The following is a 57671-nucleotide window of genomic DNA, read 5'->3' as shown; positions in this document are numbered from 1 at the left end:
GACGAAATGGCCTACGGCGCTATTCACGAGTTGCGCCGCCTCGGTCGTGACGTGCCGGGCGACGTTTCCGTCATCGGTTTCGACGATCTCTATCTGAGCAAGGCTTTCTATCCGCCGCTGACGACAGTCAACCAACCGCGCGCCGATATCGGCCGAACCGCGATGTCGCTGTTGCTGCGCATCCTTTCCGGCGAGGAGGTGGCCCTTGCCGCGCCCATCGTGCTGCCGACGGCGTTGAGTATCCGGGCCAGCACCGCCTCGCCACGCCACTCATAAGTCGAGCATGATGTCGACCGAAAACCGCTTACACTTTTCGGCATCATGCTCCAGCCGAAAAACCTGGGAGAAGAGTATGACACAGCTACCGAAGCAGACGCTGCGCGTCGGATTCGTTGGAACCGGCTTCATCGCCCATTTCCACCTGAAGTCGATGATCGGTGTTCGCAACGTCGAGGTGACTGGCGTCTTCAGCCGCAAGGCGGAAAACCGCGAGAAGTTTGCGGGCGAAGTGGAAGCGCTCGGGCTCGGCTCCTGCCGCACGCATGAGAGCCTGGAAGCGCTGCTGTCGGCCGATGACGTCGACGCGATCTGGATCCTGTCGCCGAACTATACGCGCCTCGACGTCATGCGCTCGCTGCACGGGGCGATCAAGGCCGGCCGCAGCAAGGTGTTCGCGGTCGCCTGCGAAAAGCCCTTGGCGCGCACAGTGGCGGAAGCCCGCGAGATGCTGACGCTGGCCGAGGACGCCGGTCTCAACCACGGCTATCTCGAAAACCAGGTGTTCTGCACCCCCGTCCTGCGCGGCAAGGAAATCATCTGGCGCCGTGCCGTCTCCACCACCGGCAGGCCCTATCTCGCACGCGCGGCGGAGGAGCATTCCGGCCCGCACGAGCCCTGGTTCTGGCAGGGCGACAAGCAGGGCGGCGGCGTTCTCTCCGACATGATGTGCCATAGCGTCGAGGTGGCGCGCTACCTGCTGACCGCGCCCGGCGCGCCGCGCAATTCACTGAAGATCAAGGCCGTCAACGGCACCGTCGCCAACCTGAAATGGACGCGTCCCAACTATGCCGAACAGTTGCGCAAGCGCTTCGGCAATGACGTGGACTATCGCAACCGCCCTTCGGAGGATTTTGCGCGCGCGACGGTGACGCTCGAGGATCAGGACGGCAACGAACTGATGATCGAGGCGACCACCTCCTGGGCCTATGTCGGCGCCGGCCTGCGCATCCAGCTCGAATTGCTCGGCCCGGAATATGCGCTCGAATACAATTCGCTGAGCACGGGCCTCAAGATCTTCATGTCCCGCGAAGTCACGGGTTCGGAAGGCGAGGACCTGGTCGAAAAGCAGAATGCCGAGCAAGGGCTGATGCCGGTGCTCGAGGACGAAGCGGGTGTCTACGGCTATACCGACGAGAACCGCCACATGGTCGAGTGCTTCCGCAAGGGGCAAAAGCCGCTCGAAACCTTCGAGGACGGCCTTGCCGTGGTCGAAATGCTGATGGCGCTCTATCGCTCGGCCGAGATCAACGCCACCTTGCAGTTCCCGGCACCGGAACTCGAACATTACGTGCCCGTCGTCGCACGCAAGGGCGCGTAACAGGGCACGCCGGAGATCGGTGGGAGAGCGGCAAAGCCGGCTCCCGCCACCCGCTCCATGGCGAGCCGGCCTTTCGCCATGGTTCCAAACGCATCACTACGAGGTTGCTGCAGGTTCCGGGCCCGCCGCGCGGCCGGTCATCTCATCGATCTCGATCGCATAGAAAAGATGAGGTGAGGAACCGGCAATGCTCTGCTCCGCTGGCTTCAGGCCGCCCGGCTCCCACCAGTTGATCCGCTTCTCCAGAAGCGACCACGCCTGAAGGCGCTCATGATGCGTCTGGCTTGTGTCGGGCAGCTCCCTGTAGCTGCCGTAGATGACGACGCTTTTCCAGCTTTCCCTGTCGGCGAATTCGTCGACCTGAACACAGACTTTGGCGTTCTCGCGCATCCAGTCGATCTTTTGTCCGGGCATCGAAAAACCGTACAGCCGGTTGGTGGCAAAGGCGTATTGAATGGGGACGATATAGGGCTGGCCGTCTCTGGCGCAGGCAAGCCGGCCGATATGGCTCGCGGAGACGAGGGTGATGCATTCCGGCCGCGTCATTTCCCTGACCAACATGATCCCGTTCCTCTCAACGATGAACTCGACGAGCACCGTCGCAGTTTTGATCAGCCTCTGCCTTGATATGGCTCAAGCTTTGCGCATTGCCAGCCGCAGCCTTTTTCGGGCCGCGATCACGGGCGACCGGTGTCGGCAAATTCGGCGCTTTCGAACCGTCGTCGGGAATAAACCGCGACGGTTGCCGTTATGCCCCCATCGAGAAAACAGAACGACTGGATGACGCCGGCGACATTGGCGGCGAACCGGTCGAGAAGAAGCAAAGGACTGGGTCATGACGAGCAGCGTTCGAGCAATTGCATCGGGGAGGGACATCGTCATCTCCGCAAACGAAGCGGGCGATTTCGGCGGTCAGATGCCGGTCCATCAGGTCCGGCTTTTGACCGGGTCGATGTTGCTCGTCTTCGCGGCGATCCTAATCTTTCTTGCAGCCGATGGGCTGACCACGCCGATGCGCCTGGCACTGATGGTGTTTGCGACAGCGCTTGTCTGCTGGACGATCTTCGACCTTCCGGAAACGCCGGTGGCGCTTGCCGGAGCACTGGCCCTCGGCGCCACGGGCACAGTCAGCGAAGAGGCTGTATTCGCTGCGCTCGGCAACGATATCGTCTGGCTGATGATCGCCGCCTTCATCATTGCCTCGGTGCTGCAGGCATCCGGGCTGGTGGAGCGTCTCACCTTCCGGCTGCTGGCGCCGTTCGAGCGCGTCAGCAGCCTTTTCTGGGCGTTGACTCTGACGATCTTTGCGACCGCCTTCATCATCCCCTCCACATCCGCGCGGGCGGCAATCTTCATGCCGGTCTTTCTGGGGTTGACGGCCGCCATCGGCCGGCCGGGCGTGACACGGGCGCTTGCCTTGCTTTTCCCAACGGTGATCCTGCTTTCGGCCGCCGCCTCGATGACCGGCGCCGGCGCACATATGGTGGCGGTCGATTTCATCCGCCGCAACGGCGGCCACGCGCCCGATTTCCTCGACTGGGCGCTGCTTTCGGCACCGTTCGGATTGGTCACAAGCCTGATCGCCTGCGGCCTCATCCTGCGGTTCTTTCTCGGGGCGCAGGATCGCGCCGCCGTTTTCGAGCCAGGCTCGCCGGTTGAAAGACAGCCTCTTCTTGCGCAGGAGCGCACGTTGCTGGCGGTGACGGCGCTCATCGTTCTGGCGCTTGCGACGTCAGGTCTTCATGGCATTGCCTTGCCCTTCGTTGCCTTGATCGGCGCTCTGGTCATGGCCTCGAAGAAGGTCTCGGGGTTGCCCTTTGGCAAAGCGCTGAAGACCGTCGAGTGGAACCTGCTCTTGTTTCTCGCCGGCACACTCGTCATCGGTGAGGCGCTGATGAGTACCGGCACGGCCGCCCTGCTCGCCGACCGTGCCATCGGCCTGCTCAGCCTCGTCGGCAAGCCGCCGGCATGGCTGGTGATCTTGTTCACGGTGATCCTAGCCACATCAGCGCACATAGTCGTCGCCTCCCGGACGGCGCGGGCAACGGTGCTGATCCCGGCGCTCGCCCTGCCGCTTGCAGGGCTCGGCGCCGATCCGGCCGTTCTCATCATGGCTGCCACCTTGGGTAGCGGTTTTTGCCAGACGTTGATGGTTTCGGCCAAGCCGGTGGCACTGTTCGGCGGCATGGAACCGCCCGCCTTCACGCCCTCGGACCTGATGCGTCTCGCCGCGATGCTGCTTATTCCTTTCATCGGGATCCTGACGCTTGTTGCCGTCTTCATCTGGCCGCTGATGGGACTTGGCGATTGATGTAAATATCGGAAAATACATGTCTTTGCGAGGTCGGAGCCCATCAGCTCCGGCCTTTCGTTTTTTCTGCATCGACGGTGAAATAGTTTGGCATCCGGCGGAATAAAGTCTCTGAGCGACCGTTTCTCCCTTGCATCCGCATTGTCACAAAAGCGTTAGGAGACTGTCACATGACACTGACCATTCTGGTTGCACCGTCTGGTTTCAAGGAAAGTCTGTCGGCGGAAGAAGCGGCCGATTGCATCGAGAAGGGCGTGCTGCGCGCTTGCCCGCAGGCAAAGGTTCTGAAAGTGCCCATGGTCGATGGCGGCGAAGGCTTCACCAAGGCTCTGGTCGCAGTCACCGGCGGCACCCTGCATGAATGCGTCGTGACCGGGCCGCTCGGCTTACCGGTCCTGTCGCATTTCGGATTTCTCGGTGGTCAGGATGAGCCGGTCGCCATCATCGAAATGGCGGCCGCCGCCGGCCTCAGGCTGGTGCCACGCGATCGGCGCAACCCCCGCATCACCACAAGCTACGGCGTCGGCGAACTGGTCCGGGCAGCACTCGACGCCGGCGCGCGCCGCATCCTGCTCGGCTGCGGCGACAGCGGTATCAATGACGGCGGCGCCGGCATGGCGCAGGCGCTGGGTATCGCGCTGCTCGATAAGGACGGCCGGCCGCTGCCGCCCGGCGGCGGCGCGCTCGGCCAATTGGCTCGCATCGATCTCTCGTCCCGCGATCCGCGCCTGGCCGACGTTCGCATCGATGCGGCCGTCAACTGGCACAACGTCCTTCTCGGCGAACGCGGCGTTGCCCGGGTCTTTGGCCCGCAGAAGGGCGCAACGCCCGAGCAGGTTGAACTGCTGGCCCATGCCATGGAGACCTATGCCGAGGCGATCCACCGAGCGACCGGCATCGACGTCGGTAGCGCGCCGGGCGCCGGCGCCTCGGGTGGGCTGGGTGCCGCCGTCCTCGGCCTGCTCGGCGGCAAGCTGCACCCGCGCTACGACATCGTCATGCAGTATCTCGATCTCGACAGCATGATCGCCAGGGCCGATCTGGTCATTACGGCGGAAGGCAGCCTCGATGGCCAGACGCCCTTCGGCAAGGTGCCGGCCGAGGTCGGCCATCGCGCCAAGGAGGCAGGGCGTCCAGTGATCGCCTTGGCCGGCACGATCGGCAAAGGCGTCACCTTGAACTTCGAGCATGGCATCGATGCCTTCGCCTCGATCCTGAAGGCGCCTTGCAGCCTTGACGATGCCATCAGCGCCGCGCCGAAACTGCTGGTGCGCGCCGCGGAAGATGCCGTTCGCATGGTGCGGGTCGGCATGCTGCTCACCGAGCGGGGTCTTGCCGCCTGACGAAAGCCTGGCCTGACGGCTCCGGCGGAAAGGAGGTGCGTTAGTCGACACCTTCTTTCCGCCGGAGCTTTTTTCAATGTGCCGTGCGACAAGCGACCAGGCGTTTATCGTGTTCGGTGCGCGGGCGTCGAAAAGGCCCGGCGGTTACTGGCGGCCGAGTTCGCGAGCGGTCAAGATACCCCAGCCGAAAACCGGGTCCTTGCCGGGCGCGCCGACATCCTCAGTCGTTTGCGCCACGAGCTTGCCGATCTCGTCGGCCGAAAGCGAAGGGTTCGATGCCCTCAGAATGGCAACGGCTGCCGTGACGAACGGGGCGGCAAACGATGTGCCCGTGCGCGGCCGGCCGCCGTCGACTGAGGCGGCGGTCCAGACGCCGGTGCCGAGGGCGGCAACGTCGATGTGATCGCCCTGGGCCGCGCGGCGATAGGGGCGGAAGTTTCGGTCGACGGCGGTGACGGCAATCAGCGCCGGGTAGGCGGCGGGATAGACGGGCTTTGCCCTGGGGCCGTCATTGCCGGCGGCCGCCACCTGCAGGATGTCACGTTCCGCGACCAGTCCGACGGTCTTTTCAAGCAACTGGTTATGCGGGCCGGAGAGGCTCATGTTGATCACCGTCACCCCGCGGGACGCCAGAAGATCGATCGCCCTGACCAGATCGTAGGTCTCGGCGACCTCCGCATCGCCCCTTGTCTTTTGGAAGGCGTCAACTGCGATCAATCGCGCACCGCGCAGCAGGCCCGGCGCGCGGCTGTCCTGGCGGCCGACGATGAGCGCTGCAACGGCGGTGCCGTGCTGACGTCCGGACTCCGGCGCTTCGTTGGCCGCCAGACGGACGATGTCGAGATCGACTCCTTGAAGTGCTGGATGAGCGGGATTGATCGCGGTGTCGATCAGCCCGATCGGGCCGGCTGCGGTGCAGGCTTTCCCGGCATCGGGCTCCGGCCAGCCGATGGCCGTGCGCACGAGCGCGCAACGTCCTTCGCCGCACGGCGTCGGCTGAGTGGCACCTTCGTTCGGCTCGAAGTAATGGTTGAGATCGGCAACGGCGCCCGGCGAGGCAGCCGCCACCTCCTGGCGTGCGGCCTCGAGCGTCATCCCCGCCGGTATCGAAAGCTTGACGATCTGCGAGCCGGTAAGCCCAACAGACTGACGCGCCCGCGTCGTAAAGCCTCTTTCGCCGAGGCGCTGGATCGCCGCGTCGTCGAGCCCAAGCGCGATGATTTCGCCCGGTACATGCGTCGGTTTGCGGACAGGTGGAGGGCGTCGGGCAGTTCGTTTTTCCGGCGCGCCTCGGAAGAGGTCGAGCAAATTGCCGCCACCGCGCCAGACGCTGCCGGAGCCTCGATCGGACGAGCGGCCCGAAGACGAACTGCCGCCGCCACCTCCGTCGTCATCATCACCGGTGCCATCGTCATCGTCGGCATGGGCTGGTGCGACGAAGGCAAAGAGAGCGGTGGTCGTGGAGCCAACCATGCCGGCTGGCACGAGGTCGCCATTGGCGACAGCCAGGCCGCAGATCGATGCGGCGGTCAATCGAAGCAGGCGTTTCTTCAAGGCTGTCTCCTTGTCCCAACCGCGCTGAGTGGGGTCAGCTTACCGTGAAAGGCAGGCTCAGCGGTGGTGACTTTTGCGTGTGCTTCACATATCGCTCAACGGATGAATGGACAAATTATTCCCCCGCGTGCACGCCGAAGCGCCGGAAGGAAGGTGAAATGACCGATCCGGACATCGCCTTCGGCGAGCGCCTCGTCGCCTTTTTGCCGAACCTGCGCCGCTTTGCCATCTCGCTTTGCCGCTCCCGCGATCTTGCCGACGACCTCGTGCAGGCGGCTTGCGAAAAGGCGCTTACGGGTTCGGAGCGGTTCGAGGCGGGTACGCGTTTCGACGCCTGGATGTTCCGCATTTTGCGCAACCTTTGGATAGACCAGCTTCGCCGCCAGAAGACGGCAGGTCCGACCGAGGAGATCGAAGCGCAGCCCGAGCTTGCCGTTCCGTCCGGCGAGGCGGGCTCCGAGGCGCGCATGACGCTGAAGAGTGTTGCCGCCGCTATCGACGATCTCGTGCTTGAACAGCGCGAGGTGTTGCTGCTGACATGCGTGGAGGATCTTTCCTACAAGGAGGCGGCCGATGTACTCGGCATTCCGATCGGCACGGTGATGAGCAGGCTTGCGCGCGCCCGCAAGAATCTTGCTGAGGCGGCTGGAATAGAGCCGGCGGCCGCGCGTTCACCGGATATGAGAGGCGGGGCGAGATGAGCGACATGGTATTCACCGACGAAATCCTGATGGCGTTTGCCGACGGCGAACTCGATGACGAGACGACGCGCCTCGTCGAGGCGGCGCTTGAGACGGACGACGAGCTGATGGCGCGCGTTGCCATGTTCATGGAAACGCGGGCTGCCTCGAGCGAGGCCCTGAAGCCACTAATAGACGAGCCGGTTCCGGACCAACTGGTAGAGAAAGTCCGCGCGATGGCCGCCGGTGCGGCAGCGCGACGCGGCGACAGCCAGACGGTTGCCGAGGCCGATGACAGTGCCAGCGCGGATAATGTTGTCGCCTTTCGCCGCCCCGAGCCTGCGGCTCAGTCGCCGCGTCGCCCGTCGCAGCTGATGATGGCGCTTGCTGCCTCGCTTCTTATCGTCGTCGGTGGCGTCGGAGGGTATTTGGTTGGCGGGGCGGGCCAGGCGGATGTCGGGAACCCGCAGGTCGCAGGGCTGGTCGACCCGATCGTGTCGGGTATTCTCGACCAGCGCGCCTCGGGCGAGGAAATCGCGATCGGCGAGGGAGAGGCCAAGGTTCGGTTGGTGTCGACGTTCCAGGCGGGCGGACAGCAGATTTGCCGCGAATATGAAATGAAGCGGCCGGATCAACCGGATTTCGTGTCGGTGGCTTGCCGGAACGCCGGAGGCTGGCAGACGCAACTGGCTATCGTGATGCCGGAAAGCGGCGAAGGTTTTGCGCCGACCTCGTCGGTTGAAACCGTCGATGCCTATCTGACATCGATCGGTGCCGGCGCGCCGCTGGAGGCAGAAGCTGAGAAGAAGGCGCTGGCCGGTCAACAATAGCGTTCAGCGCGGCTTTTCGACCGGTACGGACAGGCCGACCTTGACGCGATCCATGGTCACGAAGGTCCTAAAGCGCCGGATGTTGGGGTTGCCGAAGAACATGCGCCGGGTGAAGGCCTCGTAATCGCCCATCGTCGGCACGATCACGACGAGCATGAAATCCACATCGCCCGTGACGTAATAGCATTGCTGCACCTCGGGAGCGGCGGAAAACGCCGCCTTGGCGGCGTCGAGCAGGTCGATCTGTTCGCTTTCCACCTCCACTTCGACAAGGATGGTCAGGGCCTGGTTGACGCGAGCAGGGTCGATCACCGCCACGTTGTTGCGGATGACCCCGGTTTCTTCCATGCGCTTGATCCGCCGTTGCACCGCCGGAGCCGACAGATTGACGGCCTCGCCAATTTGACGCTGCGGTGTCGTGTTGTCCTTCTGCAGGATGGAGAGGATCGCCAGGTCGAAGCGGTCGAGCTCTGTCGGTGTATTCTTTGAAGCGGCCATAGTCTCCTCGTCATTGTTTACAAACTTGCATTCGAGATCGCCATTTAGAGCGCATTTCTCTCGTCCGGTGAAATATAACTTCATCGAACAGGGAGATTGCCCACATGCTCATTCGTAACCACCATGCCGATTTCGGATCGTCGCTGCTGCCGAAAGATGCCGAGATGCTTTCGCTTGCTGCGGCTGCCGAGGTCGAGCGTCAGCTTTCCCGCCGCGACGACCACCGGCCGACGCCGCTTCATTCCTTGCCGGCGCTTGCGGGCGAGCTTGGGGTCGGCGCGATCTTCGTCAAGGACGAGGGCCATCGGCTCGGGCTCGGCAGCTTCAAGGCGCTCGGCGGATCCTATGCGGTGATCCGGCTGGTGCTCGACGAGGCACGAAAGCAGACCGGCCTGGATGTCGATATCGACGATCTCACGCGCCCGGACGTTCGCACGGTTGCGCGCGAGATGACGTTCGGCTGCGCCACCGACGGCAATCACGGTCGGTCGGTGGCAATGGGGGCACAGCTTGTCGGTGCGAAGTCGGTGATTTTCGTGCATTCCGGCGTCAGCCAGAAACGCATAGAGGCGATCGCGCATTACGGCGCCGAAATCGTCCGGGTCGAAGGAACCTATGACGACTCGGTCGAGTTTGCGGCGAAGGTCTGCGCAGAGCGCGGTTGGACGGTCGTCTCGGACACGTCCTGGCCGGGATACGAATATATTCCCGGCTTGGTCATGCAGGGCTATACGGCACTCCTGTGCGAGGCCTTGCGGGAGATCGGCGCGCCGCCGACCCATGTCTTTGTCCAGGCCGGCGTCGGCGGCATCGCCGCGGCAACTGCTGGCCATATGGCGCTGCGCTACGGCCGGGACCGGCCACGCTTCGTCGTCGTCGAGCCGGCCCGGGCCGCCTGCCTGCTCGAAACAGCAAAGGCCGGGCGACCGGTGAAAGTGGCACATGGCGAGCCGACCGTCATGGCGATGCTCGAATGTTACGAGCCTTCGCTTGTCGCCTGGCGCATCCTGTCGCGTGTTGCCGACGCCTTCATGACCGTCGATGAGGAGGACGCCGTTTCGATCATGAATCGCCTTGCCCGCCCGACGGGCGGCGATCCGGCAATCATTGCGGGCGAAAGCGGCGGTGTCGGTCTGGCAGGCCTTGTCACAGTCGCCGGAGATCCGAACAAGTGTGCTGCCCTTGGCCTTGATGCCAATTCGCGGATCCTGGTGATCAATACGGAGGGCGCCACGGATACTGAACGCTACGAAGAACTGGTTGGCATCGCACCTGCGCAAGTCGCCGGGGCTTTGAACGCGGAAAGGGTGTGATGCGGATGGCAAGCACGGATGTCGACAAGCTTGTGGCGGAGATGAGGGCGTGGCGTCACGATCTGCATGCCCATCCGGAATTCGGCTTTGAAGAGAAACGAACGGCGGCTTTTGTTGCCGCCAAGCTGCGGGAGTTCGGCCTGGATGACGTCACCGAAAATGTCGGTGGCACCGGGGTGGTCGGCACGCTGCGGCGTGGAACGGGAAACCGCGCAATAGCGCTGCGGGCCGATATGGACGCCTTGCGCATTGCGGAGCAGGGTACGGCTTCCTATTGCTCAACCCAGCCCGGCACGATGCACGCCTGCGGCCATGACGGTCATACGGCGATGTTGCTCGGTGCGGCGAAGCTGCTGGCCGAGGAGGGCGGTTTCGATGGGACGGTGCGCTTCGTTTTTCAGCCTGCTGAAGAATGGGGCAAAGGTGCGCTTGCCATGCTCGACGACGGTCTGATGGCTCGCTTTCCCTTCGACGAGATCTACGGCCTGCACAACATGCCGGGCCTGCCGGTCGGAAAATTTGAGACACGTGCGGGCGCCATCATGTCGGCTGAGGACAATTTCGAGATCACGCTCAAAGGCGTCGGCGGTCATGCCGCGCGACCCCATTCCGGTAACGAGACGCTGGTTGCTGCCTGCGCGACGGTGGTCAATCTCCAGACCATCGTTTCCCGAAGGCTCTCGCCTGCCGATATCGCCGTTGTGTCCGTGACCGAATTGATCACAGACGGCACGCGCAACGCTTTGCCCGGGCTGGCGCGCATTCTCGGCGATGCACGCAGCTTTCGACTCGAGGTGAGTGCCAAGATCGAGCAGCAGATGCGCACCATCGCCAAGGGTACGGCGGATGCCTATGGCTGCGAGGTCGAGGTGAACTACACGCGCGAGTTCGTGCCGTTGCTCAATGATCCGGCTCTCGTCGATCAGGCGTTTGCCGCAGCCGGTGTGGTGTTCGGAACGGAGAATGTTGCAATCGCCGCCGAGCCGATGACCGGCTCAGAGGATTTTGCGCGGTTTCTCGCGCATGTGCCGGGTTGCTTCGTCTTTATCGGCAACGGCAGGGATTCCGCGCCGCTGCACAATCCGCACTACGACTTCAATGATGATGCCTTGATCCTCGGCGCTCGCTTCCACGCCGAAATCACCCGGCAACGACTGGCCGCACCGGATGCCGGGTTATGACTGTCGTAATGCCCAATATCAGCACTGTCGAAGGCGACACCGTCATGTCTCATCATTCCATCAATGCCGAGCGTCTGCTTGCGCACATCCGCGAACTCGGCGCGATCGGGCGCGACGATCGGGGCCAGTTGACACGGCTGGCGGCGTCCGACACCGAAAAGCTGGGGCGGGACAGTCTGGTGGGCTGGATCGAGGCGGCGGGGCTGGATGTCGCTGTCGACCGCATCGGCAACATTTTTGGCATCTGGTCCAATCAGGATAACGCCGAGCAACTACCGCTTATGCTCGGTTCCCATATCGACACGGTGATCAATGCCGGCATCTACGATGGTTGCTACGGCGTGCTTGCCGGGCTTGAAGTCATCGAGACCCTGAAGGAGCAGGGGTTTATATCGGAACGCCCGATCGTTGTGGCCGCCTTTACCAACGAAGAGGGCGTCCGCTACGCACCCGATATGCTGGGGTCGCTGGTCCATGTCGGAGGCCTTGCGGTTGAGGCGGCCCTTGCGACCCTCGGAACCGATGGCACGACGCTCGGATCGGAGCTCGCACGCATCGGCTACGCCGGCAGCGTCGAACCCGGCTCCCTGAAACCCCATGCCTATGTCGAACTGCACATCGAGCAGGGGCCGGTGTTGGAACGCGAGGCGACAACGATCGGCGCCGTCGAAAACCTGCAGGGCATCTCCTGGCAGCGCGTCACGATCGACGGCGTGGCGAATCATGCCGGCACGACGCCGATGGCGATGCGTTGCGACGCCGGCCTGGCGGCCGCCCGTGTCGGGCTGTTCTTGCGTGAACACATCTTGCGTTCGAACGCGCCGAGCGTTGCGACGATCGGGACCATGCGCTTCGAGCCGGATGCGATCAACGTCATTCCTTCGCGCGCGGTCTTTACCGTCGACCTGCGCGACCCGGACGAGGATCGCCTGCAGGCGCTTGAAAGCGCGCTTTCCGACTTTCTCCGCCACCTTGAGCAGGAGGAGCATGTGAACGTATCTGTTGAGCGTCTCGCCCGGTTCGAGCCGGTCATCTTCGACAGCGCGATCGTCGAGGCGATCGAAGTTTCGGCGAGTGCCCGCGGGTTGAAAAGCCGGCGGATGACCTCCGGTGCCGGCCACGACGCCCAGATGATCGCCCGCATCGCGCCGGCGGCGATGATCTTCGTGCCGAGCCGTGACGGGATCAGCCACAATCCGCGCGAACATACGAACCTGGCAGATCTTGTCGCCGGCGCCAATATCCTGCTCGACGTGGTCGAGCGGATCGCTGGTAGCCGTTAGAGAGGCGCGCCTCTTCTCTTGGTCATCCTCGGGCTTGACCCGAGGATCCAGCTGCCACCTCTGTGGTAGCCTCGTGTCGAAAAGCGGCGGACCTTCAGATGTGGATGCTCGGGTCAGGCCCGAGCATGACGGGAATTGGAGGCTTCGGTTTGAACAGAACCGCAATCCGATGGCAGTCGGAAGGGGCTGTGAGCGATCAGTTGGATTAATGAACGAGCTGACGAAGCCGTGCCATCCTCCCCTCCGTCAAGCCCGAGCATGACGGAAAGATGGAGCCATCCGTGTAAACAGCACCGCAGCCTGCTGGCAGGCAGAAGGGCCATCACCGGCCCTTCTGCCGCGGTCGCTATCCTCAGGCCTCAGTGCCGCCGACCGGCAGATAGAGATCACCGCCGTCGCGATATTTGGCTGCCATCGCCTGCAGCCCTTCCTTCTGCGCCTCCGCGCGGATGTCGTGCGAGATCCGCATCGAGCAGAATTTCGGGCCGCACATCGAGCAGAAATGCGCGACCTTGTGGGCCTCCTTCGGCAAGGTCTCGTCGTGGAAGGAGCGTGCCGTCTCCGGGTCGAGCGACAGGTTGAACTGGTCCTCCCAGCGGAACTCGAAGCGGGCCCGCGACAAGGCGTCGTCGCGGGTGCGGGCTGCGGGATGCCCCTTGGCGAGGTCGGCGGCATGCGCTGCGATCTTGTAGGTGATGACCCCGGTCTTGACGTCGTTGCGATCGGGCAGGCCCAGATGCTCCTTGGGCGTCACGTAGCAGAGCATGGCCGTGCCGAACCAGCCGATCATCGCAGCACCGATGCCCGAGGTGATGTGGTCGTAGCCGGGTGCGATGTCGGTCGTCAGGGGCCCAAGCGTATAGAAGGGTGCCTCGCCGCAGACGGCGAGCTGCTTGTCCATGTTTTCCTTGATCTTGTGCATCGGCACGTGGCCCGGCCCCTCGATCATCACCTGGCAATCCTTGGCCCAGGCGATCTTCGTCAACTCGCCCAGCGTTTCCAGTTCGGCAAATTGGGCGGCGTCGTTGGCATCGGCGATCGAGCCCGGGCGCAGGCCGTCGCCGAGCGAAAACGACACGTCGTAGGCACGGCAGATATCGCAGATCTCTTCGAAGTGCTCGTAGAGAAAGCTCTCCTTGTGATGGTGCAGGCACCACTTGGCCATGATCGAGCCGCCGCGCGAGACGATGCCCGTGACCCGGTCGACGGTCAGCGGGATATAGTGAAGCCTGACACCGGCATGGATTGTGAAGTAGTCGACGCCCTGTTCCGCCTGCTCGATCAGCGTGTCGCGATAGACCTCCCAGGTCAGGTCCTCGGCGATGCCGTTGACCTTTTCGAGCGCCTGGTAGAGCGGTACGGTGCCGATCGGCACCGGCGAATTGCGGATGATCCATTCGCGGATGTTGTGGATGTTGCGCCCCGTCGACAGGTCCATCACCGTATCGGCGCCCCAGCGGGTGGCCCAGACCATCTTTTCCACTTCCTCGGCCATTGATGAGGTGACGGCGGAGTTGCCGATATTGGCATTGATCTTCACCAGGAAGTTCCGGCCGATGATCATCGGTTCGGATTCCGGGTGGTTGATGTTGGCGGGCAGGACGGCGCGACCGCTAGCAATCTCCTGGCGGACGAATTCGGGCGTGACGTGATCGGGAAGATGGGCGCCGAAGCTTTCGCCGTCGCGCTGCGTGGCGCGGGTGGCGTCGCGGCCGAGGTTTTCGCGGATGGCGACGAACTCCATCTCGGGCGTGATGATGCCGGCACGCGCATAGGCAAGCTGCGTCACGGCGCGCTGGCCGGTGGCACGCAAGGGCGCATGACGGAAGGGAAAGGTTGGCGTCAGCCGGTCTCCGGAGGCAAAGCCGTTGTCTTCCGGCCGGACGATGCGCCCGTCATAGGCTTCGACATCGCCACGCGCGATGATCCAGTTGCGGCGTGGCCGCGGCAGTCCATCTTCGATGCGGATGTTGATATCTTCCACGGTGTAGGGCCCCGAGGCGTCGTAGACGGTGACCGGCGGCTCGCCCGACGTTGGATGCAGGGCGATCTCGCGCATCGGCACGCGGATATCAGGATGGATCGTGCCTGGTTTGTAGACTTTCTTCGAGGCGGGAAGCGGGCCTTTGGTGACCGAGAGGTCTGCGGGTTTGGTGACAATATTCATGATGAGGCTCCAAGTTTGCGGTTGGAGACCCAGTTCTGAAGCCGGAAGGAAAAGATACCGCCGCCGGAAATTCCGCGCGATTGACGGAATCGTGGCGTCGATGTCTGCACCGTCCCTACGCCAGTATGAACTGGATCAGGTTCAACGGGTCACTGCGCCTCGGTCGGCAAAGCCGATCCGCCCAGCAGTATCTCAGCCCCTTGACGGGACTCCCCTGGTGAATGCTGAGAGATAGCCATCGATCCGGATGCGCAGTCAAGCGTTAATCCGAAGGTGGTGCGTCCGGCCTGTTGATCGCCTGCTAGCGGCCTGGCTTTTCGGCAGATGTCCGGTCGGCATAATCCGCCCGGTTGATGTTGTGCCGCTGCAGCTTGTCGTAGAAGGTCTTGCGCGGAATGCCCAGCGCCTCGATCGTCGCCTTGACGTCGCCGCGCTGCGCCCGCAGCGCTTCTTTTAGTATTTCCGCCTCGTAGCGCTCGAGCCGTTCGGGCAGGGTGGCACCGGTTGGCGCAGCGGCGGCGGTCGGCTGTCCGAGCGACCCTTCGACGCCAAGGGCGACACGCTCGGCAAAATGCGAGAGTTCGCGCACATTGCCGGGCCAGGAATGGGACATCAGATAGTGGTGCACCGCGGGCGAAACCGGCGGCACGTCGCGCTTGAAGCGCTCGGCCGCACGTGTCAGGAAATGCGAAAAGAGGAGCGGGATGTCGTCCCGGCGCTCGCGCAGCGGCGGGATCGACAGCGTGACGACGTTCAGCCGGAAATAGAGATCCTCGCGAAAGTCGCCTCGCTGGGCCGGATCACCGAGATCGATCTTGGCGGCGGCGATCACGCGGATATCGACAGGGCGCACGACATTGGTGCCGAGCGGTGTGATTTCGCGGGCTTCGAGCACACGCAGCATCTTGACCTGCGTTGCCGGCGGCATCGCCTCAATCTCGTCGAGGAAAAGCGTGCCGCCGCTTGCATGCTCGATACGGCCGACGCGCTTCTTCAAGGCGCCGGTAAAGGCGCCCGGCTCGTGGCCGAAAAGCTCGCTTTCGATCACAGTTTCCGGCAATGCGCCGCAGTTGAGCGCCACGAAGTTGCCATTGCGGCGCCGGCTCCAATTGTGGAGCAGCGTCGCCACCACCTCCTTGCCGCTGCCGGTTTCGCCGGCAACCAGCACGTCAACGTCGGTGTCGGCGATATGCCGCAAGGTCTGGCGCAGCCGTTCCATGACAGGGGTCTGGCCAATCAGCGGCAGGCTTTCGCCGGCGACTTCCGCTGCGCGTTTCAGCGCGCGGTTTTCTATCACCAGTCGGCGCTTTTCCAAGGCGCGGCGCGCGCTTTGCACAAGACGGTCGGCGGCAAAAGGTTTGGGAATGAAGTCGTACACGCCGTCCTGCATGGCCTGAACGGCCATCGGGATATCGCCGTGGCCGGTCACGAGAATGACGGGAAGGTCGGGATCGAAGTCGGCGACGCGGCGAAACAGCGTCAGGCCGTCGATCCCCGGCATGCGGATATCGCTGATGACGATGCCGTCGAAATCCGGGCTGAGGAGTGCGAGCGCTTCCGCCGCGCCGGGAAAGGCGGAGACGATGAGGCCGGCAAGCTCCAGCGTCTGCTTCATTGCTTTCCTGAGGTCGGTGTCGTCGTCGACGAGGCATACGGATTGCTGCATCGCTCAGGCCCTCTTCAGACGCACGGTGAAGACGGTGCCCTCTGGGCTGGTCTTGACCTCGATGTCGCCGCCATAGTCGACGACGATTTCCTTGGAGATGGCAAGGCCGAGACCGAGGCCCTCATCCTTGGAGGTGTTGAATGGGGTGAACAGATCCTCGAGGATATCGGGCCGGATGCCCGGGCCGTTGTCAGCGACGAACAGGAAAACGGTGTCGGAGGCGCCGACCTCGCAACGCACGCGGATCTCCGCGTCTGCCCGTTCGCCGAGGGCTTCCAGGGCATTCTGCAGCAGATTGATCAGCACCTGTTCAAGCCGGATACGGTTGCCGAGCACGCAGAGCCCGTTATCAGGCAGATCGATGACGATCGCGTCCATGCGGCCGGCAAAGCGGCTGCGCAGTAGCATTCGTGCGCCTTCGATCACCTCTCGCACGGCCGTCGGCTCGGCGACGAATCGTCCCTTGCGCGCAAAGCTGCGCAACTCGTCGGTGATGGCGCCGACCCGTTCAGTCAGCGCGGCGATGCTTTCGAGGTTTTCGACCGCGGTTTCCTGCTGGCCGCGATCGAGGAAGGTGCGGGCATTGTCGGCATAGGCGCGGATGGTTGCGACCGGCTGGTTGATCTCATGGGCGACGCCGGCGGCCACCTGGCCGAGGATCGCCAGCCGGTTGGCCTGGACCAGTTCCTGCTGCACCGCCTGCAGCTTTTCGCCGGTGCGCTGGTGGTCGGCGATTTCGGTTTCGAGGTGATCGCGCGCCAGGCTCAGGTCGTGCGTGCGCTCGGTGACGCGTCGCTCCAGTTCGTCGCGCGCGGCGCGCTCGTTCGCCGCGACCAGCGTCAGCGCCTGGCGCCGGCGAAGGAGGAATGCGGCAAGCGCCAAAAGCGGCACGATGACGGCCAGCGCCAGTAGCCGTGCCTCGCGGGTCGCCGCACCAAGGGCTGCGTCAAGCGGGGCCAATTGCTCCAGCCGCCAACTGGTCGAGGGAACCATGGTCTCGACCCTGAGGTATTGCTTCTCGCTGCTGCCGGGCAGAAGTGCTGACAGCACGCTCGACCCATCGCTCGTCGGTTCGATACGGCGGAACGGCAGTGGCAGCAGCGAAGCATCGCCGAACTGCAGGCTGTCACGGATGGCGGCGAGGCGGTCTCCGGGGATGTTGCGAGTGGTCATGAAGCGCCAGGAGGGGAAGCTGGTGATCAATACGATGCCGCGCCGGTCGGTGACATAGACCGGCTTGCCGGAGGCAAGCCAATCGGCCTCGACACCGTCGAATTCGAGTTTTGCGACCACGACACCGATCGGACCGTTGGTGCCGTCGACGCGCCTGGAGATGTAAAGACCCGGCCGCTTGCTGACGGTGCCCATGGCAAAATGTTCGGCCTTGCCGTCGCGCATCGCCATCCGGAAGTATTCGCGGAAAGCGTAGTCATTGCCGACGAAGCTGGTCGGCTCGCGCCAGTTGCTGGCAGCAATCGCCAGGCCGTCGAGGCCGATCGCGTAGATCACCGCCGCATCCGTATTGGCGGCCAGCGCCTCGAGCTTTTGATTGAGCCGCTGCAACGGCTGGTCGCCACCTCTCTCGAGCGCGGCTTTCACCTCGACGTCGTCGGCCAGCACCAGGGGCAGCGCGCGCTGTCGCTCCAGCACCGCTCTCAGCAGCGACGCCTTGAGGTTGGCATCGATGCGGCTTTGGATATCGACAGATTCGAGCGCCTTCTTTCGCCCATATTCGCCGGCGACAAAAAGCCCCGCTACCAGCAGCCCCAACGCGACCGCGGCAAAAATCAGCCAGGCGCGGCGCATCTGCCGGTCAAGATCCGCTGGATCGATGGGGGTAGGGGCGGGCATGGACATGGCGGAATTGTGCATTATTCCGCCCAAATTTCCAGATGGCCTGTGCGGATATCCGCTCAAATATTCGTGCGCATGATCCGGAGTCCCGAAAAATGTTCCGGTATTTCAACGACCTGATCAGTCGTGCTGCAAACTGGCACGCCCATTGCAAATGACATCCTCATGACAGCCCGAGCTGTCGCGCTTCGGAAATATGGCCCGGGAGGCCCGGCATGACGCCGGACTGGGCCGAGTGGAGGATATCATGATTATCGACCAATCCGCGGAACCGCGCGGCAAGACATCTTTCTATCGTCATCTCTACGTCCAGGTTCTGGCGGCCATTGCCGCGGGCATCCTGCTCGGACATTTTTATCCGGAAATCGGCACGCAGCTGAAGCCGCTCGGCGATGCCTTTATCCGGCTGGTGAAGATGATCATCGCTCCGGTCATCTTCCTGACGGTTGCCACCGGCATTGCCGGCATGACCGATCTTGCCAAGGTCGGGCGGGTCGCCGGCAAGGCGATGATCTACTTCCTAACCTTCTCGACGCTCGCGCTCATCATCGGCCTGATCGTGGCCAATGTGGTGCAGCCGGGTGCCGGCATGCACATCGATCCCGCTTCGCTCGACGTCAAGGCGGTCACCTCCTACGCCGAAAAGGCGCATGAGCAGTCGATCACCGGCTTCCTGATGAACATCATCCCGACCACGCTCGTCGGCGCCTTTGCCGAAGGCGATATCCTGCAGGTGCTGTTCATCTCCGTGCTCTTCGGTCTGGCGCTTGCCATGGTCGGCAAGAAGGCGGAGCCCGTCGTCGATTTCCTGCACGCGCTGACGCTGCCGATCTTCAAGCTGGTCGCGATCCTGATGAAGGCCGCCCCGATCGGTGCTTTCGGCGCCATGGCCTTCACCATCGGCAAGTACGGCGTCGCCTCGATCGCCAACCTGGCGATGCTGATCGGCACCTTCTACTTGACGTCTTTCCTCTTCGTCTTCCTGGTTCTCGGCGCCGTTGCCCGTTACAACGGCTTCTCGATCATCGCGCTGATCCGCTACATCAAGGAAGAGCTGCTGCTGGTGCTCGGCACGTCCTCCTCGGAAGCAGCCCTGCCGGGCCTGATGAGCAAGATGGAAAAGGCCGGTTGCAAGCGCTCGGTTGTGGGCCTCGTCATTCCGACCGGCTATTCCTTCAACCTCGACGGCACCAACATCTACATGACGCTGGCCGCGCTGTTCATCGCCCAAGCGATGGACATTCCGCTGTCGCTCGGCGATCAGGTGCTGCTGCTGCTGGTGGCGATGCTGAGCTCCAAGGGCGCCGCCGGCATCACCGGCGCAGGTTTTATCACGCTCGCGGCCACGCTCTCAGTCGTTCCGGCGGTGCCGGTCGCCGGCATGGCGCTGATCCTCGGCATCGACCGCTTCATGTCGGAATGCCGGGCGCTGACCAACTTTGTCGGCAATGCCGTTGCGACCATCGTGGTTGCGAAGTGGGAAGGCGAACTGGACGAGACCCAACTGGCCGCAACCCTTGGCGGCCGGGCACTGCCGGAAAGCCCGGTTCAGGGTCTCCAGCCAGCCGAATAAAGCTGCCTCCCAGGGCAAGACCGCATCTTGATGCGACGGGGCACGGTCCACTTCTCGGTGGGCCGCGCCCTTTCTTGCGACTGGCTACAGCTCTCGTTCAGACTAGCTCCGTTTGTTTCATCGAACGGATGAGGCGAGCTTACCGCCGCGCGGCATATTGCGCCGTTGCGTCCTCTGCCCCCGCGTTCAACTGGGCGATGAATTCCCGAAGCATGGGAACCCGACGTGGACGGAAGCTTTCGTCCATCAATTCGAGGCTGGCGATGCGATCGATCCTGAACTTGCGATATCCCTGCCTCAGGTAGCACCAGGCCAAAAGCACGAGCACACGCTCGAGGTAGACAATGCCGAGCGGCAGAAGGCGCCTCTCCGTGTGCCGGTGCTCCGCATCGACATAGTCTATGACGATTGCCCGTTCCTGCCAGCAGGCTTCGCGAAGCAGGCCGACGTCGATATCGGGCGCGGACCTTTGTTCGAAACGGTGAACCTGCGAGACCGCATGGATAGTCTGCTGTTGCAGCCGATCGGGCAGGGTGGCGGTTATTTTCGAGAGCACGGCTTCGGCGGCTCGCGCAAGCTCGGGTTCGCCCATGTGGCGAACTTCGGCCATGCCCAGCACGAGGGCTTCGATTTCAAGACGCGTGAAGGTCTGGGGTGGAAGGGCGATGTCTTCGGTGAGGCGATAGCCAAAACCGCGCTCGCCATCGATGACAGCACCGGCTGCGCGCAGGCTGTCGATGTCGCGGTAGAGCGAGCGTAGCGACACGCCGGTTTCCTCGGCCAGCCGCGCGGCAGTCACGGGCGGCGGCAGGCTACGAAGGGCCTGGAGAAGACGAAACAAACGATCGCTGCGCGCCATGAGCCTACTGACGAAAATTGACAGTTGGGTCGGTTTATAAGGAGAGCAGACAGAAACCGCAATCGAGGTATTTCAATGTTGACGCTCTATCACGCCCCGCGCTCCCGCTCTTCGCGCATCATCACTCTGCTTCGCGAACTGGATGCGCTCGACAAGGTGAACATCGTCATCGTCGACATTACCCGCGGCGACGGCAGCGGTGCCAAGGACCCGAAAAACCCGCACCCGGAAGGCAAGGTGCCGCTGCTCGTGCATGACGGCGTCGTCATTTGGGAAAGCATCGCCATCATCCAGTACCTGACCGATCTGTTCCCGGCCAGGAAACTGGCGCCGGTTGCCGGCGATCCCAAGCGAGGCCGTTATCTGAGCTGGCTTGCCTGGTATGCGGGCGTGGTTGAGCCGGTGCTGATCATCGAAGCGGCGGGGATCTCGCATCCCTATCTGCAGTCCACGTTCCGCAGTTCCGCCGAAATGGCGCGTCAACTGGCGACGGCGCTGGAAGCAAGTCCCTATCTGATGGGCGACGAGTTCTCGGCTGCCGACCTGCTGCTCTATTCGCCGTTTGCATGGTTCCCGGAAGCAGCGCCTGATGTGCCTGCCGTCAAGGCCTGGATCGAGCGCTGCGCTGCGCGACCATCGGTGCAATGGGCGGCGGAATTCGACGCGTCGGCACGGGTTGCCGCATAGACGCGAAATCGCTCTGAACGACAATCCATCAAAGCACCGCGCGTCGGATATGACGCGCGGTGCTTTGATGTTTGAGTTGGCCGAACGACCTGCGCCACTCCGTTCTGGTCAACGCCCTTCCGAGAGCAGGCGCGGCGACAGCGTCATTGTGCCGACGAGGCTTTGGCCATGTTCAAGAATGGAAAGACCGCCAAAGCCTGGAAGGTGATGGCCATTCGGCAGATGCGTCATCGGCTCGAAACAGAAAAGATCGGCGTCTTCAGGTGCGTAGAGCATGAAGTGGCGAAAGGGCGGCTGAGCTTCGATCTCAAGGCAGAGGTCGTGTTCCTGCCACTCGATGAGCGCCTTGCCATCCCACCCCTCATAGGCGTTGTTCAGCCATTGGCGTGGTACGAGATTGCCCCGTTCAAAATCAAGCGCATCCGGTATCGGCCCGGGCTGGTCGGGCAGGTGACCCGCTCTCTCCGTCCAGAAGCGACCGGCCTTCGCGATCAGCCGTGTGCCGGCGGTTTTTGGAAAGAAGGGATGGTGACCGAGGCCCATGGGTAAAGCGAAGGCCGACCTATTGGTGACCGAAAGGGTGACAGTCAGGCGACCGCCTTCAACGCTGAAATGCTGAAGGGCTTCATAGGCATAGGGACTAGGCGGGATCGCGTCGTGCACGTAGCGCAGGCACGCTTCGGTTTCGTTGTGCGAGACGACCTGCCAGCTCGCTAACCAACCGTCGCCATGCAGATAAAACGGATCGCCAGCATTGGGAGCAAGGACGAAGCGATTGCCTGAGAAGGTGAAGGTGTTGCCCTCCAGCCGGTTGCCGAAGGGAACGAGTGGAAAGCTCGCCTCCGCCCCGTGGCGCAGCGAGGCGAGGCCGCCGGTCGGTGTGGGTTGAAAGATCGGGACGCCGCGATGGGAGCCGGACAGGATCGAGCCGCCGAAGCGGCTCAATTCGATCGAAAGCATCCCATTGTTAAGCTGCAGAACGTCCAGGGACATGCGGCAGCTACGCCCGGCGCCCGGCGGCGGACGAACGTAGGTTGTCGAGCAGCACGGCGAGCAGCAGGATCAGGCCGCGCACGACATACTGGTAGAAGGCCTGAATGTTGAGCAGGTTCATGACGTTTTCCGCGATGCCCATGATCAGCACGCCGACAATCACGCCGGTCATTGCCGCCCGTCCGCCGGCAAGGGACACGCCGCCGAGCACGCAAGCCGAGATCACTGAAAGCTCGAGGCCCGTGGCCGCGTTCGGCTGGCCCGAGGTGATGCGCGATGCCAGCAATACGCCGGCGACGGCGCAGACGAGACCCTGCAGCGCAAAGATCCAGATCCGCATGCGCGCAACGTCGACGCCGGCAAGCCGCGACGCTTCCGGATTGCCGCCGATCGCCAGCGTGTTCTTGCCGAAGACTGTGCGGTTCAACAGGAAGCCGAAGGCGACGAAGAACAGCGCCATGACCCAGATCGGTGTCGGGACACCGAGGAAGCGCGAAAGGGCCAGCTGGTAGAAGCTCGGATCGTTGATACCGACGGCGCGGCCGTCCGATGCGATCAGCGCCAGGCCGCGCACGATCTGCATCGTGGCAAGCGTCGTGATCAGCGCGTTGATGCGGAAGCGGGCGATGACGACGCCGTTGACCGTTCCGACGAGGCCCCCGCACACCAGGGCGGCGACAAGGCCGAGCAGGATCGAACCGGTCGCATTCGACGCCATGACGGCGACCATGCCGGAAAAGGCAACCGTCGAGCCGACCGAAAGATCGAAGTCGCGCGAGGCGAGGCAGAACATCATGGTGCAGGCGACGATGCCGATCGTCACGACCGACTGCAGCAGGCCGAGCATGTTTCGCTCGGTCAGGAAGTTGGGGACGGTCAGCGACACGATGACGAAGGCCAGCGCGAAGATGACGACGAGGCCCTGTTCGCCGAGAAGGAGTTTTTTCAAGGAGGTCATCGTCACCGTACCTGTGCGTGAGGAAGAGTGTTTAAGTTTTGAACGTCCGGCAGGGCGGCGGCGAGAATGCGTCGCTCGTCGAAATCCGCCCGTGGAATGTCGGCAGCGACGCGGCCCTCGCACATCACCATGATGCGGTCGGCGATGCCCATGACTTCGGGCAGTTCGCTGGAGATGACCACGATCGCCATGCCGTTCGCGGCCAGTTCGTAGAGGATTTCGTAGATTTCCGATTTGGCGCCGACATCGATGCCGCGTGTCGGCTCGTCGATCATCAGCACCTTGACGCCCTCTTCGGACAGCCAGCGGCCGAGGATCACCTTCTGCTGGTTGCCGCCCGAAAGATTGATGATGTCCTGGCGGCGCGATGGCGTACGCACGCGAAGTTTGGCGATGAATTTGTCGGCAAGCGCGCCCTCTTTCCCAGGGTTGATAAGGCCGAAGGGCGAGAAATGGCGACGCGAGGAGATCGTCATATTTTCCTCGATCGAGCGTCCCTGGACGATGCCGTCGAACTTGCGGTCTTCCGGGCAGAGCACGATGCCCGAGCGGATGGAATGCGGTGGGCTGTCGGCCTCAATGGTGGTGCCGTCCACCGATACCGTGCCGCCGCTGCGGGCATCGGCGCCATAGACGAGGCGGGCCATTTCGCTGCGGCAGGCGCCGATCAGGCCGAAGAAGCCGAGGATCTCGCCGCGCCGGACGGAGAAGCTCAAGGGGTGCCGAAGTTTCGCTCCCGAAATGCTTTCGACGCGCAGCCGCTCTTCACCGAGGCTGCGCCCGCGCCAGCCCCAGATGTTGGCGATCTCGCGCCCGACCATTTCGGAAATGATCTGGTCGCGTGTCACCTTCGAGATATCGGGATGATGGGCGGCAAGTTTTCCATCGCGCAGTACCGTCAGGCTGTCGCAGAGGCGGAAGATCTCGTCGAGGCGGTGGGAGACATAAAGGATGACGGTGCCGTTGGCGCGCAGGCGGTCGATGAGGGCAAAGAGGATTTCGCTTTCGCGCGAGGATAGCGACGACGTCGGCTCATCGAGAGCGATCACGCGCGCATCGAGCATCACCGCCTTGGCGATTTCCACCATCTGCCGTTCGCCGATCGAAAGCGAGGCGACCTTGACGGCCGGATCGACCTCGATGCCGATCTCGGAAAGCTTCCGGGAAACAACCTCGGTCAGCTGCCGGCGATCGATAACGCCGGCCTTGCCCGGAAAGCGCCCGAGCCAGAGGTTTTCCGCGACCGTCAGTTCCGGGACAAGCTGCAATTCCTGGTGGATGACGATGACGCCGGCATGGAAGGCATCGCGGACCGAGCGGTAGTGCTGCTGTTCTCCGTCGATCAGGATTTCGCCGGTGTCTGCGGACTGGTCGCCGGAGAGGACGCGGATCAGCGTCGACTTGCCGGCGCCGTTTTCGCCCATCAGCCCGTGTACTGCGCCTTTTCTGACCGAGAACGAGACGTTCGACAGTGCCTGGACGCCGGGATAACCCTTGGAGATGGATCGGAATTCAAGGAAGTCTTGCATCTGCGACGCTCCGGGCATGGGGCGCCCGGCGGTGTCAAGCCGCCGGGCTCAAGGTCATCGAAGGCGACGATTATTCGATGCCGAGGTCTTTGCGCACCGCCTCGTAGGTATCACGCAGGGCGACCTGGCCCGCCGTCAGCGTCAGCTTTCCCGGCTCCTTGGCGTTGGCGACCCACTCATACATGTTGAGCGCGGTCTCATAGCCGTGACGCTTCGGCGAGATGATCACGGTACCGAAGAAGCCAGTTGCGGCGGGCTTCTTGAACTCGTTGATGGCCGAGTCCGCGCCGCCGATGCCGACGCCGATCATGCTGTCGGCGGCAATGCCGACGGTTTCGGTCGCGCGCACGGCACCAAGGACCGCCTCGTCATTGAGGCCGACGGCAACCCACTTCTTGATGCCGGCATTCTTGTTGAGAACGACGGTCGAGGCGTTGAGTGCGGCTTCGGTATCGGTTTTTGCCTGCGGTGCGTCGAAGATGTTTGCTTCCGGGAAGCCGTTTGCCTTCAGTACCGAGAGCGCGCCTTCGACGCGGTCGACGGCCGTCGGCAGCTGGTCGTAGGAAACGCGGATCGCACCGACGTCCTTCATGTCCCAACCACGCTTCTTGATCTCGTCGACGATCGACTGACCGACGGCTTCGCCGATCTTGGTGGCGGAGATGCCCATATGCGGCACGTCTTCGATCGGGCTGCCATCGGCGTTGACGAGGCGGTCGTCGACCGTCATCAACTTGAGATCGTTCGCGGCTGCCTTGGCGATGATGCCTGGGCCGAGCTTGACGTCAGGCGTGCAGATGATGAAGCCCTGTGCGCCCTGGGCGCCGAGGTTGTCGATCGCCGACTGGACCTTCTCGCCGTCTTCCGCGCCGATCTTGACCAGCGTGAAGCCCTTTTCCTTGGCGGCGACGTCGGCGAACTTCCATTCATCCTGGAACCACGGTTCCTCGGGCTGCTTGACGATGAAGCCGATCTTGACGTCGGCAGCGAAGGCCGAGGTTGCGGTGAATACGGCGACGGTGCCAGCCAAGATGGCGGCCTTGAAGAAGCGCATGATTTCTCTCCCTGGTGAACTGCCTCCTGCAGTTCTCATTTGTGTATGATGAATCATCATATCCGTCAATTGCCTTTGTATGATGATTGCGGTAGTGATGTATAACTATTGCCGAAGCGCGTCCCTGATCCCTGTCGCGAGGGAAGGTGATCTGGGGTAAAAGCGTCGGCGGAACTGAAGGGATGGGTGGAGATGGAGATGGAAGGACAGGAGCCGCAGGGCGCGGCAGGGGAGCAGGTGCAACGCCGGCCGCGTGTCCAGAAGAACGTGACGCGGACCATCGCCTCCGACATCTGCGCCGATATCTTTCCGGTCGGCTCCTATCTGCCGCGGGAAAACGATCTCTGCGAGCGTTACGGCGTCAGCCGGACGGTTATCCGGGAATCGCTGAAGATCCTCGAATCGAAGGGCATGGTGCGTGGCCGTTCGCGTGTCGGCACCATCGTTTGCGGCAAGGATGAGTGGAACATCCTGGATGCCCAGGTGCTTGAGTGGATCGGCGAACGCATCTTCGAATTCGACCTGTTGAACTGCATCCTGGAAGCACGCCGGGCGATCGAACCGGTTGCCGCCGAATTCGCCGCCGAGCGTGCGACCGTCCAGGAAATCGCTGATCTCGAACGTGCCTGGCAGGCAATGCGTGACGGCGAGCGCGATATTGCCGGCTTCACCGATGCCGACGTTGCCTTCCACACCTGCCTGCTCAAGGCCAGCCATAACCAGGTCTTCCTGCAGCTCGTCGGCATCATCCAGGCGGCGCTCAAGTTTTCGCTGCATGCCTCCAACGAAGCCGCCGAGCGGCGCGACGAGGCTGTCGACATCCATCGTGAACTGGTCGAGGCACTGCGCATGCGCGACAAGGCGGCTGCGCGCGACTGCTCGACGCGCATGCTGGATCTCGCCGCACGCGACCTGGCGACCGCGGTCAAGCAGCACCGCCCCGTGAAATCCACTTTCTAACGTTCCCGATCGCGATCCGCCTGCCGCGGTTGATCGCGACAACTCATCGCCACCGAACCTGGACATCAGCCCATGAAAATCACCAAGCTCACCACCTATATCGTTCCGCCGCGCTGGCTGTTTCTCAAGGTGGAGACCGACGAAGGCATCGTCGGTTGGGGTGAGCCTGTCGTCGAAGGACGGGCGCTCACGGTCGAAGCAGCGGTGCATGAGCTTTCCGACTACCTCGTCGGCAAGGATCCGTTCCTGATCGAGGACCACTGGAACGTGATGTACCGCGGCGGTTTCTACCGCGGCGGCGCCATTCACATGAGCGCGCTTGCCGGCATCGACCAGGCGCTTTGGGACATCAAGGGCAAGGCGCTGGGCCAGCCCGTACACTCCCTGCTTGGCGGACAGTGCCGCGACAAGATCAAGGTCTATTCCTGGATCGGCGGCGACCGCCCGAGCGATGTCGCCCGCAACGCCAAAGACGTGGTGGCGCGCGGGTTCAAGGCGATCAAGCTCAACGGCTGCGAGGAACTGCAGATCGTCGACACCAACGAGAAGATCGACAAGGCGGTAGAGACCATCGGCATCATCCGCGACGCGATCGGCCCGAACATCGGCATTGGCGTCGACTTCCATGGACGGGTGCACCGGCCGATGGCCAAGGTACTCGCCAAGGAGCTCGAGCAGTTCAAGCTGATGTTCATCGAGGAGCCGGTGCTTTCGGAAAACCGCGAGGCGCTTAAGGAAATCGCCAACCATTGCTCGACGCCGATCGCGCTCGGCGAGCGGCTCTATTCGCGCTGGGACTTCAAGTCGGTGCTTGCGGACGGCTATGTCGACATCATCCAGCCCGACCTTTCCCATGCCGGCGGCATCACCGAATGCCGCAAGATCGCTGCCATGGCCGAGGCCTATGACGTGGCGCTGGCGCCCCATTGCCCACTTGGCCCGATTGCGCTTGCCGCCTGCCTGCAGATCGACGCCGTGAGCTACAACGCCTTCATCCAGGAGCAGAGCCTCGGCATTCACTACAACGAGGCCAACGACATTCTCGACTACATCTCCAACAAGGACGTCTTCCACTATGAGGACGGCTTCGTCTCGATCCCACAAGGCCCCGGTCTCGGCGTCGAGGTCGACGAGGCCTATGTCATCGAACGCGCCAAGCAAGGCCATCGCTGGCGCAATCCGATCTGGCGCCATGAGGACGGCAGCGTCGCCGAGTGGTGACGGCTGCGCGGGATCATCGGCTGAGGGAGGCGGAAAATATGAGCAAGCGGCTTGCTGGAAAGCGCATCGTCATCACGGGGGCAGCCCAGGGCATTGGTCTCGCCATGGCCGAGGTATTCCTGAAGGAGGGGGCGAGCCTCTTTCTGATCGATCGCGACGGGCCGCTGCTCGACAGGGAGGCGACTAGGCTCAAGGCCGAGGGCGGCACAGTTGCATCGACGACGGCCGACATCACCGATGCCGATGCAATCGCCGAAGCCATCCGTCAGGCTGAATCGACGATCGGCCGCCCGAACGCGCTCGTCAACAATGCTGGCATCAACGTATTTTCAGAGCCGCTGGCATTGAGCGATGCCGACTGGCAGCGCTGTTTCGACGTCAATCTCAAAGGTGCGTGGAATTGCAGCCGCGCCGTGCTTCCCGGCATGATCGAGGAGGGCGGCGGCGTCATCCTCAACATTGCCTCGACGCACGCCTTCACCATCATCCCGCATACGTTTCCCTATCCCGTGGCGAAACATGCGCTTCTCGGCATGACCAAGTCGCTTGGCATCGAATATGCCTCCCGAGGCATCCGGGTGAATGCCCTTGCGCCGGGTTACGTGCTGACGCAGAAGGCTGTCGAATACTGGAACAGCTTTCCGGACCCGGTCGCCGCCGAGGCGGAAACGATGAAGCTGCACCCCGGCGGACGGATCGCCACGGCTGATGAAATCGCCCGCGCTGCGCTCTTCCTGGTATCCGACGAATGCACCTTCATCAACGCGACGTGCCTGACTGTCGACGGTGGGCTGAGCGTTTTGCATCATCCCTAAGCTAAGCCACGTGGCTTGGCCTCAATAGCAATTCGCCGTGCACCGCCGTGGCGGGTGTTGCCGCGTTCGCCAATTCGTGCGCGACGCGGTAGCACGCTGCGCCGTACCGCGACGTTTCGCCTCCTGATCCAGCGCCCTCATTCGGTCTACCGCTTGTGCCGCCCGGCTCCCGCAAGCGTGCGTAAGCCCTGGCAGTTTGCGTGGGCTTGACACTTGACCGTGAATAACTCCGATTATATGAGAAATGAAAAGCGCCTGGAGGCCGACGAATGGCAGGTGCGTAGGGAGGGCCGGACGTGTCGAGAAAACTGAGATCACAGCATTGGTTCGGAGGGTTCGACAAGGATGCCTTCATTCATCGCAGCTGGATGAAGAACAACGGTCTGCCGGACGACGCCTTCGACGGCCGCCCTGTCATCGGCATCTGCAATACCTTCTCCGAACTCACGCCGTGCAACGCCCACTTTCGTGGCTTGGTCGAACATATCAAGGCCGGCGTGCTGGAGGCGGGCGGCCTGCCTCTGGAATTTCCAGTGTTTTCCTGCGGCGAGTCCAACTTGCGTCCGACCGCCATGCTCTTTCGCAACCTCGCCTCCATGGATGTGGAAGAGGCCATACGCGGCAACCCGATCGACGGTGTCGTGCTGATGGCCGGCTGCGACAAGACCACGCCATCCCTCGTCATGGGGGCGGCATCCTGCGATCTTCCGGCGATCGTCGTTTCGGGCGGGCCGATGCTGAACGGCCGCCTGAAGGGCAGGACGATCGGCTCGGGCACGGATGTCTGGAAATTCTCTGAGGATGTCCGCGCCGGTGTCATGACCCCTGCCGAATTCATGGCCGCGGAAAGCGCCATGTCGCGTTCGCCAGGTCACTGCATGACCATGGGCACCGCCTCGACCATGGCGTCGATGGCAGAAGCCTTGGGACTGGCTCTGCCCGGCAACGCGGCTTACCCCGCAGTCGATGCACACCGCGCCCGCCTGGCGCAGCTTTCCGGCAGGCGGATCGTCGCGATGGTCGCCGAGGACTTGCGCCCGTCGCATATCCTGACGCGCGCGGCTTTCGCCAACGCCATTCGCGTCAATGGCGCCATTGGCGGCTCGACCAATGCCGTCGTTCATCTGCTGGCGATTGCCGGGCGGGTGGGAACCGAACTGACGCTCGAGGATTGGGACCGATTTGGCCGGGGCATTCCGACGATCCTCAATCTCATGCCCTCCGGCACCTTCCTGATGGAGGACTTCTGCTATGCCGGCGGCCTTCCCGCCGTCATGAAGGAAATCGCCGACCTGCTCGATCTCGACAACCCGACGGTGGCCGGCAAAAGCGTCGGCGCAAACATTGCTGCCGCGGAGAACTACAACACCGATGTCATCCTGCCGCGCGCCGTGGCGTTGACGCAGCAGGGCGGCATTGCCGTTCTGAAGGGCAATCTCGCGCCTCAGGGGGCGATACTGAAACCGTCTGCGGCAACGCCGGCCTTGATGCAGCATCGCGGCCGCGCAGTGGTCTTCGAAACGATCGATCACTACAAGCAGCGCATCGACGATGCCGACCTCGATATCGACGAGACCTCCGTCATGGTTCTGAAGAACTGCGGCCCCAAGGGTTATCCGGGTATGGCCGAGGTCGGCAACATGGCGCTGCCGCAGAAGCTCTTGAAGAAGGGCGTGCGCGACATGGTGCGCATCTCCGACGCCCGCATGTCGGGGACGGCCTTTGGCACCGTCGTGCTGCATGTCGCGCCGGAGGCTGCGGTCGGCGGTGCGCTGGCGTTGGTCAGGGAAGGCGACTGGATCGAGCTCGACGTGGCCGGGCGCCGGCTGCACCTCGACGTCGACGAGGCGGAGCTGACGCGTCGGCGGCAGGAATGGGCGCCGCCGGCGATCGCCATGCCTGGCGGCTATCAGGGCCTTTATGTCGAGCGCGTGATGCAGGCCGATCGCGGCGCCGATCTCGACTTCCTTGTCGGCTGTCGCGGGCACGCCGTGCCGCGCGAGAGCCATTGAGGAGGAGCGACGATGTCCCGTTTCGATCCCGTCGGCCTGCATGGCATCCACGCCATACTTTACGCGCTGTTTGATGGAAACGAAAAGCTCGACCGCGAGGCCATGCGGCGGCAGACGGAAGTCTGCCTCGTTGCCGGTGTGCATGGCATGGCAGCCCTTGGCCTTGCGACCGAGGCCTCGAAGCTGAGCGAGGCCGAACGCATGGCGGTCATGGAATGGCTGGTCGAGGACACCGCCGGTCGCGTACCGGTGGCGCTGACCATCATCGGCCCATCGGTCGAAGAGCAGGTGCGCCAGGCCCGCCATGCCGTTGAGGTCGGCGCTGACTGGCTGATCCTGCAGCCGCCGATCGTCGGCCAGTTCTCGGCACAGGAATATATCCGCTTCTTCGGCCGCGTCGCCGATGCGATCGATGTGCCCGTCGCAATCCAGAATGCGCCCGCCTTCATGGGCAGAGGGCTGACGGCGATCGACATTGCCGAACTCGTCCGCCAGCATCCGAATATTACCCTCATCAAGGGCGAGGGGCCGGTGGTCGATATTGCTGCGTTGATCGAGCTTACCGAAGGCCGATTACCGGTCTTCAACGGCCGTGCCGGCCTTGAACTGATCGACAATCTGCGCGCCGGATGCCGCGGCTTCATCCTCGCGCCCGATTGCATCGATCATGCGGTGAAGGCCTATGAATTCTATCGCGACGGCTGGGACGAGGAGGCGGAAGCGGCCTATCGCGACATGTTGCCGGCGGTGGTGTTCACCATGCAGGGGATCGAGAACCTGATGTGCTACGGCAAACGTCTCTTCGGCGAACGCGCCGGCCTGCCCGTCTTCGATCGCGCGCCTGCGCTGCGCCCGACCGAGACCGGATTGGCGATGGTTCGGCGTTTCGCGGGCGAGCTTGGCCGTCTCGGCGAAGAGTAGGCGCCACCGCCAGCTTGATGCTGGCCTAGCCAGGTTGGGGCGCCGCAATAGCTATGGTAGCAAGGTGTCGAATCGCGCCAGGATGTGCGCCGGGATTGCGGAAACGGACGGCTGATGACGACATTTACGATCGGTGATCGCGGCTTACCCGCGCAGATCGCGGCGGAGATCGGACGCAGGATCGCGCTCGGCGAACTCAAACCCGGCGACATCCTGCCAAAGGAATCCGAGATGCTGGGCAATTTGCGCGTCAGCCGGACGACCTTGCGCGAGGCGCTGAAGATCCTCTCGACCAAGGGTTTTATCGAAGCCAAGCCCCGCCTGGGCACCCGCGTCCGGGCTCCGGAGCATTGGAACACGCTCGATCCGGTGGTGCTTTCCTGGCATGAGGGTGCGGACGACCAGCAGCAATTGGCCGAAGAACTGTTCGAAATCCGCTTGGCGATCGAGCCGATGGCAGCGGACCTTGCTGCCCGCCGCGGGTCGGTGGACGAACTCGTGCGCATCCGCGCGGCTTACGCTCGCATGACCGAAGACCACGCGACGGTTTCTGCCGCCATCGAAGCCGACATCGAATTCCACCTGGAGATCATCCAGGCGGCGCACAACCGCTTTCTCCTGCCGGTCTCATCGGTGATCCGCACCGCGCTGACGATCAGTATTCCAAGGACGCTCAGGACGTTTGGCGGACTGCAGCACTCCTTGAAGATGCACGAAGCGATCGTCGAAGCCATTGAAGCACGCGATCCGGCAACGGCAGCGACCGCGGCGGAAACGCTGTTGAACGCGACCTACCAGCGAAATTTTTCCTCGGCGCAGCCTTAGCCGCGGCCAATCACCGCGTCACTTGCGGTGCAGGTTGATCTCGCTGGTGACGACCTTGTCGCCGGATGCCGGGTCGACGTCGACCGTGGTCAGTCGCATCCCGTTCACCCCCACCTTCTGCAGCGTCAGCTTGGCGCTGCGGTCGCCGTTGACTTCCTTTGCCCAGCGAATGGTAAGGTTGATGGCGTTGCCGCGGCGGTTGCCGCTCAGGCCCGCCCGTCCTCCACGCGGCCCGACGTAGGATCCGCTGTATTTCGACCCGCTGAACCGGAGCTTGGCGTCGATGGTGCGTGAAATCAGGATCAGGCCGCGGCACACGCCTTCCATCGACAGCGCCAGCCCTTCTGACTGAGAATCGAAGTTGCAGGAGACGTTGATCGGCGACATGTGGGCGCGGATCCTGACCGTTCCTCCGCCCGTCCAACTGCCCTGCAGCGACTTCAGGAACGCGCCTTCATCCGCTTGCGCGCCCCCGGCGAGCGATGTCGTCGCGGCGGCAAGCACTAGCCATCGCAGCATGTCGCAACCCTCCGTTCAGAGTCCGCGATGGTACACCAGGAAAGGTCGGGATCACCAGAGGCAAGGCGAACCCGATCGCTCTCCGGTTTTTCAGACGCTTACACGGCCCTTATCGAGCGCCAGGCGGACGCGATGAAGGCCGGCAGCAACGGAGGTCCGAAAGGGTGGGCGGCGACATAGCATCGCCGGCGCCTGTTTCTTCCCAGAAACGGCAAGCTTGTCGCCGGCTATATCCCGTGCAGGACCTGTGTCGCCTTGACGGCGGCGGAAGCGCGGTTTTCGACGCCGAGCTTCACGTAGATCTGCTCGAGATGCTTGGTGACGGTGCGCGAGCTCAAGCCGAGGATCTCGCCGATGTCGCGGTTGGATTTCCCCTTGGCGATCCAGAGCAGCACTTCGGATTCGCGTTGGGTCAGTGCGAAATGCTGCCGCAGCATCTCGTCGTCGCTGCGTCGGCTTTCGGCCGTCAGCCGGAACAGGTATTCGTCGGCGCCGATCGCACCGAGAAACGAGATTTGCAGTCCGGACTGCCCGGGCTCTTCGAGCGTAAAACTGTTCTCCCGCCTGCCGCCGGCCCCGGTCTTGTCCAGCCAGGCGGCGATACGGTGTGCGATCGTCGCAAGGCCCTCGTCACTGCCGGTTGCGGCGTTGACGAGGCGGTTGGCCTGCGGTGTCGACCAGCGAACGCCGCCATCCGAGCGCACGGCAAGCAGATGGCGTCCGGCGGCGTCGAGTGCGACGCGCGCGCTTTGCGCGGAGCGGGCGTTGGAGAGGTGAACGCGGATGCGGGCCCTCAGCTCATCGATGTTGATCGGTTTCGTCAGGTAGTCGACCCCACCGGCCTCGAGCGCATGAACCACATGCTCGGTTTCCGTGAGCCCGGTCATGAACAGCACAGGCGTTTGGCCGACGGAGGGATTGGCCTTCAGTCTCAGACAGGTTTCGAAACCGTCCATGCCGGGCATGACCGCGTCCAGCAGAATGACGTCGGGCGTGATCCGCTCGGCAATCGATAGGGCGGCATGGCCCGAGGTGGCGATCAGCACGGAGAAGCCAGACTGCTCCAGCGCTTCGGTCAGGAAACCCAGCGCTTCGGGAGAATCGTCCACCAGCAGCACGATGTCGCGACGAGCGTAAGTCTCAACCACGGGTGACGGCTCCATTCTCCGCTTTCTCCTTCAAGAAGGCATCATAGCCCGAGAGGTCGAAGGCCTGGACATAGGCGCGGGCAGCCTCGACGAAGAGCTGGTGTTCCGGTTCCAGGGCGATCTCCGTGAGCTTGGCCTCGATGCCCCTGACGTAGCCGATCTCGCCGAGCCGGATTAACTCCTCGACATGGTGCCAGCCGGGCAGCGTCATCTCAGCCCTTCTTGCGTCTCTCGGCTCCTCGGACGCTTCGCCATCATGGATCCAGGTGAGGCCGAGCTGGATGGCGATCTTGTCTGCGAGCTGGCCGACGCCGAAGGGCTTGGCGAGCGTATCGTTGTGGCCGACATGGGCGCCGGTGGTCGAGCCGTCGCCGATATTGGCGGACAGCATGATGATCGGCGCCGTCTGGCCGCCTCGGCGCAGTCTGTCGACGAGTTCCCAACCGTTCATATCAGGCATGGAGATGTCGACCAGGAAGATGTCCGGCGCCAGCGCCTCAACCATCGCAAGGCATTGCTTGCCGCTTTCGGCCGCAAGCACGGTGAAGTCCATCGGTGTAAGAATTTCACGCATCAGGTCGCGGTGGTCGGCGTTGTCGTCGACGACCATGATCGTGCGCCGCGGGCCGAGATAGGATGTGATCCGGCGCACCGCCACCAGCGGCGCCGGCCGATCGACGGCGGAAAGCATCAGCCGGACCCTGAAGGTCGTGCCCTTGTTCGGCTCGCTGGTCACGGATATTTCGCCACCAAGCGTCTGGGTCAGCAATCGGGTGATGGTCAATCCGAGGCCCAAGCCCGGCATGCTGCCGAGGTGCTCCGCCTCGCCGCGCTGGAAGGGATCGAAGATGCGCGGCAGATCCTTCTCGGCAATGCCGCGGCCACTATCACTGATCGTGAACGTCGCGACCTGGCTGCGATAGTCGACGTCGAAGCGGATCTCGCCGCGTTCGGTGAACTTCAGGGCATTGGATAGAAGGTTGACGAGGATCTGGCGCAGCCGTTTTTCATCCGTCTTGACGTAGCGCGGCAAGGCGGGCGGGCGCCGATGTTCGAAGGCGATGCCTTTCGCCTGCGCCTGCGGGCGGAACATCTCGATGACCTGATCGAGGAAGTCGTGAATGTTGATCTCGTTTGAATAGATCTGCAGCTTGCCGGCCTCGATCTTCGAGATATCGAGAAGCCCGTCGATGAGGCCGGAGAGGTGGTCGGCGCTGCGCTTGATCACCTTGATCGCGCCCTGTCGCGCCGGCGGGATCGTTTCGTCGCGCTCAAGCACCTGCGCGTAACCGAGCACAGCGTTGAGCGGCGTGCGCAGCTCATGGCTGAGACCGACGACATAGCGGCTTTTGGCGCGATTGGCCGCCTCGGCGGTCTCCTTTGCCTGCTGCAGGGCCGCATCGGTCTTCTTGTGCGCGGCGATTTCTTTCAGGAGCAGCGTGTTCTGTCGCGATGATTCTTCCTCGGCAACGACGCGGCTGTCATGGGCGAGCACATAGAACCAACAGACGATACCGGCAAGCACGGCAAAGACAAAGAAGACGACTGCAATCGTTCGCTCTACGACGGTCGCCGTTTCCGGCGAGGCGTTGCCTGTCTGGTGCGCGATCATCGCCAGGATCAGACCTATGCCTGCGATCGAGAGCACCGCCGAAACGGCGTAACGACCGAGCCGTGTCGTGAGCTTGGCGGTCACCGTTTCAGGCAGAAGGACGTGCGCGACCGTTGCCACCTGCGCATTGAACCGCGCCTTCGGCTTGCACATGTCGTGGCAGCGGCTGTCGAGTGAACAGCAGAGCGAACAGATGGGGGCGGCATAGGCCGGACACCAGGCCATGTCCTCCGGCTCGAAGGGATGCTCGCAAATCGAGCAGGTGATCTCGCTCTCTCTGGCCCAGCTCTTTCTCGGCTTGCGGGCGAGGTAATATTTGCCGCCGGTCGCCCAGGCGATCAGCGGCGAGGCGATGAAGGCGACGATCAGGGCAATATAAGGTGCAAGCGATGCGGCAATGGTGCCGAAGGCGCCGAAATGCGCCGTCAGCGCGATCGTTGCCGAAAGCGCCATGGCGCCGAGGCCGACCGGGTTGATGTCGTAGAGATGCGCGCGCTTGAACTCGATCCCGGGCGGCGAGAGACCGAGCGGCTTGTTGACGAAGAGGTCGGCTGAAATGGTGCAGAGCCATGCCATGGCGATGATAGAGAAGACGCCGAGCGTTTCTTCGAGCAGCCGGTAGATGCCGAGCTCCATCAAGAGCAGTGCGATCGCCACGTTGAACACCAGCCAGACGACGCGACCGGGATGGCTGTGGGTGAGGCGCGAGAAGAAATTGGACCAGGCGAGCGACCCGGCATAGGCGTTCATGACGTTGATCTTCAACTGCGAGACGACGACGAAGGCGACCATCAAAAGGAGGGCGGCCGTCGCAGACGGGATCATGTAGCCGAAGGCGGTGTAGTACATCTGTGCCGGGTCGGCGGCCCGCGTCGACGGAACGCCGGAGGAAAGCGCCAGCACGACGAGAAAGGAGCCGGCCAAAAGCTTTGGCGCACCGACCAGCACCCAGCCGGAACCGGCCAGGAAGACGGCGACGCGATGACGCAGTTTACGCTGGCCGTCCGGCGGCAGAAAGCGCAGGAAGTCGACCTGCTCGCCGATCTGCGCCATCAGCGCGAAGATCACCGCGGAGGCGGCCCCGAACGCGATGAGGTCGAAGGGCGCGAGCGTGCCCGGCGGCCCGGACGCATGATGGATGCCGGCATAGGCGAGCCAGATGCCGACCTTCTCCCAGTCGGCAAAGGCGATGAAGACGAAGGGTAGGACGTTGAGCACGATCCAGAAGGGCTGGGTGATCAACTGGAACTTGCTGATGAGGCGCACGCCGTGGGTGACGAGCGGGATGACGACGACCGCGCTGACGATGTAGCCGACCCAAAGCGGTATGCCGAGCGCAAGCTCGAGCGCCCCCGACATGATCGAGGCTTCGATCGCAAAAAGGATGAAGGTGAAGCTGGCATAGATCAGCGAGGTCAGCGTCGAGCCGATGTAGCCGAAGCTTGCGCCACGGGTCAGAAGGTCGATATCGACGCCGTGGCGGATCGCGTAGCGGCTGATCGGCAGGCCGACCGTCAGGATCATCAGGCTGGCGATCAGGATGGCGACGATGGCGTTGGTCGTGCCGTAGGACATGGTGATGGCGCCGCCGATCGCCTCCAGCGCCAGGAACGAAATCGCGCCGATCGCGGTCTGCGAGATGCGCTCGGAGGAGAAGCGCCGCGCACTCTTGGCCGTGAAGCGCAGCGCATAGTCTTCAAGCGTCTGGTCGGCGACCCAGCGATTGTATTCTCGTCGAACGGGAATGATACGCTGGCGTGCCGCCATGTGGCCTCGTCATCTCTCGCATTGCCGGCAGACAACTGCCTATTTTCGCAGCATCGATATTCGGTGCGTGAAATTTATGCAGTGCGGAGATGGCGAAAGCAAGCTTGAAAGGTCACCCAATCACAGCGGTGGTGTCGACGACGGCAAAATCATGGGTAATCGTCGCGGACTTCGCGAGCATCGCCGACGCCGAGCAGTATTTTTCAAGCGACAGGGCGATCGCCCGCTCGACCTTTTTCTCCGCAAGGCCCCGCCCTTTCACCACGAAGTGCATATGGATCCGGGTAAAGACCCGCGGGTCCTCTTCTGCCCGCTCCGCGTCGAGCTCTACGGTGCAATCTTCGACCGGTTCGCGGCCCTTTTCGAGGATATGAACCACGTCGTAGGCCGAACAGCCGCCGGCGCCGATCAGCATCAACTCCATCGGGCTTGGGCCCGGCGTGCGCCCCTCCGGACCGGAAGCAGTTCCGAGGACGATCTTGTGACCGCTCCCGGATTCGCCGACGAATGTCCGCTCTTCAACCCACTTGATTCGTGCCTTCATGATCTTTCACCTGTGCTGAGATGCTCGTCGCGGCCGGTTGGCCGTCGAGGAGTCTCAATAGCCGGAAACATCATGCTGCGGCCAGACCGGCGCGTTGATTTCGACGTCATCGCCTTCGCGCAATTTCCACGCAACGCCGTGAACCCCGATTCACGCCGATCGCTGCTTCCTCTGTTAAGAGCAACGATGTTTGGCTCAATGCCTCCGCAAGCTATTGATTCTCTTTGCCTGTTCCGCCCTTCGGTGTTTTGGATTGGCTCGAAAGCAACCCAAAATGGCTCTGAATATGCCGCGACCAGCGATCAAGAAGCTGGAGAATGCAACACCACCTGCTCTCATGGCAGGCTTGGCGGCGAGATGAACTGATAATACGCCCACACGAGGACCAACCCCGCAATCACCGCGAGCCAAGTTAGGGCTTTCCGCTGCATTGGGCTGGCCGAGCGTGGCTCCTGCTTTGGTTTCCGTCGTTCAAACTTAATGATGTTGTCGTCGCTCATGTGGTCCTCTTGGTCGGCGGTGGCTTTCATAGCACATGAAAATCTCGCCGGCGAACCTGCGGGATCGAACGGGCTCAGCCGAAGTGCCTTGAAGGCGTAATCGCACGACTGTTCGTCTGGGCGTAGGCCTTGGTTCATGAGGGCTCGCGGTCTGGGTGTGTAGGTGCTATCGGTCACGAATGCGACGGACGCGCTTGCGTCCACGCTCGCAAGCGCGCGTATTCTGGCATCACCATAGCGTTGGGAGAAACTACCATGCCCGATTTCAAGCTGCACTGCTTTGCGCTTTCGGGAAACTCTTACAAGGTTGCACTGTTTTTCGCGCTCGCGGGCATCAAGTGGGAGAGTGTGCTCGTCGATTATTTCGAGGGCGAGACACGAAGCGAGGAGTGGCGACGCCGTATGAACGAACAGGGGGAAGCCCCCGTATTGGAGCACGCAGGAGCGAAGATCAGCCAGTCCGGAGTCATCCTCGATTATCTGGCCGAATTGACGGGAAAGTTTGGTCCGGAAACGGCCGACGAGCGGCGTGAAATCTTGCGGTGGATCCTGTTCGATAACCACAAGTTCACGAGCTACTACGCAACGCTACGGTTCATCTACGGTCTTCAGAAGTCGGGCGAAACGCCAGTGACTGCCTTTCTACGGCAGCGTGCAGTCGCAGCCTACAGCATTGTTGACGAGCATCTTAGGAGCCGACCGTTTATGGTTGGCGATCGCTTGACGATAGCGGACCTCTCTCTGTCCGGTTACGTGTTCATGCCTGAGGAAACGGGAATTGATCATAGTGCGTTCCCGGCGATCGCCGAGTGGAAGGACCGCATTCGAAACATGCCGGGTTGGCTTCATCCGTATGAGTTGATGCCTGGCCCGACGTCGATTTAGCGCAGGGCAGGCCACTCGGGCACCCCAAATCACGCGCTGATCATGTCAGTGGGGTTCAACTAAACGCTCTTGCATCACTTGGGTGCATATAGCCAGAACTGCGCCGCTCGCAAGCCACGGTTGAAATGGCGGTCGCGCAACACGTCGCGACCGATTAGTACATCGTAAGGAGCCAAGTGCTCGAGAAGTGCAAAGTCACGCGTAAACTCAACACCCTTGCATCAAGTTGGGCCTCACAGCTGGAGAAGCGCCCAGTATGGAGCTCTTGCTGGTCAACGGCATCCGCGCAAACGCCTTGTCAGCGTCCCGGTGCCCCCTTACACGCAGTTTCGGGATCCGGGGTGTCTAAGCTGCTGGGTTGCCACTGCAAATGGTCCGGAGCCATTTTGGGATTACTTTGGAGTCCATTTTCGTTGCCACGAGCCAAACGTGGTTGCTTCTAACATCCTCTTTGCCCCCTCGACCTACGTAGAATGACGTATGTGCAGTGCAGCAGGACTGGCGGATGATCCCTCAAGCAACGGTCAAAAGGAACGAAGCCTCGTTGCGGCGAACAGAACGAGAGGGGTTCAATCAGATGAATATCAAGGCACGCGTCACCGGCGCTTTGCTGGCAACGGTCCTGTCGACGACGGCATTCAACGGCGCTTTTGCGGCCGACGACACGATCAAGGTCGGCATTCTGCATTCGCTGTCGGGCACCATGGCGATCTCCGAGACGACGTTGAAGGACGCCATGCTCATGCTCATCGACGAGCAGAACAAGAAGGGCGGCCTGCTCGGCAAGAAGCTTGAAGCCGTCGTCGTCGATCCGGCGTCCGATTGGCCGCTCTTTGCCGAAAAGGCGCGCGAGCTCGTTTCCGTCGACAAGGTTTCGGCTGTGTTCGGCTGCTGGACGTCGGTGTCGCGCAAATCCGTCCTGCCGGTGTTCGAGGAGCTAAATTCGATCCTGTTCTACCCCGTGCAGTACGAGGGTGAGGAAAGCCAGCGCAACGTCTTTTACACCGGTGCCGCCCCGAACCAGCAGGCCGTTCCGGCCGTCGACTACCTCATGGAAAACGAAAGCGTCGAACGCTGGGTGCTGGCGGGCACAGACTACGTCTATCCCCGCACGACAAACAAGATCCTCGAGGCCTATCTCATCTCCAAGGGCGTGAAGCCCGAGGACATCATGATCAACTACACGCCCTTCGGTCATTCCGACTGGCAGACGATCGTGTCCGACATCAAGAAATTCGGTTCCGCAGGCAAGAAGACGGCCGTCGTCTCGACAATCAACGGCGACGCGAACGTGCCGTTCTACAAGGAACTGGCGAACCAGGGCGTCAAGGCCGAGGATATCCCGGTCGTCGCCTTCTCTGTCGGCGAAGAGGAACTGGCCGGTCTCGATACGTCGCCGCTCGTCGGCCACCTCGCCGCCTGGAACTACTTCCAGTCGGTCGATACGCCTACCAATGCCGAGTTCATCAAGACCTGGAAGGCCTACACCAAGAACGACAAGCGCGTCACCAACGACCCGATGGAAGCCCATTACATTGGCTTCAACATGTGGCTGAAGGCTGTCGAGAAGGCCGGCACGACCGATACGGACGCGGTGCTCGACGCGATGATCGGCGTCTCGGTGCCCAATCTCTCGGGCGGTTATTCGACGATGATGCCGAACCACCACATCACCAAGCCGGTGCTGATCGGTGAAATCCAGAGCGACGGCCAGTTCGAGACGGTCTGGGAAACACCCGGCCTCGTGGTCGGCGACGAATGGTCCGACTATCTGCCCGACTCCAAAGACCTGATCGCCGATTGGCGCGCGCCGATGTCCTGCGGCAACTTCAACGTCGCCACGGGCAAGTGCGGCGGCAAGGGCTCCTGATTTCATCACCTAGCGATAGTTTCGGATCGTGGCCAACGCCTCGCTCCCCATTGAATGACGAAATCATAGGCAGGCATACCCTTCGCCCAACGCTCCCGTTGGGCGAAGGGATCTCGAAATTCCATGCCGCGATGGCGGCGCCTGCCTTGCGCTCGCCGCGGGCAAGCGAGACCAAGCGAGAGGGCGATGTATCGCATTCTGCAAACCCTGTTGATCACCCTTTGCCTGCTGGTTTCAGCCCATGTCACGGGCCTGCGCGCGGCGGACGATCTTGGTGCGCTCGTCAGTGCGCTCGGAACGGCCAAGCTGGCAGAGCTCGACGATCGCATCGCCGCGCTCGCCAAGAGCGGTGATCCACGCGTCATCCCGGTCCTCGAGGCGCTCGGCGAAGGCAATCTCTACGCGCGAAAGGCCGATGGCGGCGTGTTCCTCACAACGGAAATGGGTGCGAGTCTTGTTCTCGTCGATCCGCTTGATGGCGCGCAACTCGGCGAAGTGCCGAAAGGCGAGCTGCAGAAAATCAAGGTCAACAACGCCGTCCGGCGCGCGGTTCGAAGCGCACTCGGCGGCCTGACGCTTTTCAGCGCCGATGCGGGCGCAAGGTTGAAGGCGGCGCAATCGATGCGCCAAACCCCGAGCGCCGACGCGCTTGAGGCGATCGAGACGGCGCTCGCCGCCGAAAAGGACGTGACGGTGCGCAAGACGCTCGACGAGGCGCGCGCGGTAACGCTTCTGGTTTCCGACCGCTCCGACGACGACAAGCGCGCGGCCATCAAACTGCTGGCGGAAGGCGGTGGTCGCGAGGCGCTTGGTGCGCTGAGCTCCGCGCTCTCTTCGGCGGATGCGAGCCTGAAACCGGATATCGAAGCCGCGCTTCAGCGCATCGAGCAGGCGCAGGCATTCTGGAACGCTGGCCAGAACGTCTGGTACGGGCTATCGCTCGGTTCTGTGCTTCTGTTGGCGGCGATCGGCCTTGCTATCACCTTTGGCGTGATGGGCATCATCAACATGGCGCACGGCGAGATGGTGATGCTCGGCGCCTATACGACATTCCTGGTCCAGGATGTTATCCGCGGCTCCTATCCGGCGCTCTTCGACTGGTCGCTCGCGATCGCCTTGCCGCTTGCCTTCCTCGTCACCGGGGTCATCGGTCTTGCCATCGAGCGCAGCGTCATCCGCTTTCTCTACGGCCGGCCGCTCGAAACGCTGCTGGCCACCTGGGGGATTTCGCTGATCCTGCAGCAATCGGTCCGCTCGATCTTCGGGCCGACCAATCGCGAGGTCGGCAACCCCTCCTGGATGGCGGGCGCCTTCGAACTCGGCGGTCTGACGATCACCTGGAACCGGCTCTGGATTATCGTCTTTGCGCTGGCCGTCTTTGCCGCCCTGCTGTTCCTGCTGAAACGGACGTCGATGGGCCTGAGGATGCGGGCCGTGACCCAGAACCGCCGCATGGCCTCGTCCATGGGCATCCGCACCCCTTGGGTCGACGCCCTAACCTTTGCACTTGGTTCCGGCATCGCCGGCATGGCAGGCGTCGCACTGTCGCAGATCGACAATGTCTCGCCCAACCTCGGCCAGGGCTACATCATCGACAGCTTCATGGTCGTGGTCTTCGGCGGGGTCGGCAATCTTTGGGGGACGCTGGTTGGCGCGTTTTCGCTCGGCATCCTCAACAAGTTCCTCGAGCCCTATGCGGGCGCCGTTCTCGGCAAGATCCTCGTTCTGGTGCTGATCATCCTCTTCATCCAGAAGAAGCCGCGCGGCCTCTTCGCACTCAAGGGAAGGGCGGTGGAAGCATGATCACGTCGTTTCTGCTCAAATCGCTCGATCGCAGTATCGTCGTCGTCGTGGCGATCCTGCTGGGTCTTGCCATCGCCATTCCGGCCCTCAATCTGCTGACGGCGCCGGATCACCCGCTGCACGTGCCGACCTTTCTGGTTTCGCTGTTCGGCAAATACCTGACCTACGCTTTGCTGGCGCTAGCGCTCGATCTGGTCTGGGGCTTCTGTGGCATCCTCTCGCTCGGCCATGCCGCGTTCTTCGCGCTCGGTGGTTATGCCATGGGCATGTATCTGATGCGCCAGATCGGCGTGCGCGGCTCCTATGGCAATCCGCTGCTGCCGGATTTCATGGTCTTTCTCAATTGGAAGGAATTGCCCTGGTTCTGGCAGGGCTTCGACATGTTCTGGTTTGCGGCATTGATGGTGGTGCTGGTGCCCGGGCTGCTCGCCTTCGTCTTCGGCTGGTTTGCCTTCCGCTCGCGGGTCAACGGGGTCTACCTCTCGATCATCACCCAGGCGATGACCTATGCGCTGCTGCTTGCCTTCTTCCGCAACGACATGGGTTTTGGCGGCAACAATGGCCTGACCGACTTCAAGGACATTCTCGGCTTCAACATCCAGGCCGACGGCACGCGGGCCGCCCTTTTTGCCGCATCCGCCCTGACGCTCGCCTTATGTCTGGTGCTGACGACGGCGATCGTCCGCTCGAAATACGGCAAGGTGCTGGTCGCCGTGCGGGACGCGGAAAGCCGCACGCGTTTTCTCGGCTACCGTGTCGAGCATATCAAGCTCTTCGCCTTCACCGTCTCGGCGATGATGGCGGGCATTGCCGGCGCGCTTTACGTGCCGCAGGTCGGCATCATCAATCCCGGCGAGTTCGAGCCCGGCAATTCCATCGAAGTCGTCATCTGGACGGCGGTCGGAGGGCGCGGCACGTTGATCGGGCCGATCGTCGGGGCAATCCTGGTCAATGGCGGCAAGAGCATTTTCACCGCCGCCTTTCCGGAATTCTGGCTGTTTGCGCTTGGCGGACTGTTCGTCTTTGTCACGCTATTCCTGCCGAAAGGCGTCGTTGGCACGGCAAGCGCCTATCTCGCCCGCCGCAAGGCTCACCGCCGGGCGGCCGATGCCGAAAACGCGCGCGACAACCTTGTCGCTGAACCCATGGCGGCGGAGTAATTGCCATGAACCAGACCATCAGCCAGACGAAACCGAAAAGCCTTCTCTATCTCGATGGCGTCTCCGTCTCCTTCGACGGGTTCAAGGCGCTCAATTCGCTCTCCTTCGTGATCGAGCCGGGCGAGCTTCGCGCCATCATCGGACCGAACGGCGCCGGCAAGACGACGATGATGGACATCATCACCGGCAAGACGCGGCCCGACGAAGGGCAGGTCTTCTTCAAGGGCGATATCGATCTGACCCAACGCGACGAAGCCGAAATCGCCTCGCTCGGTATCGGTCGCAAGTTCCAGAAGCCGACGGTCTTTGAAAGCCACACCATCTGGGACAATCTGGAACTGGCGCTCAACCGCAGCCGCGGTGTCTTCCCGACGCTGTTCTATCGCCTGACGGTGGACGACAAGGCGCGGATCGAGGAGATCCTGTCGACCGTTCGGCTCAGCGCGCGTCGCGATGATCTTGCCGCCAACCTGTCGCATGGACAGAAGCAATGGCTGGAGATCGGCATGCTGCTTGCGCAGGAGCCGGAACTGCTATTGGTCGACGAGCCGGTCGCGGGCATGACCGACGCGGAGACAGCCGAAACGGCGGTCCTGCTCAAGGAGATCGCCAGGACGCGCTCGGTCGTCGTCGTCGAACACGACATGGGTTTCATCCGCGAGCTTGGCGTCAAGGTCACCTGTCTGGCCGAAGGGTCGGTGCTTGCCGAAGGCTCGATCGATTTCGTCAGCAGCGATCCAAAGGTGATCGAAAACTATCTCGGCCGCTGACAACGGCTGCTCGCCAACCGCCTAGGGAAAGGACGCCTCCATGCTGAGCGTCGAAAACGTCAATCTCCACTATGGCGCCGCACAGGCGCTGCGCAATGTCTCGATCGGCGCCGAGATGGGCAAGATCACCTGCGTGCTCGGCCGCAACGGCGTCGGCAAGTCAAGCCTGCTCAGGGCCATCACCGGGCAGCATCCGGTCAGCGCCGGTTCGATCGCCTTCAATGGCGTGACGCTCGGTGGAATGGCGCCCTATCGCCGTGCCAAGGAGGGCATCGGCTATGTGCCACAGGGGCGCGAGATCTTTCCGCTGCTGACCGTCAGGGAGAACCTGGAGACCGGCTATGCGCCGGTCAAGCGCGCCGACCGCTCGATCCCGGAGGACGTCTTCAACCTTTTCCCCGTGCTTCGCTCGATGCTCGGGCGCCGTGGCGGCGATCTCTCCGGCGGCCAGCAGCAGCAACTGGCGATCGGGCGGGCGCTCGTCACGCGCCCGCGCATCCTGGTGCTCGACGAGCCGACCGAGGGGATCCAGCCGTCGATCATCAAGGATATCGGCCGGGCGATCCGCTATCTCCGGGATTCCACCGGCATGGCGATCCTGCTGGTCGAGCAATATCTCGATTTCTGCCGCGAGCTCGCGGACCATGTCTACATCATGGACCGCGGCGCCGTGGTGCATGAGGGACCGCCGGAGACGCTGGATACTTCTGAGGCCAGACGTCACCTGACGGTCTGACCTCTCACTCAACCACCATATTCGATGATGGCCAGCCCGGCATTGTAATCGGTCGCATAGATGATGCCGGCGGCGTCGACGAAGACATCGGCTGACTGGATGACGCGGGGACGCCCCGCGCGTCGGTCGGTCATTTCAGTCGGTCCGGCCGGAACGAGTGCACCGGTCTCGCGCGGGCGGTAGGGGTCGGTAATGTCGAAGGCGCGGATGCCGGCGTTCTGCCAGGTGGCGAAGATCAACGTCTCCGAAACGAACGAACCCGGCCGGTTTTCGTGCAGGTTGTGCGGCCCGAAATGCCCGCCCTTGGCGACGTAGTCGACTTCTGAAGGGATCGGGAACGTCGAGATGCTGACCGGGTTGGACGGCTCGCGAATATCGAAGATCCAGGTATGCTTGCGGCCGTCTTCCTCGTGATCGAGCACGGCCTCGTCGGCGACGACAAGCAGATCGCGGCCGGGCAGCGGCAAGGGCGAGTGCGTTCCGCCGCCAAAGGGGGGCGACCAGTTGCGGTGGGCAATGAGCTTCGGGTTGGCGTGATCCTTGATATCGAGAAGCGTCAGGCCGCCGTCTCGCCAGCAGGCATAGGCGGTGTCGCCCGAAACAAGCGCATGATGCAGGGCGTAGCGCTTGCCATCCGGCGCGGTCGAGACTTCTCCCGCCGCCTTGTTCATCCCCGGCAGCCACCAGCGGCCGACGATTTCAGGCCTGGTCGGATCGGCCATGTCGATGGTGACGAAGATGTAGTCGGTAAAGCCGTCGAACAATGCAGACGCATAGGCATAACGACCGCCGACATACCAGAGGCGATGGAAGCCGACGCCCTCGATATTCAGTTCGCCGATCTTGCGCGGGCGGTCCGGAACAGAGATGTCGAAGACCGACATGCCGGCGCTCCAGGCGCGTTTGCGGCCGCTGCCGGCGACGGTGTCGCCGACGGACTTGGTGTAGTAGGTCTTCTCATCCGCGAAGGTCTCGACATCGGCAAACAGATCGAGCGCATTGATGACGAGCAGCAGGTCATCATGGGTCTGCAGATGGATATTCCAGGTGTTGGCCGGTGCCGGCACATAGGTCACGGCACCCGGCCTTTTCGGGTCGCGCACGTCGACAATGGAAAACCCTTGCGACCAGGGATGGGCGACATAGGCGAAGCCGCGATGCACCATCAGCTGCAGTCCATCGCCGCGCCCGCCGATCGGCGAATGGCCGATCAGTTTCATGTTGCTTGCAAAGTCGGGCGTGGGAAGGTCGATGCCGCTCATGGTCTTTCCTGTTTCAGTTTGTGAAAAAGCGCCGCGCGGATCGGCGCGGCGCCTCAATTTCAGTCGCGATCAATTGGTGGCTGAGGGGATCCACTCGGCGGTCGCCGCATCGCTCTTGCGGAAGGCCGGGAATTTTTCCTGCAGGTCCTCGATCGTCTTGATCTCGCCCTTGGCGAGATCAAGACGGGTGACGAGCGTCGGTTGTAGCAGCACCGACGGGCCGGGGAACTGGCCGGCGATCGCAAGGGAAACGGCGCGCACCGAGACTTCGCCGACGACGGCGGCGTTGGTTGCAGCTGTCGCCTGCCAGGCGCTATCCGGCTCGTTCATCAGCTGGATGTCGGCGGTCGAGATATCGACGCCGTAGATCTTCACTTTGCTGGCAACACCCAGTTCGTCGATCGCAAGCTTGACGCCCTTGGCGAACTCATCCCAGGGGGTGAAAATGACAGAAATATCCGGGTTGGCGGTCAGCACCGCCTTGGTCTGGTCGGCGACCGAGGCCGGGACCGTGTCGTTGACGACGCCCCAGGTGGCCTTTTCCGTCAGGTTGTGCTTGGCGACGAAGTCCTTCCAGACACCGTAACGGCGGTCGAGCGGCGCAAAGCCGGCGACATAGACGGCGCCGCCGACGAAGCCGTCGCCCTTGTCCTTGACGGCCTGCTCCAGCACCAGGCGGGCCATGTCCTTGTCGCTCTGCTCGATCTGCGGGATCTGCGGATTGTCGAGGTTGACGTCATAGGCGACCACCTTGATGCCGGCGTCGAGCGCCTTCTGGGCCACGTCTTTCAAGACTTCCGGGCGGCCATTGTTGATGATGATGCCATCGACGCCGAGGTTGATTGCCTGCTCGATGAGGCTGCGCTGGGTGTCGTTGTCGTTGCGCGCCTGCGAGACCGTCAGGTTGACGTGAAGCGCGTCCGCCTGGCGCTTGACGCCGGCCTCGAAAGCCTGCAGCCAGTCGCCGCCGCCGAGGAAGCTGACAACAGCGATGTCGATATCGCCCTTGTCGAACGGAGCCGGAGCACCGTCGATGCCGGCCGAAAGGGCGGGGGCAGCCATCAGCGAAGCGGCGACAAGGCCGCCGAGAATGGTGCGCGTCAGGTGTTTCATGGTCAGTATCCTCACTCTGTTTGAATGGATGATCAGCGCGCCTGGCTGCGGCCAAGGCCGTAGGTGAGCGCCAGCGCTCCGACGAGCACGGCACCCTTGACGAAGTCCTGGGTGTAATAGGGGGCATTCAGCATCGTCAGGCCGTTGAGCAAAAGCCCGACGAACACGGCGCCGACGATGGTGCCGAAGACGTTTGGGCGGCGCAGGCCGAGAACGGCAAATCCGATCAGCGCCGCGGCAACCGAATCCATCAGTAGCGAGGCGCCGGACGAGACGTCGCCGCGGCCGACCCGGGCAGCGACGATGATGCCGCCGAGCGAGGCGAGCGTGCCGGAGAGCACATAGGCAAGCGTCTTCAGGCGCGGCACCGAGGCGCCGGCAAGCCGGGTCGCCAGTTCATTGCCGCCGGTGGCAAACAGCAGGCGGCCGAGGCGGGTGCGCTCCGTCAGCACGAACAGAATGAAGGCGACAAGCGTCATGATGACGACCGGCGCCGGGACGATGCCAAAGAAGCTCGACCGCCCGATCAGGAGGAAGGCCGGGTCGTAGGCGCCTTTAGCCGTCGAGCCGTCGGGCAGGATCAGCCCGGCGGAGATCGAGCGCCCGGCGGTCGGTATCAGTTGCAGGCCGGTCAGAAGAAACATCATCGCCAGCGTCGCCAAAAGGTCGGGCACACGCAGGCGCACGATCAGAAACGCATTGACGAGGCCGACAAGCGCTCCGAACAGCAAGACCAGCGGCACGGTCTCGTAGACGCCGAGACCCCAGACGATCATCGCGTAGCTCGCCGCCATGACGCTCGAGGCGGCGACTGCGCCGATCGAGAGATCGAAGCCGCCGACGGCGAGCGTGACCGTGACGCCTGCGCCAAGGATGGCGACGACGGAAACGGCTTGGAGAATGCTCATCAGATTGGTGACGTTGATATAGGCGGGCTGTGCGAGCGCAAAGCCGGCGACCATGACGATGAGCAGGATGAAGACGGCGCTGGCGCGGATGGCGGCGCTGACGCGTTCGCCCATCGGGTTTTGGCTTTCGGTGTTGAGGGTGGTCATCCGGTCAGGCCTCGATTGCTTCAGCCGACCGCTCCGCTTGCGGAGCCGGCGTCAAAGTGTGGTGGTCGATGATCAGAATCCGGTCGGCGACTTCCAGCGCCTCTTCCGGGTCCGAAGTGGCGATCAAGGTGGCGCGCTTGGTGTTGGCGCGGATCGCGGTGATGATGTCGTGGCGAGCGCCGACGTCGACACCCTGGAAGGGTTCGTCGAGCAAAAGCACGCGGCTCGGCTCGGCATTCCAGCGGCCAAGGATCACCTTTTGCTGGTTGCCGCCGGAAAGCGACGTCATCGGCGCCTCGGGTCCGCTTGCCTTGATGCCCAGGGTATCGATGGCGCGCTGCGCTTCCTGCTTTTCGCGTGCGCCAAGCAGGAAACCGAGCGGATACCACTTTGCCAGATGAGGCAGGCTGACCGTCGGTGCCAGCGTGCTGCCCGGCCAGTCCGACGGCATCAGCGAAGAGCGGTGCCGGTCTTCGCCGGCCATGAAGATACCCGCTTCAATCGCGGTGGCGGGTGTGGTCGGACGATAGGCTTTGCCGTCGAGCCGCATCGTGCCCGCTGCAGGCGTGCGCGTGCCGAAGATCGCCTGCAGCAACCGGCTCTTGCCCGCACCCAGCACGCCGGTGACGGCCACCACTTCGCCCGCGTGAAGCGCAAGGTCGAACGGGGTGCTGCCGGCAACGAGCTGAACACCGGCCATCTCCAGCACCGGCGCGCCATGGAAGGAGCGCGCATTCGGGCGGGCCGCGCGCAAGGGGCGCCCGATCATCGTCTCGACGGCGCGATCGAAGTCGATCGGCCGGCCGAATTCTCCAACGACGGTGCCGCCGCGCATGACGACGGCGCGGTCGGCAAGGGCATTGAGATCGGCGATGCGGTGCGAAATGAACAGGATCGCCAGGCCCTCGTCACGAAGACGCCGGAGGATCGTGTAAAGCCGCTCGGATTCTCGTCCCGAAATGCTCGCCGTCGGCTCGTCCAGGATCAGCAACGACGCCCGGCGCGACAGGGCGCGCGCAATGGCCACGAGTTGCCTGTCTGCTGCGGTCAGGTCTGCGAAGTCTCGGTCCAGCGGCAGCTCGAAGCCGGCATTCTGAAGCATCTCTGCCGCCCTGCGGCGGACAGCGGAGCGGCTAAGGAAGAAAGGTGCCGAACCATCGGCATAGGCATGCAGCAGCAGCGCGTCGGCGACGGATAGCCCCGGCGCGCCGACGCGCTCGGTCGACTGATGGACCGTGACCACACCGGCGTCCGTCGCTTCTGCCGGGGAGCAGGGAGCATAGGGCCGCCCGGCAAGGGTCATCGTTCCCTGATCTGCTGCCAGCGTGCCGGCGAGCACATTGACCAGGGTCGATTTGCCGGCGCCGTTCGCGCCCATGAGCGCGACGATCTCGCCCGAGCGAATTTCCAGGGAGGCTCCGGCAAGCGCCTTCGTCGGCCCGAAAGCGTGGGCAAGTCCGTAGATGCGGAGGAGGGGCATTGCTAAAACCAATTCGTCACTGCGCTGCGATACTGCGGAAAAATATGCATTTTCAGTAGAGAAAAATAGCGCAACAAACGAAAGCCGGTGCCAAACATACGCTAATATGTCGCAAAAATATCCCAAGCCAGCGCAATAATCGGAATTTCTATCCGGGCGCTGTTGATCGTCGTTTCAGGCAGGACGGGCCGCCGCACAACTTCTGCTGTTCGATCGGCGGTTGCGAGCAAGGCGTTCCTCTCATGCCCGCAGGATTGGAACGCCTTTATTGTACATAAAAAACGTAGATTATACCATGACGTCGACGGCTGAATGGTCAGCTGCAAGGGTTGAGATCAACAGGAGGTCGACAATGCGGTGCAATTTGAAGCGCGCGACGATAGCGCTCATGGCTTTGGGGTTTGCGGGCGGTGCATCCGCCGCAGGGCTGGAGGGCGCGCCGGCGCCTTTCGACAAGGGCGGGGTCAAGGTGGCGCTGATTTCCTATATCTTTTCCGGTGATTTCTTCCAGGCCTATCAGGCCGGTGCCGAGGCGCAGGCCAGGGCGCTCGGTATCGATCTGCGCGTATTTCCCGGCAAGCAGAATGCGGCGGAGCAACGCGAGCAGGTCCAGCAGGCGATCAATCTCGGCGTTCAGGGCATTGTCGTCGACCATGGTCTGCCGGAATCGCTTAGCGATGTCGTGCAGCAGGCTGTCAATGCCGGCGTGAAGGTGGTGGCCTTCGACGTCAATCTGAACAATCCTGATGTACCGCAGGTCGAGCAGAGTGACCATGAGCTGGCGCGACTGGCACTGGAGCAGGCAGTCAAGGACAATGGCACGAGCTTCAATGCCGGTTACGTCTATGTCGCGGGTTTCGCGCCGCTCGACCGCCGCAATGAGGTCTGGGACAAGTTTAGGGCGGACAACCCGGGCGTGGTTGAGAAGACGCGCTTCGGCAATGTCAGCGACACGACTGCAACGAGTACGGCCGACCAGGCAAAAGCCGCCTTTGCGGCCAACCCGGATATATCAGTCGTCTTCGCGCCCTATGACGAGTTCGCCCGCGGTGTGAAGCTTGCCGCCGCCGATCCGGGCATTGCCGACAGGCTGAAGATCTATTCGGCCGATGTTTCGACCGCCGATATCCAGGAAATCGTCGAGGAGGGCAGCCCTTGGGTAGCGACCGTCGCGACCAATCCCGCCGTCGTCGGCGCCGTCTCGGTCCGTGCGGTTGCGCTTAGGATTGCCGGTCAGGATGTGCCGAAACAGATCCTGGTCAAGCCGGTGCTTTTAACGCAAGAGGCGCTGCGCCAGGCGGGCGTGAAGACGATCGAGGAGCTGGCGGCAAAGGTTCCGGCTTTCAGCGCAAGCGATGCCGTGACTGCCGATTGGATCCCTGCGAAGCTTTTCTGACGTTGCCGGACTGTCGGTGACGAGGGGGCAGTCGGACAAAAGAGCAAATCGTTGCTGGTCTGCCTTGAATTCGACAATAAAATTCACAAAATCTATGCAGAAACTTACGTAATTTCTTGAGAATGGCCCGGTTTGGGTGTATGGCATCCTAAGCGAAACAGTGCGGCCGTCACAACCCGTTGCCTCCGGTGATACCTACGTCGGTGCGGAACGGACTTGTGGCGGCCTTTGTCTTCAGGAAAGCGAAGTGCAATGTTGACCAAGAAGGGTAAATACGGGCTGAAGGCTCTTGTCGACCTGGCTCAACTGGAGCCCGGCGAAACCGCCTTCATCACTGAAATCGCCACCCGCAACAATATTCCGAAGAAATTCCTCGACGCGATCCTGCTCGAGCTTCGCAATGCCGGGATCCTGCGCTCGAAAAAGGGGCCGGGCGGTGGCTATTCGCTTTCCAGGCCGGCGTCCGATATTCGCATCGGCCAGGTTATTCGCACCCTTGACGGGCCACTGGCCCCGATCCGCTGCGCCAGCCGGACGGCGTTCGAAGCCTGTGACGACTGTTCCGACCCGGTCAACTGTCACGTGCGCAAATCGATGAGCGACGTGCGCGATGCCGTGGCCTCGATCCTCGACAATATGACGCTGGCACAGTTTGCAGCCAACGACAACGCGACCGAGATCGTGGCGCTGAGAGACGTGGAAGCCGGCTGACCTTCTTGAGGTCAACCGCTGTCTTCGCGGCCACGGCGGGTAGGACATTCCCGCTTGCGGCTCCGAGTTGAAATCCGTTTGCTGTTATTGTCTATAGAATAAATGCACTATTTCGCCTCAACCAATGGAGAGAGGCGAATGAGCAACGTGCATTTCCTCCGGGAACCCGAACCGGCCAATACCGAACAGCAAGAAAAGCGCCAGCATCTGTATGCGCAGGCGAGCGAACTGTCGGGTGAGCTTGCCCGACGTGGTGCCGAGCTCGATCGCCTCGGCTTGCCGCCGCGCGACGAAATCGAAGCGTTGCGTCGGGCGGGACTGCTGTCGGCACTGCACGCACCTGAAGTCGGTGGCGCTGGCTTAAGTTGGGTGGACGGGTTGCGTCTCGTCCGGATCATATCGCGCGGCGAGAGCTCGATCGGCCAATTGCTCGGCTACCACTATGTCAACAGCCAGTATGTCTACTGGGCGGCGGCCGATCCGAACCAGGCTTGGGTGCTCGGCGCCGAAACGGTCGAGCGGCAGCTCTATTGGGGTGCGGCAGTCAACCCGCGCGACCCCGGGCTGGTGCTGGAGCGGCGCGGCGGCCACTATGTGCTCAACGGTCGCAAGACGTTTTCGACTGGCGCGCACGTATCGGATCGCATCAACGTCAATGCGACGCTCGGCGGCAAGATCGCTAATTTCGTCGTGCCGACGGATCGACCGGGTTATGTCGCCCATGACGATTGGGACAATATCGGCCAGCGCCTCTCCGACAGCGGCAGCGTCGAATTTCGTGACTTTCCCGTCTACGAGCGTGACTTTATCCTGCCGCTTGCGGACCCCTTCGATCCGCCTCCGGTACAGGCGACGTTCAACACGCCGTTGATCCAGCTGGTTTTTGTCAATTTCTATCTCGGAACCGCGGAAGGTGCGCTGGCTGCAGCGCTCGACTATATCAAAACCACGACGCGACCCTGGATTACCTCGGGCGTGGCACGTGCCAGCGAGGACCCCTACATTCTCGAGCGTGTCGGCGAATTGCAGGCTGCCTTGAAAGCATCCGTGGCTTTTGCCGATGTGGCGGCCGGCGCTGTCGAGGCTGCGCTTTCGAAGGGGCGGTCCGTGACGGAGCGCGAGCGTGGGGAGGCGGCGCTTGAAGCCTATGCCGCCAAGGTCAATGCCACCCATGTGGCGCTCGATGTGACGGCAAAGGTGTTCGAGTTGATGGGCGCACGCGCCACTGCGGCCCATTATGGCTTCGATCGCTATTGGCGCAACGTTCGCACCCACACCCTGCACGACCCTGTGTTTTACAAGGCGCGCGAGGTTGGCGATTTCACGCTGAATGGCCGGATCCCACCGGTGAGCCTTTATAGCTGACCGACATGCCGCAATGCCCGATCGAAGACCCATCGGGCTTTGGCAAGCGAAGAAGAACGCCCGGGCCTTTCCGGGCGGCCAGCCCGCTGACGGGGCCGGTCGGCGCCACATTGATCGGCGTCTGTTTTATTCTCTCCGTCATGCTCGGGCTTGACCCGAGCATCTATCTGCCTCGATCCTTCGAGTTCAGATCACCTTTCTCGCCATGGACGCACCGCGCCTGGATCCTCGGGTCAAGCCCGAGGATGACGACGAGAGCGGCTCCAAAAGAGAGGCCTGCTATGTATGCTTAGTCACCATTGTACTCGACCCAGGCCCTCGGCTCGACCCTAGTCCTCGGGCCTGACCCGAGGATCCCGTCGCCCCCAGCCTGTGGGTGGTTTTCTGCCGAAAGTTGTTCCTATGCGGAAGCCACGACCGCTTGCCTTTTCCCGGCGAGCTCCCGGTAACCTGCACCGGGATGGGGTGCCATGAGCCTCGGGCCGTTGCCGAACAGCTTTTCGCGCAGCGTGCCTTCGCGATAGGCGGTCTTATAGACGCCGCGCTTCTGCAGTTCCGGCACCAGCAGGTCGACCGCATCCTCGAAGGTCTCGGGCGTGACGGCATAGGCAAGGTTGAAGCCGTCGACATCGGTATCCTCGACCCACTCCTGCAAGAGATCGGCGACCGTTTGCGGCGAGCCGACGAAGACGGGACCAAAGCCGCCGATGCCGACCCAGTTGGCCATTTCGCGCACGGTCCAGACCTTGTCCGGGTCGATCGTCGTAAAGGTTTCGACCGCCGACTGGACAGCATTGGTGTAGCGATGGCGGAGCGGTTCGTCCGGCGCGAACTGGCCGAAATCGATGCCGGTCCATCCGGAGATCAGCGCCAGTGCTCCTTCATAGGAGACATGCCTGCGATATTCGTCGAACTTCTTCTTCGCGTCCGCGTCGGTTTCGCCGAGGATCACGGTTTGCAGATTGAACGTGAGCAGATCGCGCGGATTGCGCCCTGCGCGCTCGGCCGCGTCGCGGACATTGGCCACGTATCGCTTCAGAACCGTTTTCGAGGGGGCCGCGACGAAGACGCACTCCGCGTGGGCACCGGCGAAATCCTTGCCGCGACTGGAGGCGCCTGCCTGGTAGAGCACGGGCGTGCGCTGCGGCGACGGCTCGCTCAGGTGGATGCCCGGAACGGTGAAATGGCGTCCGTGGTGGCTGATCGGATGAACCTTGCCGGGCTGGGTGAAGATACCGCTTGCCCGGTCGCGCACGACCGCACCTTCTTCCCAGCTACCTTCCCACAGCTTGTAACAGACCTTGAGATATTCTTCCGCGATATCGTAGCGATCGTCGTGCTGTGTCTGCTGTGCCTGGCCGATATTGAGCGCACCGCTGTTGAGATAGGACGTGACGATATTCCAGCCGACGCGGCCCTTGGTCAGGTGGTCGAGCGTCGAGATCCGTCGCGCAAAGGTGTAGGGGTGTTCGAACGACAGCGAGGCCGTGAGCCCGAAGCCCAGATGTTCCGTCGCGTGCGCCATGGTCGGCACCAGTTGCAGCGGGTCGTTGACGGGAACCTGGGCGGAATGGCGGAGTGCGGCGTCGAGATTGCCGTTCAGCACATCGTAGACGCCGAGCACATCGGCAATGAACAGGCCGTCGAACTTGCCGCGTTCCAGTGTCTTTGCCAGATGCACCCAGTAGTCGAGATCCTTGTAACGCCAGGACTGGTCGCGCGGATGCGTCCAAAGACCTGGAGATTGATGGCCGACACAGTTCATGTCGAAGGCATTCAGCCGGATTTCGCGGCTCATATCCGTCTCCTCGTGGAAATCTGCATGCACGCCCCCAGGAGATCGGTGCCGATCTCCTGGGGAAGGGCGGCTTCTGGGCAAGGGTCAGAGCGCGCCGTTCTTCGGCGGCGCGACGCCATTCAGGTGATAGTTGCCGACGACGTGATACTTCCAGCGCACCGGGTCATGCAGCGTGTGCGTGCGGGCATTGCGCCAGTGGCGGTCGAGATTGAGGCCTATGCGGGTGGATGATGTGCCGGCAAGTTCGAACAGGCTGTTGGTGGCTTCGAGCGCGATTTCGGTCGTCAGCACTTTGGCGGCGGCGACGGCGAGTGTCGCCTCGATCACGCTCTCCTCGGTGCCGTTGATCTGGGCGATGTCGACCTTCTTGCCAGCGCGCTCGACAATGGCGGTTGCCGCCTCAAGCCGGATTGCAAGCTGTCCGACGCGGGCGATCGTCAGCGGGTCGTCCGCCGCCCGCTCGACGCCGCTATCCATCCAGGGGCGGGCCCGGTTGCGCACGAAGTCGAGCGTCTCGACAAAGGCGGCGCGTGCGATGCCGAGATCGATGCCGGCATGGATAATCTGGCCGACAGACCCGATGGTCGTCGGACGTTCGAAGCCGCGATGATGGCGCACGACCGCGTCGGCCGTCACGTAGACATTCTGCAGCACCGTGGTGCCGCTGCCTGTGGTGCGCTGTCCGAACCCGTCCCAGTCGTCGATGATCTGCAGGCCGTCAGCGCCGCGCGGCACGAAGGACATGGTGAGCTTTTCGTCCTGATCGAGCGCGAACACGACGATCCATTCGGCAAAGAGCACGCCGGTCGAATAGAACTTGCGGCCGTTGAGGCGATATCCGAGACCATCAGGCGTCAGGCGGGTCGCATAGTCGCCGATGGTCTTCGTGTCCTTCTCGGAAAGCGCGTTGCCGAAGCGGTCGCCGGCAAGAGCGCGGCCGAAGAAGAACTTCTTCTGCTCTTCCGTGCCGTCGGTGCGTAGCGCCTCGAGGATATAGAAATGGTTCTGCGGGATCTGGCCGATCGAACTGTCGGCTTCCGACAGGATGGCGGTGATCTCCGCCAGCACCGCGTTGGAAACGTCGATGCCGTCATAGTCGGAGGGCACGGTGATTGCGAGCAGGCCGGATTGGGCAAGGGTGTCGAGCTCGTCGAAGGGCAGGATCCGGTCGGTATCCCGTTCGTTTGATCGTTTGGCGAATTCGCCCGCGAGGTCCCGGGCGATCTCCAGCGCCTCTTCCTCGCTTCCGATCCGGTGTGCCGAGAGCTTTGTCTTCTCGGAAAGCTGCGAGATCGTCCCCATGTGATTGCTCCATGTCGATAGTGGCGCATATCTGTGAATTATCTGGCGTCTTCAGGTAAGATCGTATATTCTATGGAATATATGGATATTAGTTTTTCGTTCCTCTTTCTTTAGCGAACATTCGGAATTGTGAGGCCGATGCTGCGGAATGAGGCACGAAATAGCTGCCGATCGGGCATGAGGCAGTCGCA

At 62.7% G+C, this 57671-nt stretch carries 48 protein-coding genes and 1 riboswitch (1 of these 49 cut by a window edge); of the genes, 27 read left to right on the top strand and 21 right to left on the bottom strand.

From position 1 onward, the window contains the following. Together AC244_RS18845 and AC244_RS18840 are read left to right on the top strand one after the other, a co-directional pair. Positions 1 to 276: the 3' portion of a LacI family DNA-binding transcriptional regulator gene (locus AC244_RS18845; RefSeq protein WP_053250346.1), read on the top strand. The gene continues 747 nt to the left of window position 1, outside the view; only the last 276 of its 1023 coding nucleotides appear in the window; its start codon lies off the left edge, out of view; the stop codon is at positions 274 to 276. A 76-nt stretch (positions 277 to 352) separates the two neighbouring features. Further along, positions 353 to 1597 (top strand): Gfo/Idh/MocA family protein, encoded by a 1245-nt coding sequence (locus tag AC244_RS18840; RefSeq protein ID WP_053250345.1) that lies wholly within the window; start codon positions 353 to 355, stop codon positions 1595 to 1597. A gap of 96 nt (positions 1598 to 1693) precedes the next feature. On the opposite strand, the gene AC244_RS18835 is transcribed toward AC244_RS18840, so the two are convergent. Then, positions 1694 to 2158, bottom strand: coding sequence for a pyridoxamine 5'-phosphate oxidase family protein (locus AC244_RS18835; RefSeq protein ID WP_053250374.1), 465 nt, complete (start codon positions 2156 to 2158; stop codon positions 1694 to 1696). Positions 2159 to 2432: 274 nt separating this feature from the next. Between AC244_RS18835 and AC244_RS18830 the strand changes: the two genes are divergently transcribed. After that, positions 2433 to 3908, top strand: a complete 1476-nt coding sequence (locus tag AC244_RS18830; protein WP_234716974.1) for an SLC13 family permease — start codon at positions 2433 to 2435, stop codon at positions 3906 to 3908. Between the two features lie 170 nt (positions 3909 to 4078). Further along, on the top strand, positions 4079 to 5251 hold the full coding sequence (locus AC244_RS18825) for a glycerate kinase (RefSeq protein WP_053250344.1): 1173 nt from the start codon (positions 4079 to 4081) through the stop codon (positions 5249 to 5251). Positions 5252 to 5395: 144 nt separating this feature from the next. On the opposite strand, the gene AC244_RS18820 is transcribed toward AC244_RS18825, so the two are convergent. Continuing rightward, on the bottom strand, positions 5396 to 6805 hold the full coding sequence (locus AC244_RS18820; protein ID WP_063934117.1) for a S8 family serine peptidase: 1410 nt from the start codon (positions 6803 to 6805) through the stop codon (positions 5396 to 5398). 158 nt (positions 6806 to 6963) lie between these two features. Between AC244_RS18820 and AC244_RS18815 the strand changes: the two genes are divergently transcribed. Next, positions 6964 to 7506 (top strand): RNA polymerase sigma factor, encoded by a 543-nt coding sequence (locus AC244_RS18815; protein WP_053250343.1) that lies wholly within the window; start codon positions 6964 to 6966, stop codon positions 7504 to 7506. Then, the gene (locus tag AC244_RS18810) at positions 7503 to 8315 is read left to right on the top strand and encodes an anti-sigma factor family protein (protein ID WP_053250342.1); all 813 of its coding nucleotides are present in this window, start codon (positions 7503 to 7505) and stop codon (positions 8313 to 8315) included. The genes AC244_RS18815 and AC244_RS18810 overlap by 4 nt, the downstream gene beginning before the upstream one ends. A gap of 3 nt (positions 8316 to 8318) precedes the next feature. Here the strand turns inward: AC244_RS18810 and AC244_RS18805 are convergent, their stop codons facing one another. Further along, entirely contained in the window at positions 8319 to 8813 is a 495-nt protein-coding gene (locus tag AC244_RS18805; protein ID WP_053250341.1) for an Lrp/AsnC family transcriptional regulator, read from the bottom strand. 104 nt (positions 8814 to 8917) lie between these two features. Between AC244_RS18805 and AC244_RS18800 the strand changes: the two genes are divergently transcribed. From AC244_RS18800 to AC244_RS18790, 3 genes are read left to right on the top strand one after another with little or no spacing between them, the layout of a single operon-like run. After that, positions 8918 to 10126, top strand: a complete 1209-nt coding sequence (locus AC244_RS18800) for a diaminopropionate ammonia-lyase (RefSeq protein ID WP_053250340.1) — start codon at positions 8918 to 8920, stop codon at positions 10124 to 10126. Between the two features lie 5 nt (positions 10127 to 10131). After that, complete coding sequence (locus AC244_RS18795) at positions 10132 to 11307, top strand: M20 aminoacylase family protein (protein ID WP_053250371.1); 1176 nt, start codon at positions 10132 to 10134, stop codon at positions 11305 to 11307. A gap of 44 nt (positions 11308 to 11351) precedes the next feature. Then, entirely contained in the window at positions 11352 to 12590 is a 1239-nt protein-coding gene (locus AC244_RS18790; protein WP_053250370.1) for a Zn-dependent hydrolase, read from the top strand. Between the two features lie 352 nt (positions 12591 to 12942). On the opposite strand, the gene thiC is transcribed toward AC244_RS18790, so the two are convergent. The 3 genes from thiC to AC244_RS18775 form a co-directional block, all read right to left on the bottom strand. Then, positions 12943 to 14757, bottom strand: coding sequence for a phosphomethylpyrimidine synthase ThiC (gene thiC / locus AC244_RS18785; protein ID WP_053250339.1), 1815 nt, complete (start codon positions 14755 to 14757; stop codon positions 12943 to 12945). Between the two features lie 94 nt (positions 14758 to 14851). Beyond that, positions 14852 to 14983, bottom strand: a riboswitch (TPP riboswitch). Positions 14984 to 15058: 75 nt separating this feature from the next. Beyond that, entirely contained in the window at positions 15059 to 16423 is a 1365-nt protein-coding gene (locus tag AC244_RS18780; RefSeq protein WP_053250338.1) for a sigma-54-dependent transcriptional regulator, read from the bottom strand. A gap of 3 nt (positions 16424 to 16426) precedes the next feature. Further along, positions 16427 to 18295 (bottom strand): sensor histidine kinase, encoded by a 1869-nt coding sequence (locus AC244_RS18775; protein WP_053250337.1) that lies wholly within the window; start codon positions 18293 to 18295, stop codon positions 16427 to 16429. 229 nt (positions 18296 to 18524) lie between these two features. Between AC244_RS18775 and AC244_RS18770 the strand changes: the two genes are divergently transcribed. Then, the gene (locus AC244_RS18770) at positions 18525 to 19850 is read left to right on the top strand and encodes a dicarboxylate/amino acid:cation symporter (protein WP_053250336.1); all 1326 of its coding nucleotides are present in this window, start codon (positions 18525 to 18527) and stop codon (positions 19848 to 19850) included. 139 nt (positions 19851 to 19989) lie between these two features. Here the strand turns inward: AC244_RS18770 and AC244_RS18765 are convergent, their stop codons facing one another. Next, positions 19990 to 20709 carry a helix-turn-helix transcriptional regulator gene (locus AC244_RS18765; protein WP_053250335.1) on the bottom strand — a complete coding sequence of 240 codons (720 nt, stop codon included), beginning with the start codon at positions 20707 to 20709 and terminating at the stop codon, positions 19990 to 19992. Positions 20710 to 20784: 75 nt separating this feature from the next. On the opposite strand from AC244_RS18765, the gene AC244_RS18760 reads away from it, so the two are divergent. Beyond that, positions 20785 to 21396: a glutathione S-transferase family protein gene (locus AC244_RS18760; RefSeq protein ID WP_053250334.1), complete on the top strand. Its 612-nt coding sequence runs from the start codon at positions 20785 to 20787 to the stop codon at positions 21394 to 21396. Positions 21397 to 21504: 108 nt separating this feature from the next. On the opposite strand, the gene AC244_RS18755 is transcribed toward AC244_RS18760, so the two are convergent. The 4 genes from AC244_RS18755 to AC244_RS18740 all read right to left on the bottom strand — a co-directional run bounded on the left by AC244_RS18755 (position 21505) and on the right by AC244_RS18740 (position 25930). Beyond that, complete coding sequence (locus AC244_RS18755; RefSeq protein WP_053250333.1) at positions 21505 to 22389, bottom strand: aldose 1-epimerase; 885 nt, start codon at positions 22387 to 22389, stop codon at positions 21505 to 21507. Positions 22390 to 22396: 7 nt separating this feature from the next. Then, positions 22397 to 23347, bottom strand: coding sequence for an L-arabinose ABC transporter permease AraH (gene araH / locus AC244_RS18750; protein WP_053250369.1), 951 nt, complete (start codon positions 23345 to 23347; stop codon positions 22397 to 22399). A gap of 2 nt (positions 23348 to 23349) precedes the next feature. Continuing rightward, on the bottom strand, positions 23350 to 24876 hold the full coding sequence (araG, locus tag AC244_RS18745) for an L-arabinose ABC transporter ATP-binding protein AraG (protein ID WP_053250332.1): 1527 nt from the start codon (positions 24874 to 24876) through the stop codon (positions 23350 to 23352). A gap of 70 nt (positions 24877 to 24946) precedes the next feature. Continuing rightward, complete coding sequence (locus tag AC244_RS18740) at positions 24947 to 25930, bottom strand: arabinose ABC transporter substrate-binding protein (RefSeq protein WP_053250331.1); 984 nt, start codon at positions 25928 to 25930, stop codon at positions 24947 to 24949. A gap of 198 nt (positions 25931 to 26128) precedes the next feature. On the opposite strand from AC244_RS18740, the gene AC244_RS18735 reads away from it, so the two are divergent. The 6 genes from AC244_RS18735 (at position 26129) to AC244_RS18710 (ending at position 32684) form a co-directional block, all read left to right on the top strand. Further along, positions 26129 to 26890, top strand: a complete 762-nt coding sequence (locus AC244_RS18735) for a FadR/GntR family transcriptional regulator (RefSeq protein WP_053250330.1) — start codon at positions 26129 to 26131, stop codon at positions 26888 to 26890. 72 nt (positions 26891 to 26962) lie between these two features. Next, a complete protein-coding gene (gene dgoD / locus AC244_RS18730) occupies positions 26963 to 28111 on the top strand; it encodes a galactonate dehydratase (RefSeq protein WP_053250329.1) in 1149 nt (382 codons plus the stop codon). Between the two features lie 38 nt (positions 28112 to 28149). Then, entirely contained in the window at positions 28150 to 28926 is a 777-nt protein-coding gene (locus tag AC244_RS18725; RefSeq protein WP_053250328.1) for an SDR family oxidoreductase, read from the top strand. Between the two features lie 296 nt (positions 28927 to 29222). Further along, entirely contained in the window at positions 29223 to 30938 is a 1716-nt protein-coding gene (locus AC244_RS18720) for an IlvD/Edd family dehydratase (protein WP_053250327.1), read from the top strand. Positions 30939 to 30950: 12 nt separating this feature from the next. Next, positions 30951 to 31859 carry a dihydrodipicolinate synthase family protein gene (locus AC244_RS18715; RefSeq protein WP_053250326.1) on the top strand — a complete coding sequence of 303 codons (909 nt, stop codon included), beginning with the start codon at positions 30951 to 30953 and terminating at the stop codon, positions 31857 to 31859. Between the two features lie 114 nt (positions 31860 to 31973). Next, positions 31974 to 32684 carry a FadR/GntR family transcriptional regulator gene (locus AC244_RS18710; RefSeq protein WP_053250325.1) on the top strand — a complete coding sequence of 237 codons (711 nt, stop codon included), beginning with the start codon at positions 31974 to 31976 and terminating at the stop codon, positions 32682 to 32684. A gap of 18 nt (positions 32685 to 32702) precedes the next feature. Here AC244_RS18710 and AC244_RS18705 read toward each other — a convergent pair whose 3' ends face one another. The 4 genes from AC244_RS18705 to AC244_RS18690 form a co-directional block, all read right to left on the bottom strand. Continuing rightward, positions 32703 to 33203, bottom strand: a complete 501-nt coding sequence (locus AC244_RS18705) for a hypothetical protein (protein ID WP_053250324.1) — start codon at positions 33201 to 33203, stop codon at positions 32703 to 32705. 227 nt (positions 33204 to 33430) lie between these two features. Next, positions 33431 to 34366, bottom strand: coding sequence for a response regulator (locus tag AC244_RS18700; protein WP_053250323.1), 936 nt, complete (start codon positions 34364 to 34366; stop codon positions 33431 to 33433). Continuing rightward, positions 34344 to 37730, bottom strand: coding sequence for an ATP-binding protein (locus AC244_RS18695; RefSeq protein WP_053250322.1), 3387 nt, complete (start codon positions 37728 to 37730; stop codon positions 34344 to 34346). Before AC244_RS18695 ends, AC244_RS18700 begins: the two co-directional genes overlap by 23 nt. A gap of 112 nt (positions 37731 to 37842) precedes the next feature. Beyond that, the gene (locus tag AC244_RS18690) at positions 37843 to 38274 is read right to left on the bottom strand and encodes an OsmC family protein (protein ID WP_053250321.1); all 432 of its coding nucleotides are present in this window, start codon (positions 38272 to 38274) and stop codon (positions 37843 to 37845) included. A 72-nt stretch (positions 38275 to 38346) separates the two neighbouring features. Between AC244_RS18690 and AC244_RS36565 the strand changes: the two genes are divergently transcribed. From AC244_RS36565 to urtE, 7 genes are all read left to right on the top strand, one after another. Next, entirely contained in the window at positions 38347 to 38640 is a 294-nt protein-coding gene (locus tag AC244_RS36565; RefSeq protein WP_152976013.1) for a hypothetical protein, read from the top strand. A gap of 389 nt (positions 38641 to 39029) precedes the next feature. Next, the gene (locus tag AC244_RS18680; protein ID WP_053250319.1) at positions 39030 to 39659 is read left to right on the top strand and encodes a glutathione S-transferase family protein; all 630 of its coding nucleotides are present in this window, start codon (positions 39030 to 39032) and stop codon (positions 39657 to 39659) included. Positions 39660 to 40236: 577 nt separating this feature from the next. After that, positions 40237 to 41529 carry an urea ABC transporter substrate-binding protein gene (urtA, locus tag AC244_RS18675; protein WP_053250318.1) on the top strand — a complete coding sequence of 431 codons (1293 nt, stop codon included), beginning with the start codon at positions 40237 to 40239 and terminating at the stop codon, positions 41527 to 41529. 186 nt (positions 41530 to 41715) lie between these two features. Then, entirely contained in the window at positions 41716 to 43332 is a 1617-nt protein-coding gene (gene urtB, locus AC244_RS18670) for an urea ABC transporter permease subunit UrtB (protein WP_053250317.1), read from the top strand. Continuing rightward, positions 43329 to 44492: an urea ABC transporter permease subunit UrtC gene (gene urtC, locus AC244_RS18665; RefSeq protein WP_053250316.1), complete on the top strand. Its 1164-nt coding sequence runs from the start codon at positions 43329 to 43331 to the stop codon at positions 44490 to 44492. Before urtB ends, urtC begins: the two co-directional genes overlap by 4 nt. A gap of 5 nt (positions 44493 to 44497) precedes the next feature. Further along, a complete protein-coding gene (urtD, locus tag AC244_RS18660) occupies positions 44498 to 45262 on the top strand; it encodes an urea ABC transporter ATP-binding protein UrtD (protein ID WP_053250315.1) in 765 nt (254 codons plus the stop codon). Between the two features lie 40 nt (positions 45263 to 45302). Further along, positions 45303 to 45998 carry an urea ABC transporter ATP-binding subunit UrtE gene (gene urtE, locus AC244_RS18655; protein WP_053250314.1) on the top strand — a complete coding sequence of 232 codons (696 nt, stop codon included), beginning with the start codon at positions 45303 to 45305 and terminating at the stop codon, positions 45996 to 45998. Positions 45999 to 46006: 8 nt separating this feature from the next. Here the strand turns inward: urtE and AC244_RS18650 are convergent, their stop codons facing one another. The 4 genes from AC244_RS18650 to AC244_RS18635 form a co-directional block, all read right to left on the bottom strand. After that, complete coding sequence (locus AC244_RS18650; RefSeq protein WP_053250313.1) at positions 46007 to 47260, bottom strand: LVIVD repeat-containing protein; 1254 nt, start codon at positions 47258 to 47260, stop codon at positions 46007 to 46009. A 69-nt stretch (positions 47261 to 47329) separates the two neighbouring features. Next, entirely contained in the window at positions 47330 to 48373 is a 1044-nt protein-coding gene (locus AC244_RS18645; RefSeq protein WP_053250312.1) for a substrate-binding domain-containing protein, read from the bottom strand. Between the two features lie 32 nt (positions 48374 to 48405). After that, positions 48406 to 49428 (bottom strand): ABC transporter permease, encoded by a 1023-nt coding sequence (locus AC244_RS18640; protein ID WP_053250311.1) that lies wholly within the window; start codon positions 49426 to 49428, stop codon positions 48406 to 48408. Positions 49429 to 49432: 4 nt separating this feature from the next. After that, positions 49433 to 50908, bottom strand: coding sequence for a sugar ABC transporter ATP-binding protein (locus tag AC244_RS18635; protein WP_053250310.1), 1476 nt, complete (start codon positions 50906 to 50908; stop codon positions 49433 to 49435). Between the two features lie 352 nt (positions 50909 to 51260). On the opposite strand from AC244_RS18635, the gene AC244_RS18630 reads away from it, so the two are divergent. The 3 genes from AC244_RS18630 (at position 51261) to AC244_RS18620 (ending at position 54380) form a co-directional block, all read left to right on the top strand. Further along, the gene (locus tag AC244_RS18630; protein WP_053250309.1) at positions 51261 to 52304 is read left to right on the top strand and encodes a substrate-binding domain-containing protein; all 1044 of its coding nucleotides are present in this window, start codon (positions 51261 to 51263) and stop codon (positions 52302 to 52304) included. Positions 52305 to 52556: 252 nt separating this feature from the next. Further along, on the top strand, positions 52557 to 53015 hold the full coding sequence (locus AC244_RS18625) for an RrF2 family transcriptional regulator (RefSeq protein ID WP_053250308.1): 459 nt from the start codon (positions 52557 to 52559) through the stop codon (positions 53013 to 53015). Positions 53016 to 53153: 138 nt separating this feature from the next. After that, positions 53154 to 54380 carry an acyl-CoA dehydrogenase family protein gene (locus tag AC244_RS18620; RefSeq protein ID WP_053250307.1) on the top strand — a complete coding sequence of 409 codons (1227 nt, stop codon included), beginning with the start codon at positions 53154 to 53156 and terminating at the stop codon, positions 54378 to 54380. A gap of 400 nt (positions 54381 to 54780) precedes the next feature. On the opposite strand, the gene AC244_RS18615 is transcribed toward AC244_RS18620, so the two are convergent. Next, the gene (locus AC244_RS18615) at positions 54781 to 56178 is read right to left on the bottom strand and encodes an LLM class flavin-dependent oxidoreductase (RefSeq protein WP_053250306.1); all 1398 of its coding nucleotides are present in this window, start codon (positions 56176 to 56178) and stop codon (positions 54781 to 54783) included. An 84-nt stretch (positions 56179 to 56262) separates the two neighbouring features. Next, positions 56263 to 57480, bottom strand: coding sequence for an SfnB family sulfur acquisition oxidoreductase (locus AC244_RS18610; RefSeq protein WP_053250305.1), 1218 nt, complete (start codon positions 57478 to 57480; stop codon positions 56263 to 56265). Positions 57481 to 57671 lie beyond the last annotated feature (191 nt).

Origin of the sequence: Ensifer adhaerens (assembly GCF_001270265.1) — a bacterium.
Lineage (GTDB): Bacteria > Pseudomonadota > Alphaproteobacteria > Rhizobiales > Rhizobiaceae > Ensifer > Ensifer adhaerens_B.
The sequence above is the reverse complement of the archived record's forward strand: the minus strand, read 5'-3'. Positions and strand labels throughout refer to the sequence as shown.

Excerpts from the sequence above, each read along its gene's own strand:
- AC244_RS18680 (WP_053250319.1), top strand. The coding sequence starts at position 39,030 with ATGCCCGATTTCAAGCTGCACTGCTTTGCGCTTTCGGGAAACTCTTAC.
- AC244_RS18645 (WP_053250312.1), bottom strand. The coding sequence starts at position 48,373 with ATGAAACACCTGACGCGCACCATTCTCGGCGGCCTTGTCGCCGCTTCG.
- AC244_RS36565 (WP_152976013.1), top strand. The coding sequence starts at position 38,347 with ATGCTGCGGCCAGACCGGCGCGTTGATTTCGACGTCATCGCCTTCGCG.
- AC244_RS18640 (WP_053250311.1), bottom strand. The coding sequence starts at position 49,428 with ATGACCACCCTCAACACCGAAAGCCAAAACCCGATGGGCGAACGCGTC.
- urtC (WP_053250316.1), top strand. The coding sequence starts at position 43,329 with ATGATCACGTCGTTTCTGCTCAAATCGCTCGATCGCAGTATCGTCGTC.
- AC244_RS18780 (WP_053250338.1), bottom strand. The coding sequence starts at position 16,423 with ATGCAGCAATCCGTATGCCTCGTCGACGACGACACCGACCTCAGGAAA.
- urtA (WP_053250318.1), top strand. The coding sequence starts at position 40,237 with ATGAATATCAAGGCACGCGTCACCGGCGCTTTGCTGGCAACGGTCCTG.
- AC244_RS18700 (WP_053250323.1), bottom strand. The coding sequence starts at position 34,366 with ATGGAGCCGTCACCCGTGGTTGAGACTTACGCTCGTCGCGACATCGTG.
- AC244_RS18635 (WP_053250310.1), bottom strand. The coding sequence starts at position 50,908 with ATGCCCCTCCTCCGCATCTACGGACTTGCCCACGCTTTCGGGCCGACG.
- AC244_RS18775 (WP_053250337.1), bottom strand. The coding sequence starts at position 18,295 with ATGCACAATTCCGCCATGTCCATGCCCGCCCCTACCCCCATCGATCCA.
- dgoD (WP_053250329.1), top strand. The coding sequence starts at position 26,963 with ATGAAAATCACCAAGCTCACCACCTATATCGTTCCGCCGCGCTGGCTG.
- AC244_RS18725 (WP_053250328.1), top strand. The coding sequence starts at position 28,150 with ATGAGCAAGCGGCTTGCTGGAAAGCGCATCGTCATCACGGGGGCAGCC.
- AC244_RS18765 (WP_053250335.1), bottom strand. The coding sequence starts at position 20,709 with ATGGCGCGCAGCGATCGTTTGTTTCGTCTTCTCCAGGCCCTTCGTAGC.
- AC244_RS18825 (WP_053250344.1), top strand. The coding sequence starts at position 4,079 with ATGACACTGACCATTCTGGTTGCACCGTCTGGTTTCAAGGAAAGTCTG.
- AC244_RS18620 (WP_053250307.1), top strand. The coding sequence starts at position 53,154 with ATGAGCAACGTGCATTTCCTCCGGGAACCCGAACCGGCCAATACCGAA.
- AC244_RS18705 (WP_053250324.1), bottom strand. The coding sequence starts at position 33,203 with ATGCTGCGATGGCTAGTGCTTGCCGCCGCGACGACATCGCTCGCCGGG.
- AC244_RS18810 (WP_053250342.1), top strand. The coding sequence starts at position 7,503 with ATGAGCGACATGGTATTCACCGACGAAATCCTGATGGCGTTTGCCGAC.
- araG (WP_053250332.1), bottom strand. The coding sequence starts at position 24,876 with ATGCAAGACTTCCTTGAATTCCGATCCATCTCCAAGGGTTATCCCGGC.
- AC244_RS18805 (WP_053250341.1), bottom strand. The coding sequence starts at position 8,813 with ATGGCCGCTTCAAAGAATACACCGACAGAGCTCGACCGCTTCGACCTG.
- AC244_RS18740 (WP_053250331.1), bottom strand. The coding sequence starts at position 25,930 with ATGCGCTTCTTCAAGGCCGCCATCTTGGCTGGCACCGTCGCCGTATTC.
- AC244_RS18715 (WP_053250326.1), top strand. The coding sequence starts at position 30,951 with ATGTCCCGTTTCGATCCCGTCGGCCTGCATGGCATCCACGCCATACTT.
- AC244_RS18770 (WP_053250336.1), top strand. The coding sequence starts at position 18,525 with ATGATTATCGACCAATCCGCGGAACCGCGCGGCAAGACATCTTTCTAT.
- AC244_RS18840 (WP_053250345.1), top strand. The coding sequence starts at position 353 with ATGACACAGCTACCGAAGCAGACGCTGCGCGTCGGATTCGTTGGAACC.
- AC244_RS18630 (WP_053250309.1), top strand. The coding sequence starts at position 51,261 with ATGCGGTGCAATTTGAAGCGCGCGACGATAGCGCTCATGGCTTTGGGG.
- AC244_RS18815 (WP_053250343.1), top strand. The coding sequence starts at position 6,964 with ATGACCGATCCGGACATCGCCTTCGGCGAGCGCCTCGTCGCCTTTTTG.
- urtD (WP_053250315.1), top strand. The coding sequence starts at position 44,498 with ATGAACCAGACCATCAGCCAGACGAAACCGAAAAGCCTTCTCTATCTC.
- AC244_RS18760 (WP_053250334.1), top strand. The coding sequence starts at position 20,785 with ATGTTGACGCTCTATCACGCCCCGCGCTCCCGCTCTTCGCGCATCATC.
- urtE (WP_053250314.1), top strand. The coding sequence starts at position 45,303 with ATGCTGAGCGTCGAAAACGTCAATCTCCACTATGGCGCCGCACAGGCG.
- AC244_RS18735 (WP_053250330.1), top strand. The coding sequence starts at position 26,129 with ATGGAAGGACAGGAGCCGCAGGGCGCGGCAGGGGAGCAGGTGCAACGC.
- AC244_RS18800 (WP_053250340.1), top strand. The coding sequence starts at position 8,918 with ATGCTCATTCGTAACCACCATGCCGATTTCGGATCGTCGCTGCTGCCG.
- AC244_RS18835 (WP_053250374.1), bottom strand. The coding sequence starts at position 2,158 with ATGTTGGTCAGGGAAATGACGCGGCCGGAATGCATCACCCTCGTCTCC.
- AC244_RS18615 (WP_053250306.1), bottom strand. The coding sequence starts at position 56,178 with ATGAGCCGCGAAATCCGGCTGAATGCCTTCGACATGAACTGTGTCGGC.
- AC244_RS18830 (WP_234716974.1), top strand. The coding sequence starts at position 2,433 with ATGACGAGCAGCGTTCGAGCAATTGCATCGGGGAGGGACATCGTCATC.
- AC244_RS18790 (WP_053250370.1), top strand. The coding sequence starts at position 11,352 with ATGTCTCATCATTCCATCAATGCCGAGCGTCTGCTTGCGCACATCCGC.
- thiC (WP_053250339.1), bottom strand. The coding sequence starts at position 14,757 with ATGAATATTGTCACCAAACCCGCAGACCTCTCGGTCACCAAAGGCCCG.
- AC244_RS18710 (WP_053250325.1), top strand. The coding sequence starts at position 31,974 with ATGACGACATTTACGATCGGTGATCGCGGCTTACCCGCGCAGATCGCG.
- AC244_RS18755 (WP_053250333.1), bottom strand. The coding sequence starts at position 22,389 with ATGTCCCTGGACGTTCTGCAGCTTAACAATGGGATGCTTTCGATCGAA.
- AC244_RS18690 (WP_053250321.1), bottom strand. The coding sequence starts at position 38,274 with ATGAAGGCACGAATCAAGTGGGTTGAAGAGCGGACATTCGTCGGCGAA.
- AC244_RS18795 (WP_053250371.1), top strand. The coding sequence starts at position 10,132 with ATGGCAAGCACGGATGTCGACAAGCTTGTGGCGGAGATGAGGGCGTGG.
- urtB (WP_053250317.1), top strand. The coding sequence starts at position 41,716 with ATGTATCGCATTCTGCAAACCCTGTTGATCACCCTTTGCCTGCTGGTT.
- AC244_RS18610 (WP_053250305.1), bottom strand. The coding sequence starts at position 57,480 with ATGGGGACGATCTCGCAGCTTTCCGAGAAGACAAAGCTCTCGGCACAC.
- AC244_RS18650 (WP_053250313.1), bottom strand. The coding sequence starts at position 47,260 with ATGAGCGGCATCGACCTTCCCACGCCCGACTTTGCAAGCAACATGAAA.
- AC244_RS18695 (WP_053250322.1), bottom strand. The coding sequence starts at position 37,730 with ATGGCGGCACGCCAGCGTATCATTCCCGTTCGACGAGAATACAATCGC.
- araH (WP_053250369.1), bottom strand. The coding sequence starts at position 23,347 with ATGACCTCCTTGAAAAAACTCCTTCTCGGCGAACAGGGCCTCGTCGTC.
- AC244_RS18625 (WP_053250308.1), top strand. The coding sequence starts at position 52,557 with ATGTTGACCAAGAAGGGTAAATACGGGCTGAAGGCTCTTGTCGACCTG.